This window comes from Pseudomonas sp. LB-090624 (assembly GCF_003205205.1).
GTDB lineage: Bacteria > Pseudomonadota > Gammaproteobacteria > Pseudomonadales > Pseudomonadaceae > Aquipseudomonas.
Genome location: NZ_QJRL01000017.1, coordinates 1 through 54,527, shown reverse-complemented (window position 1 = coordinate 54,527; position 54,527 = coordinate 1). Strand labels below are relative to the sequence as shown.

Below are 54,527 nucleotides of genomic sequence, written 5' to 3'. Positions count from 1 at the left end.
GCGTTGTAGGCGTTCGGCGTCGGGGTGAAGCCGAGCAGGCGCACAGCAGCCTCGGCCTGGGCCTGCAGCTTGGGCACGATGTCGTTACCGCTGACACTGATGGTGCTGGTTTCGGGGTACATGCCACCGCGGGTGCCCAGGGACTGCGATGGGCGGCCGTCAACCACCCGGACCACCACCGGCTGGCCGTGGCCGACCGGGGCCAACTGGGCCTTGAGCGTGGGTTGCGGGTTGAGTTGTTGCGGGCTGTGGGCACAACCGACCAGGCTAAGGCTGGCCACGGCAAGCAAACCGAACAACAGACGTTGCAACATGCGCGTTTCTCCAGAAAATGCGGCTAAGGGGCACAGTATACCTAGCCTGATATCGACCAGTCATCGGTCCGAACCGCTTGTCACAATCGTTTCATGGCCGCGCCCGTATCCTTGCACCAAGCCCTAACGCAAAGGACCCGTCGCCATGGCCTCGCTCTGGACCCTGCTCTTCCAACGCCCGCGCCACAACGTTTACGCCCGCCTCGATGGACAAGGCAGATGCCTGGCCTTCAAGCAATGCACCCAGGCCCCCAGCGGCAGCGGCTGGGTGCAGATCGGCGAAATTCAGCTGGCCTGGCTGGGCCGCGAACTGCCCGCCAGCGCCCGGGTTTGCGCCCGCGCAAGCCGCCGCTGGCACCAGCGCATCCTCGCGGCCTGACAAACGCTGCAATAAAAACCACGAATGGCGACATTTCTGCCCGCGACATCGCTATAATCTCCCCCCGATTATAAGGACGTCTCCTGATCGGGCCCCGCATTCGCCGATTGACCCCGGCAACTTCACCGCTTAGCCCACAGAGAGCCTTCCACTCAGGTCTTGCATCGGCTGTCGTGCCTGCTTTTCCGGCCCTTCACACTGCATGAACCTGCGGGTTGCCATCGCGCAGTCCCCTTTTGAGGTTCACGTCTCCAAAAGAGCGTGAAAAAACGGTTTTCACAACTTCACAAGAGTGTGGCGAGCAAATGAACAGTCTGGCATGTGCAAAAGCGGCAGATGTTTCCCGAACAGCCCTGAACAGGCGGCAAATACGCTCATCGCGCATGAGTGTCTGAACCGTTCCATAACGCACGCACGACACCTTGACCATAAGTCGAATTGCCGCACCTGTGGCAAACGGCGTTCAATACCTGAACCCGAAGACTGATTGGCGGTGTCCGCGGAAGTTGAAAGAACTGCGAAAAGTCGGACATGGCGACCCTGGCGAACCCAGGTCCTATGCTGTCAATTAGGTAGCTGTAGATTGTGGAGACGCGTTAAATGGCGCAGAACGAATCGGTTGATGTGGTACTGGTAGGCGCGGGCATCATGAGTGCCACCCTGGCCGTACTGCTCAAGGAGCTTGACCCGAACCTGAAGCTTGAGGTCGTCGAGGCAATGGACTCCGGAGCCGCGGAAAGCTCCAACCCCTGGAACAACGCTGGTACCGGCCACGCCGGCCTGTGCGAGCTGAACTACACGCCGCAGGCCGCCGATGGCAGCATCGACATCAAGAAGGCCGTGCACATCAACACCCAGTTCGAGGTTTCGCGCCAGTTCTGGGCCTACCTGAGCAAGAAGGGCAACTTCGGCTCGGCGCGTGCGTTCATCAACCCTGTCCCGCACCTGAGCTACGTCGAGGGCGACAAGGGTGTTTCCTTCCTCAAGAAGCGCTTCGAGCTGCTCAAGCAGCACCACGCCTTCGCCGACATGGAATACACCGAAGACAAGGCCGTGATGAACGACTGGATGCCGCTGATGATGCCTGGCCGCCCGGCCGACCAGCATATCGCCGCAACCCGCGTGGCCAAAGGTACCGATGTCAACTTCGGCGCCCTGACCAACAAGCTGCTCAAGCTGCTGGGCGACTCGCCGGACGCGCAGGTCAAGTACAGCAAGAAAGTCGTTGGCCTGCGCCGTAATGGCAGCGGCTGGACCGTGAGCATCAAGGACGTCAACAGCGGTGGCAGCCGCGAAGTGGATGCCCGCTTTGTGTTCCTCGGCGCCGGTGGCGCGGCCCTGCCGTTGCTGCAGTTGTCCGGCATCCCGGAAAGCAAGGGCTTCGGCGGCTTCCCGGTCAGCGGCCAATGGCTGCGTTGCGACAACCCGGAAATCGTCAAGCAGCACCAGGCCAAGGTCTACAGCCAGGCCGCGGTCGGCGCCCCGCCGATGTCGGTACCGCACCTGGACACCCGCGTCGTGGACGGCAAGACTTCGCTGCTGTTCGGCCCGTATGCCGGTTTCACTACCAAGTTCCTCAAGCACGGTTCGCTGATGGACCTGCCGCTGTCGGTACGCATGGGCAACATTGGCCCAATGCTGGCCGTGGCCCGCGACAACATGGACCTGACCAAGTACCTGGTCAGCGAAGTGATGCAGTCGATGGAGCAGCGCCTGGAAGCCCTGCGTCGCTTCTATCCACAGGCCAAGGCTGAAGACTGGCGCCTGGAAGTGGCGGGTCAGCGCGTCCAGATCATCAAGAAAGACCCGAAGAAAGGCGGCGTGCTGCAGTTCGGTACCGAGCTGGTCTCGGCACAGGACGGCAGCCTGGCGGCCCTGCTCGGCGCATCGCCGGGCGCTTCGGTAACCGTATCGATCATGCTGGAACTGATCGAGCGCTGCTTCCCCGAGCAGGCCAAGGGTGCCTGGGCTGCCAAGCTCAAGGAAATCTTCCCCGCACGCGAGAAGACCCTGGCGACCGATGCTGCCCTGTACCACAAGATCAGTGCCGAAAACGACGTGGCGCTGGACCTGGCAGAAAGCAGCCCGGCGGCCAAGCATTACGCCTGAACCGCCCGCTAACGAAAAAACGCCCCTCGGGGCGTTTTTTTGTGTCTGGCGATCTATCAGCCGCGGGCGTTATCGATGATCTCGATGTACTCAGGCGCATTGCGCTGGTCGGCAATCTGCTCGACGAAGGTCTTGCCGTGCTCGTCCTTGCCATCCAGGTCCAGGCCAGCTTCGACGAAAAAGCCGACAAAGCGCTCGAAGTCATCGACGCGCAGGCCACGGTAAGCCTTGACCAGCTTGTGCAGCGACGGCGAGGTCACGCCATCGGCCGGCTCGAACTGAAGGAACGACTTGATGTAGTCGTCGCTGATTTCGTCACCGATTACCTGTTTCTTGTCTTTACGCATTGCCGACTCCAACTGGACCATCACGGAATTTCGAAGGCCGGCAGTTTACCCCTCGCAGGCTACGCGCCTCAACGCGTACGTACGGTGCCGGTGTGCAAGTCGGCCCATATATGGCCGTTGCCATACGTAAGAAACTGCACGTACAGCGTTTCGTTGCGCAACAGGTCCATGATCACCCGGTAGTCGCTAACTGGGTAATTCAGGCTCAAGGTGCGGTTTTTTTCGTCATACACCGGCTTCTTCAGGCTCTTGGCGGCTTCACCGTCGAAGGTCAGCAGCACCTGGGCGATGGTGGCCCCCTTGCTCAACGGCTTGCCTTTCAGGCGCACCTGCAGCGACGAAGTGATCGGGATCGGTTGCTGGTCGGACTGGCGCTGGGCCCCGACTACCACCGAGTAATCGGTCACTTGCAGCAGTTGCTGGCTGGTCGGCGCTTCCTGGCGCAGGGACAGGTCGTCAGGTGGCAGGAACTGGCTGTGCAGGGGTGCGGCGGCGAGTGGCAGGCTGAACGCCAACAGGAGGGGAAGAATCGCACGCATGTGAGGCTCCTTGTATGAAGGAGCACTCTAGCACGCTGTGTCTGGGCTGTACCGGCGCCATCAATCGAACTGCGCGCGCAACCAGGCCTGGTAGTCGGCTACACCCGCCTCACCCTCGCGCGGCGCCCAGTGCGCGTGCTCGCCCTCGCCTACCGGCCGGTACGGCCCAGCCTTGCACTCGAACAGGATGCTGTCGGGCTCCAGCACCACCAAGCCATGGTAGGTACCCGGCGCCAGGTCGACACCCAGGCAGTCGCCCCCAGCCTGCAGCACCCGCTTGGCAGTGACCCCGCCCTGCTCATCGAAAATCAGCAGGCCGAAGCGCCCCTTGAGCACCAGCAAGGTCTCTGCCTTGTCGGCGCTCAGGTGGCGGTGCGGTGGGATGTAGGTCGTCGGCTGCAGCCCGACCGCCATGCGATGGCACGGATCTTCCATTTCGTGGAAGGTGTGATGCTGCCGCCCGCGCGGGTTGGCAGCAGCCTTTTCGGCCAGCCCGGCGAACAGCGATTGGTCGATGAACGCAGGCTGGCGCATGATCACAGCCCCTTCACGGCGAAGATGCCGTTGGCGTTGCGCCAGTAGCCTTTGTAGTCCATGCCGTAACCGAAGATGTAGCGGTCGACGCAGGGCAGGCCCACGTAGTTGGCCTTGAGGTCCGGGCTGGCCTTGCGGTCGTGGTCCTTGTCGATCAGCACCGCAGTGTGCACCGAGCGCGCGCCGGCATGCTTGCAGAATTCGATGATGGCGCTGAGGGTGTGGCCTTCGTCGAGGATGTCGTCGACGATCAGCACGTCACGGTCGATGAACGACACTTCCGGCTTGGCCTTCCAGAACAACTCGCCGCCGCTGGTCTGGTTGCGGTAGCGGGTGGCGTGCAGGTACGAGGCTTCCAGCGGGAACTGCAGGTGGGTCAGCAGTTTGCCGGAAAAGATCAGGCCACCGTTCATTACGCAGAACACCACCGGGTTCTTGTCGTGCAGGTCTTTGCAGATCTGCTCGCCAACCTTGGCGATGGCCGCTTCGACTTCGGCTTCGGTGTACAGGCAGTCAGCTTCACGCATGACTTGACGGATATGCTCGAGATCGGCGGACATGGCGCTCTCCGGGGTGCAATTTGGAAAAGCGGGCAAAGGTACGCATCCGCTCGTCACAGATCAAGCATTTATGGACTAACGTCCAGAATGACCAGACGACAGCACAGGCTGAATAGATTAATCTAGCGCGGTTTTTTTGCCCGCCTTTCGGAGCCCCCCTATGCCCACTCGTGAGATCCGCCATCCGCTGATCCGCCACAAGCTCGGCCTGATGCGCCGTGCCGATATCAGCACCAAGAATTTTCGCGAACTCGCCCAGGAAGTCGGCGCCCTTCTGACCTATGAGGCCACCCAGGACCTGCCACTCGAAACCTACGAGATCGACGGCTGGTGTGGCAAGGTCTCGGTGGAAAAAATCGCCGGCAAGAAGATCACTGTAGTACCGATCCTGCGCGCCGGCATCGGCATGCTCGATGGCGTGCTCAGCCTGATCCCGGGTGCCAAGGTCAGCGCCGTCGGCGTTGCCCGCAACGAAGAAACCCTGGAAGCCCACACCTACCTGGAAAAGCTCGCGCCAGACATCAACCAGCGCCTGGCCCTGATCATCGACCCAATGCTGGCCACTGGCGGTTCGATGGTCGCCACCATCGACCTGCTGAAAAAGGCTGGCTGCAAAGAGATTCGCGCCATGGTGCTGGTCGCCGCGCCAGAAGGCATCGAGGTGGTGGAAAAAGCCCACCCGGACGTGAAAATCTACACCGCCTCGATCGACCAGCGCCTGAACGAGCACGGCTACATCGTGCCAGGCCTGGGCGATGCCGGTGACAAGATCTTCGGCACCAAGCAAAAGGACGCCTGACCATGCAGGACGGCTTCAACGACCCGCTCTGGCGCCAGGTCGTTTCGGGCGCGCAGATGCTTTTCGTGGCATTCGGCGCGCTGGTGCTGATGCCCCTGATCACCGGCCTGGACCCGAACGTCGCGCTGTTCACTGCCGGCATCGGCACCTTGCTGTTCCAGCTGGTCACCGGCCGTCAGGTACCGGTGTTCCTGGCGTCGAGCTTTGCCTTCATCACCCCTATCATCCTCGCCAAGGGCCAGTTCGGCCTGGCCGAGACCATGGGCGGCGTGATGGCTGCAGGCTTCGTGTACACCTTCATGGGCCTGATGGTAAAAATCAAAGGCACCGGTTTCATCGACCGCATGCTGCCGCCCGTGGTGATCGGCCCGGTAATCATCTCCATCGGCCTGGCCATGGCGCCTATCGCCGCCAACATGGCAATGGGCAAAGGTGGGGATGGTGCAGCGCTGATGCCGTACAAGACGGCCATGCTGATCTCGATGCCAGCGCTGCTGACAACCTTGATCGTTGCCGTATTCGGCAAGGGCATTTTCCGCCTGGTACCCATCATCTCCGGCGTGCTGGTGGGCTTTGCCCTGTCGTTCGCCTTTGGCGTGGTCGACACCGCCAGGATCGCTGCCGCACCGTGGCTGGAAATCCCCAATTTCACCGCCCCTGCGTTCAACTGGCAGGCCATTCTGTTCATCGTTCCGGTTGCGCTGGCGCCGGCGATCGAGCATATCGGCGGGGTGATTGCAGTGGGCAGCGTGACCGGTCGTGACTACCTGAAGAAGCCTGGCCTGCACCGGACGTTGCTGGGGGACGGCCTGGCGACCACTGCAGCCGGCCTGTTCGGCGGCCCGCCCAACACTACCTATGCCGAAGTGACCGGCGCGGTGATGCTGACCAAGAACTACAACCCGAAGATCATGACCTGGGCGGCGGTCTTCGCCATTACCCTGGCGTTCATCGGCAAGTTCGGCGCGCTGCTGCAGAGCATCCCGGTGCCGGTGATGGGCGGCATTCTGTGCCTGCTGTTCGGCTCGATCGCAGCGGTGGGCATGAACACCATGATCCGCCACAAGATCGACCTGGCCGAAGCACGCAACCTGGTGATCGTCTCGGTGACACTGGTGTTCGGTATCGGCGGCGTGCTGATCGGCAGCGGGGACGGCCCGGATGACTGGGGCCTGAAGGGCATCGCCCTGTGCGCCATTGTGGCTATTGCCCTGAACCTGATTCTGCCGGGCAATGATGGCTGGAAGCACAAGAAGCTGGATGTATAAACGGTCGGAAGGGGCCGCAAGGCGGCCCCTTCGATTCAGGCATTTTCACACATATCAGCCAACACCCTCACCCACTCCGGGTGATCATTCAGGCACGGCACAAGCACCAACTCCCGGCCACCCGCCTCGACAAACTGCTCGCTGCCACGCATGCCTATCTCTTCCAGCGTTTCGATGCAATCCGCCACAAACGCCGGGCACATCACCAGCAGCTTCTTCACACCTGCCTTGGCCAGCTCATCCAACCGCGTCTCGGTGTAGGGTTCGATCCACTTGTCCCGGCCCAGCCGCGACTGGAACGATACTGACCACTTGCCATCAGGTATGCCCATTCTCTGCGCAAAGGCTTTGGCCGTAGCCAGGCATTGCCCGCGATAGCAAACCGAACGTACTTCGGCGGTCGCTTCGTAGCAGCAATCGGCGGCACGCAGGTCGTGCTTGACCCCTTTCGGAAACAGCTTTTTCAGGTGCCGTTCCGGCAAACCATGGAAGCTCAACAGCAGGTGGTCGTAACCCGTCTCAAGGTACGGCTGGGCACTGGCAGCCAGCGCCTCGATGTACGCCGGGTGCTCGTAGAACGGCTGCAGCACACGCATCTGCAACGGCAACTGGCGCTCGCTGACTGTCTGTTTTGCCAGCTCGACCACCGTGGTCACCGTGCTGTCGGCGAACTGTGGATACAGCGGCGCCAAAGTCACCTTGCGCACACCTTGGGCGGCCAGCCGCTCCAACACATCAGGCAACGCTGGCTGGCCGTAGCGCATGGCAATTTCCACTGGGCCATGTGGCCAGTGCTCGACCATCGCGGCCTGCAGCCGACGGGTCAGCACCACCAGAGGCGAGCCCTCCTCCCACCAGATCGAAGCGTAGGCATGAGCCGATTGCTCTGGGCGCTTGATTAGGATCAGCGACACCAGCAAGCGCCGCACCGGCCACGGCAGGTCGACCACGTACGGGTCCATGAGGAACTGGTTGAGGTAGCGGCGTACATCGGCCACCGAGGTGGAGGCCGGGGAACCCAGGTTGACCAGCAGCAGGGCATGATCGGTCATGCAGCGTCCTATGTCAGAGGCGGCTGGACAAATTGTCCAGGGCCGATTGCAGATCGTTGAAACGGAAGGTGAAGCCTGCCGCGAGCAAGCGCACCGGGCGCGCTCGCTGGCCACCGAGCAGCAGCATCGACAGCTCGCCCAAGCCTGCCTTCAGCAGAAATGCGGGCACCGGCAGCAGTGCCGGCCGGTGCAAGGTACGGCCCAGGCGCTTGGCGAACTCGCGGTTGCGCACCGGCTCGGGCGCGCAGGCATTATAAGGACCGCTGGCATCCTTGTGCTGCAACAGAAAATCAATCAGGGCGACCTGGTCGTCTATATGGACCCAGGGCATCCATTGCCGCCCGTCGCCCAGAGGCCCGCCCAGTCCCAGTTTGAACGGTACGCGCAGGCGCGACAAAAAGCCGCCGTCGCTGGCCAGCACCAACCCGGTACGCACCAGCACCACGCGAATACCCTGGGCCTGTGAACGCTGGGCGGTCTCTTCCCAGGCAATGCATAACTGGCTGGCGAAATCTTCCCGCACGGGGGTTGAGGCCTCGGTCAGCTCGCGCTCACCGCCATCACCGTACCAGCCCACCGCAGACCCCGAAATCAACACTTCCGGGCGCTGCTCCCGGGTGCCGAGCCAAGCCAGCAGCTGCTCGGTGAGCGTAATGCGGCTGGCCCACAGCAGGTTGCGCCGGGCAGCCGTCCAAGGCCGGTCGGCAATCGGCGCCCCCGCGAGGTTGACCACCGCGTCGAGCTGATCATCCGGCTCCAGCTGCTCCAACCGGGCGATACCCCGTACGCCAGTGCCGCAAATTTTCGGCACATCCTGAGGGCGCCGGCTCCACACTGTCAGCCGATGGCCCTGGCCAAGCCAGTAGTGGCAAAGGTGCTTGCCAATCAACCCAGTGCCGCCCGTCAGCAATATATGCATGGCTGTGTCCTCGCAGAATGCGGCGGTGGTCTATTTTTAACATCAAGGCACTTTTTTGACCCGACGCTCTCGGATAAACATAGGCCAACCTGACCGCTTAAGCGGAATAACCTTATACAAATTTTGCACATTGTACAGGTTTGCCTGAAAGCGTACTCTGCTCACAGCAAGGTTCGAAGAGGCCATCATGACAGTACCTATTGCCATCATCGGGGCCGGTATCGCCGGCCTGTCAGCCGCCCAAGCCCTGCAGAAGGCCGGGCAATCCGTGCACTTGTTCGACAAAGGCCACGGCAGTGGGGGGCGCATGGCCAGCAAGCGCAGCGAGGCCGGCGCACTCGACCTCGGTGCCCAATATTTCACTGCGCGTGACCGGCGCTTTGTCGACCAGGTGCAGCAATGGGTTGCCGCCGGCTGGGCCGAACAGTGGAAACCGCAGCTGTACAACTACCGGGATGGCACCCTCAGCCCTTCCCCGGACGAGCAGACGCGCTGGGTCGGCGTGCCACGAATGAGTGCCATCACCCGCGGCCTGCTCAAGGACGTCACGGTCAATTTCGGCTGCCGCATTGCCGAAGTGTTCCGCGGCAAACAGTACTGGCACCTGCAGGACACCGAAGGCTGCAGCCACGGCCCCTACAGCCGCGTCGTGATCGCAGTCCCTGCCCCCCAGGCCACGCCACTGCTGGCCGCCACCCCGAAACTGGCGGCGGTGGCTGCGGGTGTGCAGATGGAGCCTACCTGGGCCGTTGCACTGGCCTTCCAGGCAGCCCTGGACACACCGATGCAAGGCTGCTTCGTCCAGGACAACCCACTCGACTGGCTGGCCCGCAACCGCAGCAAGCCAGGCCGGGACGAACAGCTCGACACCTGGGTACTGCACGCCACTGCCGACTGGAGCCGGCAGCACATCGACCTGTCCAAGGAAGAAGTCATCGAACAGCTGTGGGGCGAATTCGCCGAGCTGGTCGGCTGCGTGGTACCCGAGCCAACCTTTGCCCTGGCCCACCGCTGGCTATACGCTCGCCCCAGCAGCAACCATGAATGGGGCGCCTTGGCCGATGCCGACCAGGGCTTGTACGCTTGTGGCGACTGGTGCCTGTCCGGGCGGGTCGAAGGTGCCTGGCTCAGTGGCCAGGAAGCGGCGCGACGGCTGCTCGAACACCTGGAGTGATTTAGCACTATACAAAAATAGTGGTTTGCATAACTTCTGTGCTGTGCTGGAATAAACCTGTACAAGATTTTACTTACGTACAGGTTTATGGAGGCAGCCATGCACGACCCTTCCGCCCACAGCAAGCCGCGTATCGCCATCAGCGCCTGCCTGACCGGGCACAGCGTGCGCTATAACGGTGGCCACAAGTCCTCTGACCTGTGCCGCACGCAACTCGAACAACACTTCGACTGGTCGCCGGTATGCCCGGAGGTGGCTATTGGCTTGGGCGTGCCACGCGATCCGATTCGCCTTATCGGCAACCCCGAACAACCGGAAGTGGTGGGTACTCGCAACCCGGGCATGGACGTGACCGGCCCGCTACGCAGCTATGGCGAGCAGATGGCCAGCCAGCTCGACGACATCTGCGGCTATATCTTCATGCAGAAATCGCCCTCTTGTGGCCTGGAGCGCGTCAAGGTGTACCAGGACAATGGCTACCCAGCCATGAATGGCGGCCGCGGTGTATATGCCCAGGCTTTCTGCGAACTGCGCCCCGATCTGCCGGTCGAGGAAGAAGGCCGCCTGCACGACCCTGTGCTGCGCGAGAACTTCATCAGCCGCGTCTACGCCTATGCTGACTGGCAGCGCGTAGTGGCCGAAGGCCTCAGCCGGGGCGCGTTGGTGCGCTTCCACTCACGCTACAAGTATTTGCTGATGGCCAACAATCCGCAGGCCTATCGCACCCTTGGTCGCCTGCTTGGCAGCATGGACAAGGATGTCGACCCCCAAGCCATTGGCCAGCTCTACTTCAGCCAGCTGATGCAGGCCCTGCGCCGCTGCGCCAGCCGGGGCACCCACTGCAACGTGCTGCAGCACCTGTGCGGCTACTTCAAGAATGCCCTGACCCAACAGGACAAGGACGAGTTGCAGACAGTCATTGGCCAGTACCATAAAGGCGTGGTGCCGCTGGTGGTGCCGTTGACCCTGCTCAAGCACCATTTGCGCAAGCACCCTGACCCGTACCTGCAACAGCAGGCCTACCTGCAGCCGCACCCCGAAAGCCTGGGCTTGCGCAATGCGGTCTGACGCGTTACTGCCCATCGGCGAACTGGCGCGCCGCACCGGCGTCAACCCGGTCACCCTGCGCGCCTGGGAGCGTCGTTATGGCCTGCTCAAGCCTCAGCGCACTGCGAAGGGGCATCGCCTGTATCCGCTGGAGCAGGTTGAGCGGGTCGAGGCGATCCTGGCCTGGCTGCAACGTGGTGCCTCAGTCGGCCAGGTCCGTGACTTGCTCGACAAACCGGCCAGCACAGCGCCCAAGGGTGACTGGCAAGCCAGGCAGTTCCAGCTGATCGAAGCCATCGCCAGCCTGTCACAGCGTGCCCTAGACCAGCAGCTTAACCAGGCCATGGCCCTGTACCCCGCCGTGACCCTGTGCGAGCAACTGCTGCTCCCGCTGCTCGACCTGCTCGACCTGCGCTGGCGCAATTATTTCAATGCGCGGCTGGAGCAGGTGTTCTTTCACGGTTGGCTGCGCAGCAAGCTCGGTGCTCGCGTGTACCACGACAACCAGCTGCTGCAAGGCCCCGCTGTACTGCTTGCGGAGGACTGCGAACGTACCTTCAACCCTGGCTTGTGGTTATGCGCGTGGTTGTTCACCAGCAATGGCTTCCCGGTCGAGGTGCTGGAACAGCCGGTATCCGCCCCACAACTGCAAACCGCGCTCAGCGCCTTCCAGCCACGCGCCGTGCTTCTGCATTTGGGGCCGCGCATCGACGACAAAGCGTTGCTGCGTTCTCTGCAGGGCATGCCAGGCCCGAAGCTGCTGGGCGGCAGCATGGTCGCCTTGCATGAAGCCCAGCTAAGGGAATCCGAGCTGCCCGACCTTTTCCTGTTCGATACCCCGCAGGCGGCATTGCGCTTGCTACAAGCGCATGACCGCCAGCCTGTAGAGATGAATGCCCCATGCACCTGACTTGGCTGCGCAACGATCTGCGCATCGATGACAACACCGCTCTTAGCGCCGCTGCCGAACGCGGCCCAACCATCGCGTTGTGGCTGGTCAGCCCCGGGCAATGGCAAGCGCACGACGACGCCGACTGCAAAGTCGACTTCTGGTTGCGTAATCTGCGCGACCTGCGCCAGTCGCTGGAAAAGCTCAACATTCCGCTACTGATCCGTAAAGTCAGTACCTGGGACCAGGCGCCGCAAGCCGTCCTTGATGTCTGCCGCCAGCATCAGGTGCAAAGCGTGCACTGGAACGAGGAATATGGCATCAACGAGCAGCGCCGGGACGATGCTACCCGCGCAATGCTTGAAAAATCGGCTATCCAGGCACATAGCCATCTCGATCAGCTGCTATTCCGCCCCGGCACCATCCTGACCCGCAGTGGCGATTACTTCCAGGTGTTCAGCCAGTTCAAGAAAAACTGCCTGGAACACTTGCACCGCAGCTTGCCTGCGCTGGCCCATCGGGTGAAGCGCCAGGCACCGCTGAACATCGGGAGCGACCCGATTCCCCAACACATCGACGGGTTCGAAAAAACCGCGCATGCATTGCGTGAGCACTGGCCCGCAGGTGAAGCAGAGGCACAGACCAGGCTGTCGCGCTTTCTTGACGAGAACATCGACGACTACCACCAGTTGCGCGACCTGCCGGCCAAGCCCGGTACCAGCCAGCTCTCCACTTATCTGGCTGCGGGTGTCATTTCACCGCGCCAGTGCCTGCATGGCGCCCTGGCCAGCAACCGGGGCGAGTTCGACAGTGGCAGCACGGGCGTGCAGACCTGGATCAACGAGCTGCTCTGGCGTGAGTTCTACAAGCATATCCTGCACGGTTATCCACAGGTGTCACGCCACCGCGCATTCCGCGCCCATACCGAGGCCCTGCCATGGCGCGATGCACCCGACGACCTCGAAGCGTGGGAACAAGGCCGCACCGGCATCCCGATCATCGACGCCGCGATGCGCCAACTGCTGCACACAGGCTGGATGCACAACCGCCTGCGCATGGTCGTGGCCATGTTCCTCAGCAAGAACCTGCTGATCGACTGGCGCAAGGGCGAGCGCCACTTCATGCGCCACCTGATAGACGGTGACCTGGCAGCCAACAACGGCGGCTGGCAGTGGAGCGCGTCCACCGGCACCGATGCGGTGCCCTATTTCCGTATCTTCAACCCGGTTTCGCAATCGCAGCGCTTCGACCCTGAGGGGCAGTTCATTCGCCACTGGGTACCCGAACTGCAAACGCTCGATGAAAAAGCCATCCATCAACCCATTAAATCGACGGACCTTTTCGGTAATACTTCATACCTAAGTCCAATCGTAGATCTCAGCAGCAGTCGCCAGCGGGCCCTGGATGCGTTCAAAGGGCTGCCACGCCGGCAGAATTAGGGGATAACGTCTTGATTAACTCGCGCAGTTTCTGGGTTACAGGCGCAAGCAACGGACTTGGCTTGGCTTTGGTGGAGCGGATGCTCGATGAAGGGCATCGCGTTGCCGCAAGTGGCAAGGACAGCGCTGTGCTGGAAGCGTTGCGGGCACGTTACGGCAGCCAATTGTTGCAGGTGCCGTGGGGGTTGCATGATGAGCAACAAGTCACCGATGCGTGCCAACAAATTTGCCATGCCTGGTGCTCGCTGGACGGGCTGATCATCAACACCGGCACCAGCGATTACTTGCCAGACAATGTGGGTGACAGCGAGTTGATTGAAACGATCGTCACTACCAACCAACTAGCCGCTGAGCATTGCCTGAGCAAAGCGCTGCCGTTGTTGGCAAAGGGGCAGTCGCCGCAAGTGATGGCGCTTTTCAACCGTTATTCGGCGCTGCAGCTGTTTGCGCCGACGCAGGTGACCGCAGGCTGGAACACCTTGCCGCAATGGATGCGTGAGCAGCGCAAGGCCCTTGAGCAGCAAGGGGTAGCCCTGACTATCGTTGGGCCACAATCGCTGAAGGTAACGGTGACGTCCGCACAGGCGATACCAGAGGAGTGGACACCCGGCAGTGCTGCAGAAGAGTTATTGCGGCGGTGGCCTCAGGCAGAACCGGAACTGGTCCTGGAGACTCTGGAACTCAGCAGCCTGTGGCCGCTGACGCGCTAGTACCTGAAATCAGCATTACCGCCTTCGCGGGCCTTGCCCGCGAAGCGGTGAATGCAAGTGGACTCAGAGCGCCATTCGGTAATGCAGGCTGTAGCTTTCTACACCATCATTGGGCTCTTTGATGCCGGCGTTCGAATAGTGAATTGCCCGCACCCCAATCTCATGCCCGCCGGCAAAGCGCAAACCAAAGCCGATGCGGTCCTCGAACTGGAATGCCGAACCCAGCTCGTTGCTTTCCAGCTCGGTGCTGGAGAACGCCGCCACCCCGATCCCCGCCTCGATATAAGGCTTGACCGACTCACCGGCAAATTCATAGACGAACACTGGCGCGAAAGACAGACTGTGATTGCTCGCGGTCTCGTCGCCATCCCAGTAGGTGTATGCCCCATCCCAATAGCCGGTCAGCCGACCAACGCTGGTCTGCCACCAGCTAGCGTCCCAGTTCGATTGCAGCCCTAACCGGTAGACCATGGTCGAGTCGCCGGTTTGCCCCACCGAAAACGAAACATCGGCAGCTTGTGCCGACACCGCTTGCCCCCAAATAAAGGCAGCAGCCGCTGCCAAGCCCAGCAGTTTCCTCATAAGAAACATCCTTCCTGATGCTGTTGTTAGTGTCCGCCTCATCTCAGGCAAGCGGTAGAAAGCAGAAGTGGAACGATAGTTCAGCCTTTTTTCACGTTTTTTTCACAACGCAAAGCTTTGCACATCGTCGGACTTATGCCACAGCACAGGTAGGATTCTTCTTAAGGTTTCTGGGTCAGCGCTTGTCCAGAAACGTGCAGCGCCGGCCGGGCCTTCAGCCAACAGGTCATTGGCACCCAGCAGCCGTCGCAACTGACGCGCCACGGCCGCGCCGGTGTCGATCACGGCTACATGATCCGGCACCATGCCAGCCAGCAGTGGGCGAAGGAAAGGGTAATGGGTGCAGCCGAGGATAAGCGTATCGCAGCCTGCTGCCAGCAGCGGCTGCACGTAACCTTGCAGCAATTGGCGCAACGCCGGGCTTGTAAGGTCACCGGTTTCGATCAACTCGACCAACCCGGGGCAAGGCTGGGTAATAACCTGCACGTCGTTGGCGAAACGATCGAGCAAGGCCGCGAACTTGGCACTCTGCAGGGTACCGGTGGTAGCCAGCACACCCACCACACCCGAGCGCGTGGCGGCCGCTGCCGGCTTCACGGCCGGCTCCATGCCCACCAAAGGCCAGCCCGGATACAACTCTCGCAGGTCGGCCACTGCCGCCACCGTGGCGGTGTTGCAGGCCAACACCATGGCCTTTGCGCCTTGCTCATGGAAGAACCCGGCAATGTGCCGGCAGCGCTCGCGGATGTAGTCCGGCGACTTCTCACCGTAGGGTATATGCCCGCAATCGGCCACATACAGCAACGTCTCGTTGGGCAGCAGGCGCTGGATCTCGGCGAGCACGGACAACCCGCCGACCCCCGAGTCCATCACGCCGACCGGCGCCGAGCGCTCAGCCATCGCGTTTGCCACAGACAGCACAAGCCGGGTCGCGCTTGACGCGCAGCTCGCGGATACGGGTGCCAAGGGCATCGATCAACAACAAACGGCCGACCAACGGCTCGCCAAAGCCCGCCAGCAACTTCATTGCCTCGAGCGCCTGCAAGCTGCCTACCAGGCCCACCAGAGGGCCGATAACCCCAGCTTCGCTGCACGTCAGCTCAGCTTCGCTGCCATGCCCGTACAGGCAGTGGTAGCAAGGGCTATAGTCGCGCCGAGGGTCGAATACCGACAGTTGCCCTTCCAGGCGGATTGCCGCACCGCTGACCAGCGGCTTGGCGGCAGCGACACACGCGGCGTTGACCGCCTCGCGGGTGGCGAAGTTATCGGAGCAATCCAGCACCAGGTCGACCGCTGCCACCGTGGCGGCCAACGAGTCTTCGTCCAAAGCCTGGCGGTGGGCGACCAGGCTGATTTCCGGGTTGATCGCCTGCAGACGTTGCAGCGCCGAGTCGACCTTGCTCATGCCGACGCTGGCACTGTCGTGGATCACTTGGCGTTGCAGGTTGGTGAGGTCGACGGTGTCGAAGTCGGCCAGGTGCAGTTCCCCTACACCAGCAGCAGCCAGGTACAAGGCAACCGGCGAGCCCAGGCCCCCCAGCCCGACGATCAGCGCCTTGCTTTGCTTGAGCCGCAACTGGCCGTCGATGTCGATCTGCGCCAGCAGTACCTGGCGGCTGTAACGCAGCAGTTCCTCATCACTTAGCATGGCAGGCGCCCCAAGGTAATGCGTTCATGGCCGCCCAGGTCGGTACGACTGGCGACCTCGACAAAGCCTTGCTCAGCCAGCAAGGCGCGGACGGCAGCAGCCTGATCGTAGCCGTGCTCCAGCAGCAACCAGCCCCCCGGCAACAGATGCGCCGGGGCCTGGGCGGCGATCACACGCAGGTCGTCCAGGCCATCGGCACCGGCCACCAGGGCGCTGCTGGGCTCGAAGCGTACATCGCCAGCCACCAGATGCGGGTCTGCTGCGGCAATGTAAGGCGGGTTACTGACGATGAGGTCGAAACGCTCACCGACCAAGCTGTCGAACCAGTGGCTGACGCGTACCTGGGCGTTGTTCAGGCCTAGACGCTGGCGATTGCGCTCGGCCAGGGCTGCGGCTTCCTCCACCCGGTCGACCGCAGTCACCTGCCAGGCCGGCCGGTCGCTGGCCAGAGCCAGAGCGATAGCACCGGTGCCGGTGCCCAGGTCAAGAACCTTGGCTGGCGAGGCGGCTTGCAGTTCCAGGGCAGTCTCGACAAGCAGCTCGGTATCCGGCCGCGGGATCAGGGTATGCGGCGCGACTTCCAGATCGATCTTCCAGAAGCCCTGCTGGCCAAGGATATAAGCCACTGGCTCACCACCCCGACGGCGCTGCAGGTAGCCGGCGTAGGTCTCGGCATCTTCGCTGCTGACAATCCGCTCGGGCCAGGTGTGCAGATAGCTGCGCGACTTGCCGATGGCCGCGGCCAGCAGCAGTTCGGCGTCCAGGCGCTCGGTAGGCGATTCGGGCAGCTGCGCGTTGCGCAGCAGGCTGGCGATGATGGTCATCAGTCCCCCAGGGCGGCCAGTTGATCAGCCTGGTATTCGGCCAGCAACGGTTCGATCACCGCCTCTACGCCACCGCTGAGGATGTCGTCCAGCGAGTACAAGGTCAGGTTGATACGGTGATCGGTCACCCGCCCCTGTGGGTAATTGTAGGTACGGATGCGTTCGGAGCGGTCACCGGAACCCACCAGCAGCTTGCGCTCGCTGGCAATGGCGTTCTGTGCGGCGCTGGTCTGCATGTCGTTCAGCTTGGCCGATAACCACGACATGGCACGGGCACGGTTCTTGTGCTGGGAACGTTCTTCCTGGCACTCCACCACGATACCGGTGGGCAAGTGGGTGATGCGGATTGCCGAGTCGGTCTTGTTGACGTGCTGGCCACCGGCACCGGATGCGCGATAGGTGTCGACGCGCAGGTCGGCCGGGTTGATCTCGATAGCTGCCTGTTCGTCCGGCTCGGGCAGTACCGCCACGGTGCAGGCAGACGTATGGACACGGCCTTGGGATTCGGTTTCCGGCACGCGCTGCACGCGATGGGCGCCGGACTCGAACTTGAGCTTGCCATACACGTTCTCGCCCTCGACGCGGGCGATGATTTCCTTGTAGCCGCCGTGCTCGCCCTCGTTCTCGGACAGGATTTCCAGGCGCCAGCCACGTTTTTCGGCATAACGCGAATACATGCGGAACAGGTCGCCGGAGAAGATCGCCGCCTCGTCGCCACCGGTACCGGCACGGATTTCGAGGAACACGTTACGGCCGTCGTTGGGGTCCTTGGGCAGCAGCATGCGCTGCAGCTGCGCCTCCAGCGTCAGCAGTTGCTCCTTGGCTTCACGCACTTCTTCCACGGCCATTTCGCGCAGGTCCGGGTCACTGTCCTTGAGCAGCGCCTGGGCGCCTTCGAGGTCGTCCTGGACTTTGCGCCACGCTTTATAAGCAGCGTAGACCGGCTCGACCTCGGCGTATTCGCGGGAATACGCGCGAAAGCGCGTCTGGTCGGAAATGACCTCGGCATCACCGAGCAGTGCGGTGAGTTCTTCGAAGCGGTCCTGGAGAATTTCCAGTTTGTTCAGCAGCGACGCTTTCATTGCGGGGATTTGTCCGTCGAGCCCTCGTTGAGGGCAAAGAGTTCCTGGGCCATGGCCAGCGCATCGACGCGCCCCTCAGCCGAGAGCTTTTTCAACTGCACGCTGGGCGCATGCAGGAGTTTGTTGGTCAGGCCCCGGGCCAGTTGGGCCAACACGTCTTCGGGGTTGCCGCCGTTGGCCAGCAGGCGCTGGGCCTTTTGCAGTTCTTCGTCGCGCAGGCGCTCGCTTTGCTGGCGATAGGCCTTGAGCACATCCACCGCAGCCAGCTCGCGCAGGCGCAGCATGAAGTCTTCAGCGCCTACTGTAACCAGTTCTTCGGCGGCCTGGGCCGCGCCCTGGCGGCTCTTGAGATTTTCTGCCACCACGTCGTGCAGGTCGTCGACGGTGTACAGGTAAACGTCGTCCAGTTCGCCGACTTCAGGTTCGATATCGCGGGGGACGGCGATGTCGACCATGAAAATCGGCTTGTGCCGGCGTTGCTTCAGCGCGCTCTCGACCGCGCCCTTGCCGAGGATCGGCAACTGGCTGGCGGTAGAGCTGATGACGATGTCGCTATTGGCCAGTTCCTGGGGGATGTCGGCCAGCAGTACGGCATGCGCGCCGAACTGCTCGGCGAGGGTGCTGGCGCGCTCGAGGGTGCGGTTGGCGACGACGATGCGGCGCACGCCTTGCTCATGCAGGTGGCGGGCGACCAGGGTAATGGTTTCGCCGGCGCCGATCAGCAGGGCCTGGCTGCGGCCGAGGTCGGCGAAGATCTGCTTGGCCAGGCTGACGGCGGCAAATGCCACCGACACCGGGTTTTCGCCGATGGCGGTGTCGGTGCGCACCTGTTTGGCGGCGCTGAAGGTGGCCTGGAACAGGCGCCCGAGCAACGGCCCGACGGTACCCGCTTCGCGGGCCACGGCGTAGGCGGACTTCATCTGGCCGAGGATCTGCGGCTCGCCGAGTACCAGCGAGTCGAGGCCCGAGGCCACGCGCATCATGTGCTTCACGGCATCGTGTTCTTCATGCACGTAGGCACTGGCGCGCAGCTCGTCGAGGCTGAGGCGGTGGTAATCGGCCAGCCATTGCAGCACGGCGTCGGCGGACAGGTGGTCCTGCTCTATATAGAGCTCACTGCGGTTGCAAGTCGACAGGATCGCCGCTTCGCGGCTGGACGTCAGTCGGCAGAGCTGCTGCAGGGCGTCTACCAGCTGCTCTGGGGTAAACGCCACGCGCTCGCGTACGTCTACCGAGGCAGTCTTATGGTTGATACCAAGTGCAAGAAAGGCCATGCAAGGTCGCTGGTTGTGACGGGAAGCCGATAATTGTCCTCTTTCGCAGGTTTTAGGACAACCACCGTTCGCTATTGCGCTGATAGCCCTGCGGCTATCGCCGCCTCCAGCTGAGGCCCGAGGCAGATTTCAGCCTTCGATCTAGCTTTTGATCTAGCTTTTGATCTTGATCTTCGCGACTTCAGGAGGCCGAACGCAGGCATTGCGGAGGCAGGTGACGGGCATGGATGCCCGTCAAGCGCTGAGGCCCCAGGATGGGGCCTTGGCGCGGTCCTGCCGGGAGCGAGGCCGGAGTGAGGCCTCCTGAAGTCGCAATCTGCGTCGCCTGAACTATCGCGCGCTTAGAAGCAGAAGCAGAAGCAGAAGCAGAAGCAGAAGCAGCAGCAGCAGCAGCAGCAGCAGCATGAGAGCGAGCACGAGCGCTGGGCATCATGGCAAGCCTGAGGCGAACCCTGCGCGGGCAGCGCGGTCTGCATATGCTGAGCGTATGCTTCATACCTTCGCAGGTGGGTTTGCCACCGCGCTTGTGTCATCATGCTCCGACCGCCGGTGAGTCCTCCTAATAAGCCTTCTATGAACAAACCATACGCATTGCTGCTTGCCTTCGCCCTGCTCCAGGGCTGCCAGAGCCTGGCCCCGCAAAAGGCCGAGCCTCCCGTCGCCGAAGCTGGCAAGGCAGAGGCGGAAAAGCCCGTGGTGTATGGTTCGTTCAAGCAGGACACACTCTATAGCCTGTTGGTGGCAGAGCTGGCCGGCCAGCGCAACCGTTTCGACATAGCCCTGGCCAACTACACCGACCAGGCGGCAAAAACCCAGGACCCCGGGATTTCCGAACGGGCCTACCGCATTGCCGAATACCTGGGCGCCGACGAGCCGTCGCTGGACAATGCCCTGGTCTGGGCGCGCAACGACCCGCAGAACCTCGACGCCCAGCGTGCCGCCGCCATCCAGCTGGCCCGCGCCGGCCGCTATGACGATTCCATGGCCTATATGGAAAAGGTTCTGCAAGGCCAGGGCGATACCCATTTCGATTTCCTCGCCCTGTCAGCCGCCGAAACCGACCAAAGCACCCGCGACGGCCTGCTGCAAAGCTTCGAGCGGCTGCTGGCGAAATACCCGGATAACGGCCAGCTGGTCTTCGGCAAGGCCCTGCTGCTGAACCAGGACGGCAAGGCCGAGGAAGCCCTGGAACTGCTCGAGTCGCACCCCGCGCAGAACGGCGAAATCGCCCCGGTCCTGCTGCGCGCCCGCCTGCTCCAGGCCCTGGACCGTGGTCCGGAGGCCCTGCCATTGCTGCGCGGGGCCATTCGTGACAACCCGGACGACAAGCGCCTGCGCCTGACCTACGCGCGCACCCTCGTCGAGCAGGACCGCATCGCCGACGCGAAAGGCGAGTTCCTCAGCCTGGTCCAGCAGTACCCGGACGATGACGAGCTGCGCTACTCGCTAGCCCTGGTATGCCTGGAGAACAAGGACTGGGATGAAGCTGAAGGCTATCTGCAGGAGCTGGTCGAACGCGATAGCAACGTTGACGCCGCCCACCTCAACCTGGGGCGCATCCGCGAAGAACGCCACGACCCCGCCGGCGCCTTGCGCGAATACGCCCTGGTGGGCCCCGGCCCCGACTACCTGCCGGCGCAGCTGCGCCAGGCTGACATCCTGATCGCCAACGGCCGCGCCAGCGAGGCTTCGCGCCTGCTCGCCGAAGCCCGCGAAGCGCAACCGGACTACGCCATCCAGCTGTACCTGATCGAATCGGAAAGCTACAGCAACAACAACAAGGATGCCCAGGCCAGCCAAGTGCTCCAGCAAGCCATCCAGCGCTACCCCGACGACCTCAACTTGCTCTATACCCGCGCCATGCTGGCCGAGAAACGCGACGACTTGGCGCAGATGGAAAAAGACCTGCGCGCCATCATCGCCCGCGAGCCGGAAAACGCCATGGCCCTGAACGCCTTGGGCTACACCCTGGCCGACCGCACCACCCGCTACGCCGAAGCCCAGTCGCTGATCGACAAGGCCCACCAGCTGACGCCGGACGACCCGGCAGTGCTCGACAGCCTGGGTTGGGTCAACTACCGCCAGGGCAACCTCGACGCCGCCGAAACCTACCTGCGCCTGGCCTTTGCCAACTTCCCCGACCATGAAGTGGCTGCCCACCTGGGCGAAGTACTGTGGGCCAACGGCAAGCGCCGCGAAGCCCGCCAGGTCTGGGCCAAAGGCTTCGAAGCCCAGCCCGACAGCCCCATCCTGCGCAAGACCATCCTGCGCCTGACCGGATCCGAGACCCTTTAACGCCATGTTCCTGCGCCATTGCATCACCTTCACCCTGATCGCCCTGCTGGCCGGCTGTGCCGGCTTCGGTAGCCGCGAGGCCCTGCAGGGCCACGGCGACCCGCAGCAGTGGCGCGCCCACAAAGAGCAGCTGAGCAGCCTCGATGGCTGGCAGATCAACGGCAAGGTCGGCATCCGCGCCCCGCGCGATTCCGGCAGCGGCACGCTGTTCTGGCTGCAGCGTCAGGACTATTACGACATTCGCCTGGCAGGCCCGCTGGGCCGTGGCGCCGCACGCCTGACCGGCCGCCCGGGTGGCGTGGTGCTGGAAGTGGCCAACCAGGGCCGCTACGAAGCCACCAGCCCGGAAGCCCTGCTGGAAGAACAACTGGGCTGGCAGCTGCCGGTGTCGCACCTGGTCTGGTGGGTACGCGGCCTGCCCGCCCCCGACAGCAAGAGCAAGCTGACCCTGGATGGCGACAGCCGCCTGGCCAGCCTCGACCAGGATGGCTGGCAGGTGCAATACCTGAGCTACACCGAACAGAACGGCTACTGGTTGCCCGAGCGCCTGAAGCTGCACGGCAAGGACCTGGACGTGACCCTGGTGGTCAAGGACTGGCAGCCGCGCCAGCTGGGGCATTGATCGCATGCAAAAGCTCACCCTGCCCGCCCCGGCCAAGCTCAACCTGTGGCTGCACATCATCGGCCGCCGCGCAGATGGCTACCACGAACTGGAAACGGTATTTCAGTTTCTGGACCATGGCGACGAACTGAGTTTCGCCCTGCGTGACGATGGCGTGATTCGCCTGCACACCGAGATCGCTGCGGTACCGCACGACAGCAACCTGATCGTGCGCGCCGCGCGCGCGCTGCAGGAACAGTCCGGTACCACCTTGGGCGCCGACATCTGGCTGACCAAGGTACTGCCCATGGGCGGTGGCATCGGTGGCGGCAGCTCGGATGCCGCCACCACCCTGCTGGCCCTCGCCCACCTGTGGCAACTGGACTGGGACGAAGACCGCCTGGCCGCACTGGGGCTGAGCCTGGGTGCCGATGTGCCGGTGTTCGTACGCGGCCACGCCGCGTTCGCCCAGGGTGTGGGCGAGCAACTGACCCCGGTCGACCCGGAGGAACCCTGGTATGTCGTGCTGGTGCCGCAAGTGTCTGTCAGCACAGTAGAAATTTTTTCACATCCACAGTTGACACGTGATTCTCTCCCCCTTAAGATGCGCCCCGTTCCCGAGGGAAACAGTCGAAATGACTGCCAACCGGTGGTAGAGCAGAATTACCCAGAAGTTCGCAATGCGTTGAATTCACTGGGAAAATTCACTGAGGCTCGGCTAACCGGCACTGGAAGTTGTGTGTTTGGGGCCTTCCCAAGCAAAGCCGAAGCTGATAAAGTTCTGGCCCTTCTTTCAGCGACCCAAACAGGGTTTGTGGCGAAAGGAAGCAATGTTTCGATGTTGCATCGCAAGCTGCAAAGTCTGGTCAAGAAGTCGAGCGCATAAGCGTTCGCAAGCAACAGATACAGGGGCGTCGCCAAGCGGTAAGGCAGCAGGTTTTGATCCTGCCATGCGTTGGTTCGAATCCAGCCGCCCCTGCCATTTTCCTTATACTCATCCAGGTATACCCTCAGCCTTCAGGTACTGCGCGTGTCCAAGATGATGGTCTTTACGGGGAACGCTAACCCCGATCTGGCTCGGCGTGTCGTACGTCAGCTGCATATCCCTCTCGGTGACGTCTCTGTCGGTAAATTCTCCGATGGTGAGATCAGTACTGAGATCAATGAAAATGTTCGCGGTAAAGACGTTTTCATTATTCAGCCGACCTGTGCCCCGACCAACGATAACCTGATGGAACTGGTAGTGATGGCCGACGCCTTCCGCCGCTCCTCAGCATCCCGAATCACCGCCGTGATTCCTTACTTCGGATATGCCCGCCAGGACCGCCGTCCGCGTTCGGCACGTGTAGCCATCAGCGCCAAAGTCGTTGCTGACATGCTCACTGTCGTAGGTATCGACCGTGTACTTACCGTCGACCTGCACGCTGACCAAATCCAAGGCTTCTTCGATATCCCCGTCGACAACATCTACGGCTCGCCCGTACTGGTTGACGACATCGAAGACCAGCGTTTCGAGAACCTGATGATCGTCTCCCCGGACATCGGTGGTGTTGTGCGCGCACGCGCCGTCGCCAAGTCCCTGGGCGTCGATCTGGGTATCATCGACAAACGCCGTGAGAAGGCAAACCACTCCGAGGTCATGCACATCATCGGCGACGTCGAAGGGCGCACCTGCATCCTGGTAGACGACATGGTCGACACCGCCGGCACTCTGTGCCACGCGGCCAAAGCCCTGAAAGAACACGGCGCTGCCAAGGTTTACGCCTACTGCACGCACCCTGTCCTGTCGGGCCGCGCGATCGAGAACATCGAGAAGTCGGTGCTGGACGAGTTGGTGGTGACAAACACCGTTCCGCTGTCCGCCGCTGCTCAAGCCTGTGACCGTATCCGCCAGCTGGATATCGCACCGGTTGTCGCTGAAGCGGTACGCCGCATCAGCAACGAAGAATCGATCAGCGCGATGTTCCGCTAAGCGGAACACGTGTTGATGTGAAGCGCCCCGCCCCAACCTGTGTTGGGGCGGGGCTTTTTTGCCATCCCCGTCTGGCGCTGGTCGCAAACGCCATTCGGGAGGCTATTTTGGAGAAGCAAAATGACTGATTTCATCCTGAACGCCCAAGCGCGTACTGACCTGGGGAAAGGTGCGAGCCGCCGCCTGCGTCACGCCGCCAGCATCCCTGCCGTAGTTTACGGTGGCGATAAAGAAGCCCAATCCCTGACCATCGTGGCCAAGGAAATCGCCAAGCTGTTCGAAAACGAAGCTGCCTTCAGCCACGTTATCGAACTGAACGTCGACGGCGCCAAGCAGAACGTCGTGGTCAAGGCCATGCAGCGTCACCCAGCCAAAGGCTTCATCATGCACGCCGACTTCGTTCGCGTCGTAGCTGGCCAGAAGCTGACTGCTGTTGTTCCAGTGCACTTCATCAACGAAGAAGCACCGGTCAAGAAAGGCGGCGAGATCTCGCACGTTGAATCGCAGATCGAAGTTTCCTGCGAAGCCAAAGACCTGCCAGAGTTCATCGAAGTCGACCTGGCCAACGCTGAAATCGGCACCATCATCCACCTGTCGGACCTGAAAGCTCCGAAAGGCGTAGAGTTCGTAGCTCTGGCCCACGGTGATGACAAAGCTGTTGCCAACGTTCACGCTCCGCGCGTTGCCGCTGAAGCTGCTGACGAAGGCGCTGCCGAGTAATCCACTCGCACGCCGGTGTTGATCGGGTTACAGTGCGCGCCGCGCCCTGTAACCCACCAACTCCAAGGAAGAGCCCCTGACGTGACCGCCATCCAGTTGATCGTTGGCCTGGGTAACCCCGGCCCCGAATACGAACAGACCCGGCATAACGCAGGGGCTCTTTTCGTTGAACGCATTGCCAGCGCCCAGCGTGTATCGCTGACCGCTGACAAAAAATATTTCGGCCTGACGGCTAAGTTCAGCCATCAGGGCAACGACGTTCGTTTGTTGATCCCCACCACCTACATGAACCGTAGCGGTCAGGCCGTAGCGGCATTGGCCAATTTCTTCCGCATCAAGCCGGAAGCGATCCTGGTGGCGCACGACGAACTCGACCTGCCTCCGGGCGTTGCCAAGCTCAAGCGCGGCGGCGGCCATGGGGGGCACAACGGCCTGCGCGACATCATCGCGCAGCTCGGCAACCAGAACGACTTCCACCGCCTGCGGCTTGGCATCGGCCACCCGGGTGACGCCAAACTGGTCTCCAACTTCGTCCTGGGCCGCGCGCCGCGCGCCGAGCAGGAGAAGCTCGACGCCAGCATCGATTTTGCCCTCGGCGTGCTGCCGGACGTGCTTGCCGGCGATTTTGCCAAGGCGATGCGCGAGCTGCACAGCCAGAAGGCCTGATTTCCTTTAGAGAGGGGAATACCCATGGGTTTCAATTGCGGCATCGTCGGCCTGCCCAACGTCGGCAAGTCCACCCTGTTCAACGCCTTGACCAAGTCTGGCATCGCGGCGGAGAACTTCCCTTTCTGCACCATCGAGCCGAACAGCGGGATCGTGCCGATGCCCGATGCGCGTCTGGCTGCGCTGGCTGAAATCGTCAAGCCGAACCGCATCCTGCCGACCACCATGGAGTTCGTCGACATCGCCGGCCTGGTTGCCGGTGCCTCGAAAGGCGAAGGCCTGGGCAACAAGTTCCTCGCCAACATCCGCGAAACCGACGCTATTGCCCACGTTGTGCGCTGCTTCGAAGACGAGAACGTGATCCACGTTTCCAACAGCGTCGACCCCAAGCGTGACATCGAGATCATCGACCTCGAACTGATCTTCGCCGACCTCGACAGCTGCGAAAAGCAACTGCAGAAGGTAGCGCGCAACGCCAAGGGTGGCGACAAGGATGCCCTGGCGCAGAAGGCCATTCTGGAAAAGCTGATCCCGCACTTCACCGAAGGCAAGCCTGCGCGCAGCCTGATGAAGAACATGGCTGAGGACGAAAAGGCCCTGATCCGTGGCTTCCACCTGCTGACCAGCAAGCCGGTGATGTACATCGCCAACGTCGCTGAAGACGGCTTCGACAACAACCCGCACCTGGACGTGGTCAAGGCCATTGCCGAGGAAGAAGGCGCGGTCGTGGTGCCGGTGTGCAACAAGATCGAAGCAGAAATCGCCGAGCTGGATGACGGTGAAGAGAAAGACATGTTCCTGGAGGCCCTGGGCCTTGAAGAGCCTGGCCTGAACCGCGTGATCCGCGCCGGTTACGAGCTGCTGAACCTGCAGACCTACTTCACTGCCGGCGTGCAGGAAGTCCGCGCCTGGACCGTGCGGGTCGGTGCCACCGCGCCACAGGCGGCGGGTGTGATTCACACTGACTTCGAAAAAGGCTTCATCCGCGCTGAAGTGGTGGCCTATGACGACTTCATCCAGTTCAAGGGTGAAAGCGGTGCCAAGGAAGCCGGTAAGTGGCGTCTGGAAGGCAAGGACTACATCGTCAAAGACGGTGATGTGATGCACTTCCGCTTCAACGTCTAAGCGGTAGCCTGCAGCACCCACAAACCCCTTGAGGCTTGCGCTTCAAGGGGTTTTGTTTTGCCCAGACACAAGCACCCTGTGCAGGAGCGGCGTGTGTAGCGATGGGCCGCAACGCGGCGCCCGCCTTCAGCATCTAAGCTGAGGTTCAGCGCCCTTCCCGCCCCGAGCCGACACCATGCCCCCACCCACTCGTTTCGACTGGCAACGCTGGTTACCCGGCTTGGTCACCTTGCTCCACTACAAAGCTGCCTGGCTGCCCAAGGACATCGCCGCCGGCCTGGTGCTCACCACCATGCTGGTGCCTGTGGGCATCGCCTACGCCGAGGCTTCCGGCGTCCCCGGCATCTATGGCCTGTACGCCACCATCATCCCCCTGCTGGCCTATGCCCTGTTTGGTCCCAGCCGCATCCTGGTGCTGGGCCCGGACTCGGCGCTGGCCGCGCCGATCCTGGCGGTGGTGGTGCAGTACGCCGCCAGCGACCCGCAGCGGGCTATCGCCATCGCCAGTATGATGGCACTGGTCGCCGGGGGGTTCTGTGTGATTGCCGGGCTGCTGCGCCTGGGCTTTATCACCGAGTTGCTGTCCAAGCCCATCCGCTATGGATACATGAACGGCATCGCCCTGACCGTATTGATCAGCCAGCTGCCCAAGCTGTTCGGCATCAAAGTCGACAGCGAAGGGCCCTTGCGCGACCTTTGGTACTTGGGCCAGGCGCTGTTTGCCGGCCAAGGGCACTGGCCAAGCTTCATCGTGGGTGCCGGTAGCCTGGCGCTGATCCTGTTGCTCAAACCGTTCAAGCGCCTGCCCGGCATACTGATCGCCGTGGTACTGGCGACGCTGGCAGTGAGCCTGTTCAAGCTCGATCAAATGGGCGTCAAGGTACTCGGGCAATTGCCCCAGGGCCTGCCAAGCTTCGTCTTCCCCTGGGTGAGCGACATTGACCTGGTCGAGGTGCTACTGGGCGGTATTGCCGTGGCGCTGGTGTCGTTCGCCGACACCAGTGTGCTGTCACGCTCCTACGCCGCGCGCCTCAAGATGCCGGTGAACCCCAACCAGGAAATGTTCGGCCTGGGCGTGGCCAACCTGGCCTCGGGGCTGTTCCAGGGCATTCCGATCAGCAGCAGTTCATCGCGCACCCCAGTGGCCGAAGCCGCCGGCTCGCAGACCCAGCTCACCGGCATCATCGGCGCGCTGGCGGTAACCCTGTTGCTGCTGGTTGCGCCCAATCTGATGCAACACCTGCCCAACAGTGCTTTGGCTGCCGTAGTGATTGCTGCTGCCCTGGGGTTGTTCGAAATTGCCGACCTCAAGCGTATCTTCCGCATGCAGCAGTGGGAATTCTGGCTGTCGTTCACCTGCTTTGTCGGTGTGGCGGTGTTCGGCGCCATTCCCGGTATCTGCATTGCCGTGGCGATTTCGGTGATCGAGTTCCTGTGGGACGGCTGGCGGCCGCACCACGCGGTGCTCGGCCGGGCGGATGGGCTGCGCGGCTACCATGACGTGCAGCGTTATCCACAGGCCCGGCGTATTCCAGGGCTGGTGCTGCTGCGCTGGGACGCGCCGTTGTTCTTTGCCAACGCCGAGCAGTTCCAGCACACCGTGATGGCGGCGGTAGACGCGTCGCCAACGCCGGTACAGCGAGTGGTCATTGCCGCTGAGCCGGTGACCAGCATCGATATCACTTCGGCGGACATGCTGGCCGAACTGGACCGGGCACTGGAGGCGCGGGGGGTAGAGTTGCAGTTCGCCGAAATGAAGGACCCGGTGAAGGACAAGATGCGGCAGTTCGAGTTGTTCGAGCACATGGGGGAGAAGGCCTTTCACCCGACCGTGGGCGCAGCGGTGGATGCCTATCTGGAAGACAGTGGGGTTGACTGGCAGCCCTGATTTTCCAGGGGAGCGGCGTTAACCGCGAAGAAGCCCGCGCCGACTCCGAATCCGGTCAATCCAGATCAACATGGCGCTGGCGTACACCGACACCGCCAGAAACAGCGCCATACGCACCGCGAACGCCTTGTACACATCCTGCCCACCTGCACTGTCCTGCACCGATTGCCCCAGCAAGATCAGCATGGTCGTCAGGCAACTGACCCAGTACGCCGGGCTCTGCCGATTCGGCACGGCCTGGTACAGCCGCCGCGCCTGCCAAAGGGCGAACAGCAGCACCCACAGGAAGAACATCCACAGGTGCACGAACAGGCTCAACGCCCCCCACAGCAGTATCGCCAACACGCCAGCAAGCAAGGTTGAGCCGATCAGTTCCCGGCTGGCGTGCCGCGCACGGGTTTCGCCGGCCTGCTGCCCTACGCTGACTGCTTTCATGATCAGCGGCATGTACTGGTCCGGGGCGATCAGCGCCAGCAGAAAGGCCGGCATCACGATCAGCGTGGCACGCAGCGCTACCCAGCTGACATGCTCGCTGCCCAGCAGCGGCGGCACCGGTTGTGCTGGCGCGTCGCCGGGCTCGGGGAACATCATGTGCGCCACTGATGTGCCCAGCACTGCCAGCAGCATGCCTTTGGCCAGCGCTTCGACCACCGACAGTGCCAGGGTGAAGTCACTGGTGCCGGCAGCGGCGATCATGGTCAGGCCGATCACCAGCAGGTTGGCCAGCAGGCCGTTGCCGCCCTTCAGTGCATAGCGCAAGGTCAGGAAAACACCCACCCCGACCAGTAACACCCCGGCCAACGGCGCATGGCGCAACAGCGGAATCAGCAGCAACCCGCTGCCGCAAGCGAGCAGCACCAGTAGCGCCAGGGCCGGTGCCGCACGCAGGGGTAATGGCTGGCTGCGCATGGCCAGCAACAGCACCGCGAACACCGGCGCAAGGATCGGCACCGGCAAGCCGATGGCAAAGCTCACGGCCAGGCACAGTGATACGCCCAAGGCCAGGCGCAGTGCCCGCAGGCGGCGCCATTCAATAGGCATACGACAGCCAGCTCATCAGCCACATGAACAACCGGCCTAGCAGGTTCAGTGGGTTGCCTTCGCTGGGCAGGGCCATGACCTCGGCCTGACCACCGACCCGCAGCATGGTCTTGTCCTGAAGCTGGTCGCGCTGCAGTTCCACAATCACTGGGAAGCGCTGCGCCGAACGCAGCCACTCGCGGCTGTTCTGCACGGTCGGCAACGTACCCGGCGGGGTGCTCTGGCCCACGCTCACGCCGTAGCCAATGCTGCGTATGCGCCCCTTCAACACAGTGCCGGGCAACGCGTCGAGCACCACCAGCACCGGGGTGTCGGGGCGCAGCCGGCCGAGGTTGTTCTCGGTCATGTCGGCACTTATCCACACATCATGGATACTGATCAGGGTCATCATCGGGCTACCTGCGCCGACATAGTGGCCAACGTCGGTGCGCAGGTCGGTGATCAGCCCGTTCGCGTCAGCGCGCACCACGGTACGGGCAAGGTCCAGGCGGGCCTTTTGCACATTGGCCGCGGCACTGCGCAGCTGGGCGTTGTCATCCGGTGCCCCACCCTGCTGCTCGCGGGCGCGCTCCACTTCGGCACGGGCTGCCGCCACTTGGCTGATAGCCTGGTCCCGGGTCGCCTGGGCGCCTTCCAGACGGCGAACCGACACGGTACCCGGGTCTTCGTCAATTAGTCGTTTGAGGCGCTCGGCGTCTTGGCGCGCCTTGCGTTCGTTGGCCTGGGCGGCCACCAGCGCTGCCTGGGCCGAATCGATGCCGGCGGTACTGGCGCCGATTTGCCGGCGCACGGTATCGAGGTCGGCTTCGGCACGGGCCAAGGCAATGCGGTACTGCTCCGGATCGAGTTCGAACAGCACATCGCCCTGGCGCACCTCCTGGTTGTTGCCTACCGCGACACGCTTGATCTGCCCGGCCACTTCGGCTGTCACCGGGACCACGTAAGCCTGCAGGCGAGCTTGCTGGGTATACGGGGTATAGCGGTCAGCCAGCAAGTACCAGAGCAGGCTGACCGCAATCAGCAGCAACACCCAGCGCATGCCGCGATCCGGGGCTGACGGGGGCGGCGTTGGCGTGGCGTCGCTCATTCGGTTTCACCTTGTGCATGCGCAGTGGGGGCTGGCTCGTCGAGCAACTCGCCCCAGTCGGTGCGTTGCTGCATTCGCTGGCGGGTGGCCGGGTCGATCGGCGCGCGTCTGGCGTCCCAACCACCCCCCAGGGCCTTGTACAAAGTCACCAGGCTGCTGACCGCGTTGCCACGGCTGACCAGGTAACCGTCTTGCTGCTGCAACAGCAGTTGTTGGGCGTCGAGCACGCGCTGGAAATCGGCGAAGCCTTCGCGGTACTGCGAACTGGCCAGGTTCAGCGAGCGTTGCGCAGCCTGGGAGGCCTGGTCGCGAATGGCTGCACTCTGCAGCGAGCGCACCAGCCCGCTGGCGGCATCGTCGGCCTCACGGGCAGCTTCGCGCACGCCCTGCTGGTACAACTCGATCAGTTGCTGCAAGCGGGCATCTTCCACGCGAACGGTGTTCTTGCGCCGGCCATAGTCGAACGGGTTCCAGATCAGGCTTGGGCCAGCCGCCAGGTCGAAGGTGTCGGGCAGATGATTGGCCGATAAAAAGGTCCAGCCGATACTGCCAAGCAAGCTCAGCTGTGGATAAAGATCGGCCTCGGCCACCCCGACCAGCGCCGACTGCGCCGCCACTGCCTGCTCGGCGGCGCGGATGTCCGGGCGGCGCTGCAGCAGGCTGGCAGGTACATCCTGCAACACTGCCCGATCCGGCAAGGGCAGCTGGCCATGGCCGGCGTCCAGCTGCGGCAGCGGCCCAGGCGGGCGGCCGAGCAGCGAGCACAGCACGTTGCGCAGGGCGTTGAGCTGGTTCTCGAACTCGGGGATGGTCGCCTGGGTCGCCAGATATTGAGTGCGCGCCTGCTGCCAGTCGAGTTCGTCATTTTCGCCGTGGCGGAACAGCCGCTCGGTGATCTCCAGGCTACGCGCCTGGCGCTTGGCGTTCTCTTGGGCGATAGCCAGCCGAGCTTCGGCGGTACGCAGAGCAAAGTAGGTGTCGGCCACTTGCGCACGCAGCAACACCATGGCGTCGGCGTAATTGGCCTGGGAGGCAAAGTAGACAGCGTCGGCACTTTCGATGGCGCGACTGAAGCGGCCCCAGAAATCGATTTCCCAGCCGATGTCGAAACCGACGCTGGATTGCCAGAACACCGAATCACGGGCGGTGGAGGTACCTGACTGGTCCTGCTTCAGATACAGGCTCTGCGCACTCAGTTGCTGCAGCTGTGGATAACGCCCGGTCTGCACGATCGCCAACTGGGCGCGAGCCTCCGCGATGCGCAGGCCCGCCACGCGCAGGTTGGTGTTGTTGGCGTCGGCCTCGGCAATTAGCGCGTCCAGCATCGGGTCGGCAAACATCCCCCACCACGCGCGCATGTCAGGGGTGGCGGCGCTACGCCCTGCCTGCTCCAGCAAAGGTGTGCTCCAGCCGTCCAGCCACGGCGCCTGGGGCGTTTCGAAATCCGGGCCGACCTGGGTGCAACCAGCCAGTAGCATCAGTAACCCCAGGCCATGGCAGCAGTTGGGCATAGCTCAGGCAGCAGGGGGTGCTGGTTGCTCCGGCACCTGCAGCGCAACCCATTGCCAGAACAACACATAGGTCACGCCGAGGATTACCGGGCCAATGAACAAACCGATGATGCCTTTGACCACCATGCCGCCCAGCGCCCCGATCAGTACCACCGGCATTGGTACATCGACCCCGCGCCCCAGCAGCAGCGGCTTGAGCACGTTGTCGGCAAGGCCGGCGACAAAGGTGTAGATGGCAAAAATGATGGTCGCCACCGTGAAGCCTTCGGCGTTGAACACATAGATGATCACCGGCAAGGTCACCAGCGTCGCCGGGGCCTGTGCAATGCCCAGCATGAGGATGACGATGGCCAGCATCCCGGCACCGGGAACCCCTTTGACGATAAAACCAACACCGATCAGCAGCATCTGGATGAAGGCAATGCCGATCACCCCTTGTGCCACCGCGCGAATGGTAGCCGTGCACAGCGTGGCCAAGGGTTTCCCGCGCTCTGCACCTGAAACCCGCATGGCGATACGCTGCGCAGCGATGTCACCTCGTTCACCGAAGGCCATGATGACCCCGGAAATGAGGATCGCGCCGATGAACAGCAGGAAGGCCCCACCGGCGCTGGCCGCAGCGCCCAGCACCGTCAGCCCGGCCCCCCTGATCTGGGGCAGCCATTGGTTCAGCACACTGGCCATGTTTTCGGAGGCCGCCAACCACAACGCATGCACTTTCGGCCCGATCAGTGGCCAGGTCGCCACGGAATCAGGCGGGACCGGCACACTCCAGGCGCCGGTCTTGAGTAGCGTCACCAGGCTGTCCACCGATTCGGCGATGGACATCATCACCAGGTAGACCGGCACCAGCAGCACCACCAGTACCAATAGCACTACCAGCGTCGCCGCATAGCCTTGCTTGAGCCCGGTGCGGCGCTGAATACGGCAATGCAAGGGGTACAGCGTAACCGCCAGGATCACCGCCCACAGCATCAACTCCAGGAACGGCTGAAACACCTGGAAGGCGAAGATCACCAACGCTGCCACCAGACCGGCCTTGATGAGCACATCGAGCAAGCCCCGCGACAGGGCGCTGTCCAGCTTGAAACTCGACTGCATGATTCACCTCCAGATACTCAATGCGCCAGCTAGGCGCAATTCACTGGCCCGTTTCAGGGGATGCCTGCACAGGGCTGTCATCGCGCAGCTGCCGCGCCAGGGCCATCATGACCAAGGGCACCACCGCCATCGACAAGGTGATGGCCAGCACCAGCAGGTCGTGTACCTGTTGTGTGAGCACTTGATGCGCCAGCGCCAGCTTGAACACCACAAAGGCGAACTCGCCCCCCGAGGCCAGCACCACACCCAGGCAAAGCGCCTGGGCCTTGTTGAGCTCGCCCATCGTGCGCCCCAGGCCATACAGCAAGGGCAGCTTGATGGCCACCAGCAGCACGGTCAGGCCCAGCACTATCAGCGGCATGCCAAAAAGCAGACGCAGGTCGGCGCTCATGCCTACACCTACGAAAAACAGCCCCAGTAGCAAGCCTTTGATCGGCTCGATCTGGGTTTCCAGCTCGTGGCGAAAAGGCGACTCGGCCATCAGCACACCGGCCAGAAACGCCCCCAGCGCCATCGACACGCCCACATGCTCCATCAACCAGGCGGTGCCCAGCACCACCAGCAATGCCGTGGCGGTCGATAGCTCAGGCAGGCCCGACCCCACCGTCCACTTGAATACCGGGGTCAGCAGATAGCGGCCGAAAACAATCAGCAGGCCGATACCGACAGCCACGGCCAGCAACGGCCAGGCCCCTTCGTCGGCAGTGCTGACATCGCCACCGAGCAACGGCACCACGGCAATCAAGGGAATGGCGGCAATGTCCTGGAACAGCAGGATGGCCACGGCCAGGCGGCCATGAGGTTTACCCAGGTCCTTGCGCTCGGCCAGTACCTGCAAGCCAAAGGCGGTGGACGACAGCGCCAGGCCCAGGCCCAGCACGATAGCGGCAGGTTTCGATTGATCGAACAGCCAGAATGCCAGTAGCCCGAGCAGCACTGCGGTCAGCCCCACTTGCAAACTGCCGACGCCAAATAGCGCCCGGCGCATGGTCCACAGACGCCGCGGGGAAAGCTCCAGGCCAATCACGAACAACAGCATGACCACGCCCATTTCCGACAGCCGCGCCACGTTGTCCGGGTTGCCCAACAGCCCAAGCACCGACGGGCCAATCAAGATTCCCGCCAAGAGGTATCCCGGCACTGCGCCCATTTTCAGACGCTGCGCCAGCGGCACCAGAAGCACCACAGCCAGAAGAAATACCACCGTCGCCTGCAACAGGCTGCCGTCATGTGGCATGAGCTCGTACCTTCGCAGCTCCCGGGCGGGAGGGGTTCAGAAGCGTTCTTCGACGACCTTGAACGGGTAGGCGACAGCCTTGTACTTGCCGATCTTGCCGCGTTTGGGCAGCTTCACCAGCTGGTCGCGGGTTATGTCCTGGTAGGGAATACGGCTGAGCAGATGGCTGATGATATTCAGCCGGGCGCGACGTTTGTCGTTGGAATGGGCCACGAACCACGGTGCCCATGCGGTATCCGACGCCTGGAACATGTCGTCCCGCGCTTTGGTGTAGTCATCCCAGCGGGTATACGACTTGAGGTCCATCGGCGATAGCTTCCACAGCTTGCGGCCGTCGTTGATGCGATCCTGCAGGCGCCGGGTCTGCTCTTCGGCGCTGACTTCAAGCCAGTACTTGATGAGGATGATCCCCGAATCGACCATCACCCTCTCGAACCCAGGGACACCGGCCAGAAACTTGTCCGCTTGCTCGCCGGAGCAGAAGCCCATCACCCGCTCAACGCCCGCACGGTTGTACCAACTGCGATCGAAGATCACCACTTCACCTGCCGCTGGCAGATGGCCCAGGTAACGCTGCAGGTACATTTGCGTCTTCTCCCGCTCGGTCGGCGCGGGCAGTGCTACCACCCGAAATACCCGCGGGCTGACGCGCTCGGTAATAGCCTTGATGGTGCCGCCCTTGCCGGCGCCATCACGGCCTTCGAAAACAATGCATAGCTTCAGGCCCTTGGCCACCACCCACTCCTGCAGCTTCACCAACTCTACATGCAGGCTCTTGAGCGCTTTTTCGTAGGCCTTGCCGCCCAACTTTTCGGGTTGTTCCTGGGAGGGCTTCTTCCTGGACGGCTTCGACATGACACTCTCCTGAAGGTGAATGAAGCTTCAGTATGGTCGACGAATACCAGTTTGCCGCTTCGCTTGCAGATTGGTGCAGGCACTCTGGCAGGCTTGTCACTTCACAAATTCCTGAACTGATTATTTGCTGCCAGCGATTTTTCCCCCCGGCAAGCGCCACCAGAATCGCTTCACCACAATCACAAAAACCGTGAGGCCACTCCCGTGGACCAGACACTTCAGGTACGGCAAGCCGCCGCCGACCTTGTTGCCGCCTTCGCCAGCAACGATACCGCCCGCTATTTCGCCTGCTTCAGCGAAGACGCCACCTTCCTTTTCCACACCTTGCCGCAACCGCTACTGTCGCGCCGTGCCTACGAAGATCTCTGGGCCCAGTGGCAGGGCGACGGCTTTGCCGTGCTGGCCTGTGAATCGGGTAACGCCCAAGTGAGCCTGCAGGGTGACGTGGCGGTCTTCATGCACGATGTGGCCACGCATATCCGCATTGCCGGTGAAGAACACCAGTTGCGTGAGCGCGAGACCATTGTCTTCCGTCGCCACGGGGACCAGTGGCTCGCCTGCCACGAGCACCTGTCGGTCGTATCACCGGCCTGATCACCTTTATTGCGGCCCTGCCGCCCTGCCATCGCACCCACAAGAAGGCCCGCGCACGCGCCGGCCCACAACAACCGCGCTGGAGCATTACCATGAGCCACTCGACCGGTATCGAGACCAACGGCGTCGAACAGATCCCCGCCGATCAACGCGACGCCTCCCCGCTGGACCTGTTTCGTTTGATCTTTGGCGGCGCCAATACGTTTGCCACAGCCGTGCTGGGCAGCTTCCCGGTACTTTTCGGGCTGTCGTTCCAGGCCGGTGTGTGGGCCATTCTGCTCGGCGTTGGCATCGGCGCGCTGATCCTTGCACCGATGGGGCTGTTCGGCGCGCTGAACGGCACCAACAATGCTGTATCGTCGGGCGCGCACTTTGGTGTACACGGGCGCATCGTCGGCTCGTTCCTGTCGCTACTCACCGCCGTGGCGTTCTTCTCACTGTCGGTATGGAGCTCGGGTGACGCCCTGGTCGGGGGCGCCAAACGCCTGGCCGGCCTGCCGGAAACCGACCTGACCCTGGGCCTGGCCTACGGCCTGTTCGCAGTGCTGGTACTGGTGGTATGCATCTTCGGCTTCCGCTTCATGCTGTGGGTCAACAAGATTGCCGTGTGGGCTTCGAGCCTACTGTTCCTGCTGGGCATCGTTGCCTTTGCCGGGCCGTTCGATGCGGGCTACGCGGGCAGCGTCAACCTCGGCCAGGCCGGTTTCTGGGCAGCGTTCGTCGGCGCAGCGATCCTGGCCATGAGCAACCCAGTGTCGTTCGGTGCGTTTCTGGGTGACTGGTCACGCTATATCCCGCGTGAAACACCCAAGGCGCGCATCATGCTGGCCGTGATTGCGGCCCAGGGTGCCACGCTGATTCCGTTCCTGTTCGGCCTGTGCACCGCCACCCTGGTGGCCACCCAGGCACCGGACTACATCGCCACCAACAACTATGTCGGCGGCCTGCTGGCCGTTGCCCCTGGCTGGTTCTTCCTGCCGGTGTGCCTGATTGCCGTGATCGGCGGCATGTCCACTGGCACCACCGCCCTGTATGGCACCGGCCTGGACATGTCCAGCGTGTTCCCGCGCCTGCTCAGCCGCGCAGGCGCCACGCTGCTGATCGGCGCGCTGGCGATCGGCTTCATCTTCATCGGTCGCTTCACCTTCAACCTGGTGCAAAGCGTGTCGACCTTTGCCGTGCTGATCATCACCTGCACGAGCCCGTGGATGGTGATCATGATCCTTGGCCTGATCACACGCCGCGGCTTCTACCACGCCGATGACCTGCAGGTGTTCACCCGCGGCCAGCGTGGTGGCCACTACTGGTTCCTGCACGGCTGGAACTGGCGCGGCATGGGGGCATGGATCCCCAGCGCGGCGGTCGGCCTGTGCTTCGTCAACCTGCCGGGGCAGTTCGTCGGCCCGCTGGGCGACCTGGCCGCTGGCGTCGACCTGAGCCTACCGGTCACCCTTGGGTTGGCAGGGGTGCTGTACCTGCTATTGCTCAACCTTTTCCCTGAACCTGCTGGCGTGTATGGCCCTCAGGGCCCGCGCTGGGTGCGCAGCAAAAGCACTGCGCACACGCCTGTAACCACTGCCGAAATGGCCTGACTGGAAACCGACCATGACCACTTCCCACTACATAGCCGGCCGCTGGGTCGAAGGCCAAGGCAGCGACTGCATCAGCGTCAACGACCCTGCGCTGGGGCAACCGTTCGCCGAACTGATGGCTGCCAGCGTCGAGCAGGTCGACCAGGCCGTGGCCGCCGCCCGTACTGCCCTGCCCGCCTGGAAAAGCACCGGCGCCAGCGAGCGTGCCGCTTACCTGCGCGGCTTTGCCGAACAGCTTGGTCAGCGCCGCGAAGCGCTGATCACCCTGCAGATGCGCAACAACGGCAAGCCGCGCCACGAGGCAGAGATCGACCTGGACGACGCCATCGCCACCTTCGGCTACTACGCCGAGCTGGCCGAGCAATTGCCGGTAAAAAACCGTGACGTGCCGCTGGCTGCGCCGGGCTTCACCGCCCGCACTCGCCTGGAGCCCGTGGGCGTGGTCGGCCTGATCGTGCCGTGGAACTTCCCGCTGGTGACCAGCGCCTGGAAGCTTGCCCCGGCCCTGGCCGCCGGCTGCACCGTGGTGCTCAAGCCTTCGGAGGTGACCCCGCTGGTCGAGCAGGCCTACGGCCAGATCGCCGACACCTTGGGCCTGCCGGCCGGGGTACTGAACATCGTCAACGGCAAAGCCGAGACCGGTGCGGCGCTGAGCAGCCACCACGGCCTGGACAAACTGTCGTTCACCGGCAGCAACAGCGTAGGCAGCCAGGTGATGCGCAGTGCTTCGGCGCAGTGCCGGCCGGTAACGCTGGAACTGGGCGGCAAGTCGGCGATCGTGGTGTTCGATGATTGCGATGTCGACCAGGCGGTAGAATGGATTGTGGCTGGCATAAGCTGGAACGCCGGGCAGATGTGTTCAGCCACTTCGCGCCTGCTGGTGCAGGACGGCATTGCCGATGCCCTACTGCAGCGCCTGCAGGCGGCGCTGGAAAACCTGCGGGTGGGCAACCCGCTGACCGAAGAGGTCGAAATGGGCCCGCTGACCAGCCAAGCCCAGTGGTTGAAGGTTGCCAGCTACTTTGCCACGGCGCGTGAAGAAGGTTTGCAGTGCCTGGCCGGTGGCAAGGCACTGGACCGCGACGGCTGGTTCGTCAGCCCGACGCTGTATGCCGATGTGCCGAAGGATAGCCGCTTGTGGGCCGAGGAAATCTTCGGCCCGGTGCTGTGCGCGCGGCGCTTTGCTACCGAGCAACAGGCGATCGCCGAAGCCAACGACAGCCGTTTCGGCCTGGTGGCGACGGTGTGCACTGCGGACCTGGAGCGCGCCGAGCGCGTGGCCGATGCGCTGGAGGTTGGCCATGTGTGGATCAACTCGGTGCAGGCGGTGTTCGTCGAGACGTCGTGGGGCGGCACCAAAGGTAGCGGAATAGGCCGTGAACTCGGGCCCTGGGGGTTATCGGGGTATCAGTCGGTGAAGCATGTGACGCGGTGCCTGGGTTGATATCGCAAGGGGCCGCAGGCGCGCCGATACGCCATGCCCCCGCGCGACCGAGCCGTTCGATAGAATGCTGCGTCATCGAGCAGAAACAGCCGCCGTTCCATCAGCACTTCCTCGGCACGCTTACATGCGGCCTCAAGGACGAAACTGGTGCGATCACCGCCAACGACTTCAACCGCGGCGTCGATCAAGTCCCGCCTGTGCTCGGCAACCCGCATGTTCAAAGGCACCGCTTTGCTGCGGTCGCGCGGTTGAATTTCACTCATGGATGTCTCCTCGCCCGTTCCACACGGGCAATTTACTCGACTGGATCCGTCGAGATGGAACTAGGCCAGCGCTTCGTAACGCATTTGTGTAGATGTAAATCTGATTGCGTTACGAACGGTCATTCGTCTTTCATGATGACGTTGCCTGCCCCACGTGACTTTCCCCTACGCGCGTTAAGTCCCACTTCCTGGTACCCCCACAATCACAACACCAGGCCGGACCACCCATGCACCCTCAACGCACCGCCTTGCATAACGAACTGCACGCTCGCCCGTCGCTGTACTTCGACGGCCCGGCGCATGTCTTCCACCTGGCCTTGCTCGGCGGCGATGCTGCTTGTACAGCACTGCTGCAACGTTGCTGCCCGGACGCACTGGACCCTTGTGCCGCCCAGGGTATTACCCACCTGAATGGTCACCCGTTCAAATGGGAGCGGCACACCGAGTTCTTCACCCTGACCCTGGTGGTGCCCTGCACTTCAGCCGACACCGAGTGGCAAGCCCTGCCGCCGGTACTGGCCGAGGCCATTGCCCCGCAAGCCACGCAGGTAATCAACGCAGTGCAGGTGCTGGTCCGTGACGAACAGGGCCTGGACCTGCCCCACTATGGTTTCAAGGACCCGTGCGGCTCATGCGTTGGGGGTGGCGATGCCGTGGCGTGGAGTGATTTCCGCCTGACCGAGGATGGCACCAATCGCTTCCTGTTCATCAACCGCCGCCTCAATGCTTACCGCCAGGGCCGCATGATCCGCCGCCTGCTGGAGATCGAGACGTACCGCATGATGGCCTCGCTGACCCTGACCACGGCCAAACAGCTGAGCCAGGAACTGGATGCCTTCGACAAGACCTTGGTCAACCTCTCCGAGCGCAGTGCCGGGGGCGATGGGCATGACTCCAAGGGGCTGCTGGAAGCCATTGCCCACCTGTCACGCCAGGTGGTCAGCCACACGGTGAAAACCCGCCACCGCTTTGGCGCCACACAGGCGTATGCGCAACTGGTCTTCGAGCGTTTGGGTGAACTGCGCGAAAGCCACGTGGGCGACTGCCAGCGCTTGGGGGTGTTCATCGAGCGGCGGTTCAAGCCGACCGTGCGCTACTGCGCAGCTACCGAGCAACGGCTGGAACAGCTTGCCAAGAACGTGGCCAACCTCGGTGACCTGCTACAGGCGCGGGTGCAGGTGGAGATGGAAGAACAGAATGCCGGGATCCTGCACAGCCTCAATGCCCGGGCGGATGCCCAGGTGAAGATTCAGCGGGCGGTGGAGGGGCTATCGATCATTGCCATCACCTACTACCTGTTGAACCTGTTCAAGCTGTTGTATGGCGGGCTGAATGTACTGGGGTTGGGGCTGACGGCGCGGGATGGGTTGTTGGCCATGGCGCCGCCGGTGCTGCTGGTGTTGTTGGTGATTTTGCTGAGGATCAGGCAGGCCAAGCAACATTGAGGCAGGGGGCTGCCTGGCAGCCCGATCGCCGGCACGCCAGCGCCACCACCACTGCACATGGCTTGAAGTCGATGCAGTGCTTGGGGGCTGGCTTACCGGCGATTGCGTTACACCGACTCGTCAGCCGGGCGCGCACCTTCCTGCACCAGTACCATGCTCTGCGGCGACGACAAGGCTATGCCCTCGTCACGCAACCGCCCAAGAATGGTGAACAACAGGTCGCTCCGGGTCCCCGACACCTGCCGCGGCCCCGCTACATAACCACTCACGCCAATCACCATGCCACTGGCCGTCAGGTCCTTGAACGACACCGACGTCGCCGGGGCATCCAGAATCGCTTCATGTTCGTGGTAGGCCGCCAGCAGCAGCTCGCGCACCCGGTTAGCGTCAGTTTCCAGCGGCAGGGTCAGGGTGATGCCGACCACGCCAAGCGCATTGCCCATGGTCACGTTGCGCACGTTCTGCGAGATGAACTGCGAATTGGGCACGATCACCGTCGAACGGTCGGACATCTGGATTTCGGTGGCGCGCACGTTGATGCGGCGGATATCACCTTCTACACCTGCCAGGCTCACCCAGTCCCCCACTTTCACCGGGCGCTCGGTCAGCAGGATCAGGCCTGAAATGAAGTTCTGCACGATTTGCTGCAAACCGAAACCGATACCCACCGACAGGGCACTGACCACCCAGGTCAGGCTGGTGAGGTTGATACGCAGGGTCGACATCACCAGCATGGCCAGGAACAGGAAGCCCAGGTACCCCACCAGGGTCACCAGCGAGGCGCGCATGCCAGCATCCATATCGGTTTCCGGCAACAGGCGCTCACTTAGCCAGCGCTTGACCACGCGAATGGCGAACATGCCACCGAGGAAAATCCCCAGCGCCAGCAGGATGTCCTGCGGCACGATGTTCAGGTTGCCGAGCAGCTTGCCGCCGGTCCCGTCCCAGTCGCCCAGGCTCAGCAGCAGCTCGCTCGGGCTGGTGCCCGATGGCATCAGCGTCAGCAGCAGTGCCAGGAACAGCACCACGGTACGGCCGATACCGGCCAGGATGGTGCTCGCCTGGGCCTGGTGACGTGGCGCCAGGCCCAGGGTAGAGGCCAGTGCCAGGCCACCGGGCAGGCGCGGTGACAACAAGGTCTCGCACAGGTCACCGAGGAACGTGGTCAGCAGGTAGGCGCAGGTGACCACAAGGCTGACCCACAGCAGCTTGGCCGTGAGGAAGTAGGCCAGCGTCAGGTAGCCGGTGACCAGGGCCAGCAGGATCAGCGTCAGCCAGATAACCATCACGAACGGGATCAAGCCGGCCAGGCCGGTCGGGCGCTCCAGGTCATGCGTACGCAGTGTGCGCCGGTAGCGCAGCAGCGCGCCGGCAAAGGTCATCGCCACCACCAGCGCGGTCAGGCCGTTGACGGCCACGGTCAGCGCCAGGCTGGCGCCAATCACGCTGTTGATACGCTCCATGGTCATCATGCCCATGAGCGCCAGCGCGAGCACCTTAGGGAACCAGCCCAGCGCGCTGGCCACTTCGTCATGAATGGGTGGCAGGCGCCATGACGGGCGCTGCAACATCAGCATGGCACGACCCAGGCCAGTGATGAAGGCGCTGAACACCACCAACGCGAGCACATGGTTGACCAGGCTGGCGATATCGGAGCCCAGGTCGGCACTGCTCTCAAGCCCCCAGCGCAACAGCGAAACCGAACCGGCGATCGTCCCCAGTGTGGCCAGGCTCACACCCAGTGCCAAAGCACTGCGGCGCAAACGGCCCTCGGGCAGCCACCTGACCATGGCACTGGCCAGCAGGCGCTCTATCCACAGGCGCACCAGGGTCCACACCAGGATGGCAGCTACCAGGCTGGCCATGAACAGCCAGCGATGTTCGGCGCTGAAGGCACTGCCGATGGCATCTGCCACCTCACCGCGCAGGTCACGCAGGCGCGCCACGTCGTCCTGGGTGGGGCGGATGATGCTCTGCCAGAACGCCGGGCTCAGTGGCGTAGCCGCGCGGCTGGTGATCTGCGAGTTGAACTGGCTGCGGCGCAGGTTGACGATCTGCGTGGACAGGTCGCGGGCCGACTGGGTCAGCTTGGTGGCCTGTTGCTGCTGAGCCACCAGGGCCTTTTTCTCGGCCTCGAGGGCTTTGCGCTGTTGGGTCAGGGCGGCCGCCTCGTCTGGCTGCGCCGGGCCAATCACCTTGAGCTTGTCGTCGAGCTTTTCCACATCGGTGGTGCGCTGCGCACTCAGGGCGTCCGCCTGGCGTTGCACCTGCATGGCTGACAGGCGTAACTGCGACAGCACGTCGTCATTGGCTTCGCTGCTAACGCCCTGGCGAATCTGGTCCAGGCGGTCGCTCAACTCTTCGATGCTGGCGTTTTCATCCAGTGCGGAGGCTTCGGCGTTGGCCAGGTTGGACAAAGGGGTGGCCGGGGCCGACCAGGCCGGGCTGGCGAGTACCAGCATCAGGGCCAGCATGGCCATCAGGCCAGGGCAAAAACGAACAAGGCTGACACGCCTCATCGAATATTCCTCTTCACAATTCGATTTGGCGGTGGATTCTACGCGGCTTCAGGCCTTCAGGAGAGTGCCGTTTCTCGCTTCAGCAACTGCTGCTTGCGTTCGACGCCCCAACGGTAGCCGCTGATGTCGCCATCCCGGCGCACCACGCGGTGACAGGGGATGGCCACGGCAATGTGATTGGCTGCGCAAGCCATGGCGACCGCCCGCACAGCCTTGGGGGCGCCGATACGCTCGGCGATGTCGGTATAGCTGACCCGGCTGCCGGCCGGCACCTCGCGCAGGGCCTGCCACACCCGCTCCTGGAACGCTGTGCCTTGCACATCCAGCGGCAGGGCCAGGCCTAGCGCCGGGGCCTCGACGAAGCCAACCACTTCGGCGACCAGCCGTTCATAGGCACTGTCACCGCCAATCAGGCGGGCCTTGGGGAACTGGTCCTGCAAGTCGTAAAGCAAGGTTTCGGGGTCATCGCCCAGCAGGATCGCACAAATGCCTTTGTCACTTTGTGCCACCAGGATCGCGCCCAATGAACACTGGCCCAACGCGAAGTGAATAGTTGCGCCGGCACCGCCGGCGCGGTACTGCCGTGGGCGCATGCCAAGGCGCTGGTCGGCGCTGGCATAGAAGCGACTGTTGGAGTTGTAGCCGGCGTCGTAGATAGCATCGGTGACCGAGCGCTGGCCGTCTTCCAGATGCGCGCGCAGGCGCCGGGCGCGAAAGGCAGTGGCGTAGGCCTTGGGCGTAACGCCGGTTTCGGCCTTGAACAGCCGGTGCAGGTGGAACGGGCTGACGGCCAGTTGCGCACTTAGCTGTTCGAGGCTAGGGGTGGGGTCGGCGGTTTCGATGAGGCGGCAGGCACGGGTCACCAGCTGGCTGCGGCGGTTGGCGTTGACATTGGCGGGGGCGAAGCAGCGTTTACAGGGGCGAAAACCGGCGGCTTCGGCGCAGGCAGGGGTGTCGAAGAACTCGACATTACTGCGTTTGGCCAGGCGCGACTTGCAGTTTGGGTGGCAGTAGATGCCGGTGGTGCGCACGGCGTAGACGAAGTGGCCGGTGGCAGCGGTGTCGCGGGATTCGACGGCTTGCCAGCGTTGGTTGGGGGTGATGAACGCAGTCATGGGTAAGATTCCAGATCGTTGTGGCCTGTGCCCGGAGGGGGCCGTTACAGGCAATGCCGAAACCTCAGGCCCGCCACAGGTACCAGGCCGCCACGGTACGGTAAGGGCGCCAGCCGCCGCCCAGCGAGCGCATTTGCGCTGGCGTCGGCGCCTTGTCCAGGCCTTTGAGCCGACGATAGCCCTCGCGCACGCCAAAATCGTCCACCGGCAGAATGTCCGAACGCTCCAGGCTGTAGATCAGCAACATTTCCACCGTCCACCGCCCTACCCCGCGTAACCCTATCAGGCGTTCGATCAACGCCTCGTCGGTCATGGCCAACGCCGCTTCGCGTGTAGGGACCAGGCCTTCCAGCCGGGCTTGGGCAATGCCCTGGATCGTCGTCATCTTGCTCGCCGAGAAGCCGCAGGCGCGCAGGGTTTGCGGGGCGACCGCCAACAACTGCTCGGGCTGCGGGAACGCATCCTCCGGGAACAGCGCCAGCAACCGCCCGAGGATGGCCTCGGCCGCACGGGCATGCAGCTGCTGGTAGGCAATCGCCCGCACCAGTGCCTCGTACGGTTCGCGCCCAGGCGTAGCCTGGTGCAGACAAGGCCCGGTCGCCGCGATGTGCCGCGACCAGTCCGGGTCCAGTGCCGCCAGGTGTTCGCTGGCTTCGCGGTAAGCCTCAGGGGAAAGGTCGGCCAGAATCATGGCACCTCCATCAGGTGGATTGCAGGTCCAGCTTAGCGCAGCCGTTCATCGGACAAACGCCGGATCTTGCTCGGCTAATTCCTGGCATGCCATTGCCCCGTGCCATCATCCCCGCATAGAATTGAGAACTGTTCACATTCGCACATTCCATGGGACCGGGTCTTCGCAACGATGCAGATAAACGACACGCTCAAACCGGCCGAGGTCGCTCTGCTCTACCAGTCCCACCACGCCTGGCTGCGGGGCTGGCTACGTAGCCGGGTGGGTTGCAGCGAACACGCTGCCGACCTGGCCCAGGATACCTTCGTGCGCGTGTTGCGCGCGCGCCAGGTGTCGCCGCTCAAGGAGCCCCGCGCCTACCTGAGCAGCATCGCCCGTGGCCTGATGATCGACCAGTTCCGCCGTCGGGCCCTGGAGCGGGCTTATCAGGAGAGCCTGGCTCACCTGCCCGAAGCCGAAGTGCCCAGCGAGGAAGATCGGCTGGTCATCCTGGACTCACTGGAACGCCTGGACCGAGCCTTGCACCAACTCAAACCGCGCGCCCGCCAGGCCTTTCTGCTGGCCCAGCTCGACGGTTTGAGCATTGTGCAGATCGCCCAGGATCTGCAAGTGTCCCGAGCGACCATCGAGCGCGACCTCGCCACCGCCCTGCGCGTCTGTTATCGGTTGCGTTATGTCGACGCCTGATGGCACCCCTGCGCAGGCGCAGGTTGACCAGGCCATCGACTGGCTGGTGAAGCTGCGCTTCGACAGGCCCTGCCCGCGTACCCAACAGCAATTCCAGCAATGGCTGGCCAGCCACCCGCACAACCCCTTGGCCTGGCACCGCGTGAGCATGCTCGGCGACGAACTGGCCGGCCTGCCTAAGGACCTGAGCCGGCGCACCCTGGACGGCAGCCAGCAACAGCACAGCAGCCGTCGCAGCCACCTCAAGCTGCTGGCGCTGCTGACCGTGGGCGGCAGCCTTGGCCTGTCTGCGCGTGAGCCGTTGGGCTTGCCTGAACTGTTGGCCGACAGCAGCACCGCTACCGGCGAGCGCCGGCAGCTGCAAGGTAGCGATGGCAGCCGTATCCAGTTGAACACCGCCAGCGCCATCGACCTGCACTACAGCAGTACGCAGCGCCGGCTGGAGCTGGTACACGGCGAAGTGAGCCTGGAGAGCAACCCCAACGACAATCGCCCGTTTCTGATCGAGACACGCGTCGGTCCGCTGGCCACTGTCGACGGCCAACTGCTGCTGCGAGAAAACAGCCAGGGCCTGCTGCTGGCCGTACGCCGCGGTGCAGTTACGCTGTTTCCTGCATCCGCCACGGCCCGGCAGGTACTGCCAGGTGAGACCTTGCAGGTGTCGGCCAACGGCAGCTTCCAGGCCGTGACGCTGCATAGCGACCTCTGGGGATGGACAGACGGTGTGTTGAGCGTGCAGCAGATGCCGCTTGGGGAATTTGTCGCCGAGTTGGCGCGTTATCGCCCAGGCCTGCTGCGCTGTGCGCCCGAAGTTGCGAACCTGAAGGTGTCTGGCACCTACCAGTTGAGCGATACCGGGGAGATCCTGCATCTGCTCAGCCATAGCCTGCCGGTGCGGGTGGAATTCCGCACCCGGTATTGGGTAAGTATTGGAGCAGCTTGACGGCTACGTGGCCCCGCAGGGCCGCGCAGGGTTGTCAGTCCGCTACCGCTCGCAAGCGCCCAGCAGCGCGGAATGACTGCCGGGCAAAGCACACGAACAACCCAGCCATCAGCGCCAGCGCCATCGGCAAGCCATGCGGCGCCACGCCCATCGCCGCGCCACTGACCAGCGGCCCGACCAGGCTACCTACGCCCCACAGCAAACCCACGCTGGCATTGGCGGTTACCAGGTCCTGGCCCTTGAAGCGCTGGCCAATCAGTACCAGTGCCAGGGTATAGATGCCCCCTGCCACGGCGCCCAGTACCACCAGCAGGGGCCACAGCAGCCAGGTCATGTTCAGCAGCCACGGCAGGCCGATGCCGATCGCCATCGCCACCAGCCCGCACACCAGGTGCAAGCCGGTACGCTCGACGCGGTCGGCCAGCCAGCCCAGCGGCAGCTGGAACAACATGTCGCCCGCAAACACCACGGTCACCATCAACGCCGCCACGCCCACGGCAAAACCATGGCTGCTGGCATACACCGGCAATAGCGACAGCACGACGGCATCGAAGAACGAGAAGAACAGTACCGCCATGCACAACGACGGTGCCACCCGAAAGAACCCGGCCAGGCCGAAGCTTTTTTCGCCTTCTTCGTGTTCGACATGGTCGTTGGGCACGGTCAGCACGATGCACAGCAGCGCCAGCCCGTAACAGGCGGTCACTACGCCAGTGATCCATGGGCTGTCGGCGCCCAGCACGGCGAGCATGGCCGGGCCGAGTACCTGGAAGCCAGTGAAGCTGGTGGCGTACAGGGCCATGATCTTGCCGCGGTTGTGCTCCGGGCACAGTTCGTTGACCCACGACTCACCAAGGATGATGGCGATACCCACCCCCAGCCCCAGGCCCAGACGCAGCAGGGCCAGCAACCACAACGAGCCGAATGCCGGCTCGAGCAAGGCAATGCTGACCGTGCACAGGCTGAAACACAGCAAGTAGATGGTGCGCCGGGTGAGATGGCGGCAGCAGGTATCCACCAGAAATGCCGAGAGCATCATGCCTGCCGCCGGGATGGCCGAGATGATGCCGATTTCCAGGGTGCTCGCCCCCGCCTCATGCAGGCGCAATGAAACCAGCGGCAGGCTGGCCCCCAGGCTGAAACCCACTACCGATACGGCGAACAACAGGCCCGCCAGCAAACGCATGTTCATGTACCACTCCTTGCCAACCGAAAAGACGTGCAGACACAGGCGCGCACGCCGGGATGGCGAGCGACGCGAAAGCGCAGATCAGTTCAGGCGAAATGTGGCGAGAAGGTGAAGGCAAACAGCACGCTGCGGCGGCGCTTGAGCACCGTGTCGCTCGGCCACGCACGACGCAGGGCCTGGAGGGCAGGCTGACGGGCGCTGGGCAGGGACTGGGAACGGCGCATTGCGTTGGCTACTTTGTGGGCATTGAAAAAAGAGGCGGCACTCTAGGCCAACAGTGATCCAATCGTCAATTGTCGGGGCTGCAGGCCAGCCCCGGACAATTTCAGCGCTTGCCAGTGCTTGGCAAGAACACCGCCAGCAGCCCGAACAACGGCAGGAACGAGCACACCCCATAGACATACTCGATGCCACGCAGGTCCGCCACATACCCCAGCAGCGCCGCGCCGATCCCGCCAAAGCCGAACATCAGCCCGAAGAAAATCCCGGCAATCATGCCCACGCTGCCCGGCACCAGTTCTTGCGCATACACCACAATCGCGGAAAACGCAGACGCCAGGATAAAGCCGATCACCACACTCAACACCGTGGTCCAGAACAGGTCGGCATACGGCAGCGCCAGGGTGAATGGCGTCACGCCCAGGATCGAGAACCAGATCACCGCCTTGCGCCCGATGCGGTCACCGATCGGTCCGCCAAAGAAGGTACCGGCCGCCACCGCACCGAGGAACAGGAACAGGTGCAACTGCGAGCTGGCCACCGACACATCGAACTTCTCGATCAGGTAGAAGGTGAAGTAGCTGGTGAAGCTGGCCATGTAGAAGTACTTGGAGAACACCAGCAGGCCCAGCACGATCAGCGCCGCGATCACGCGCTTGCGCGAAATGCCATGGGTGGCCTGCACCGCCTTGCGGGCCTTGGCCTGGTTGAGGTGTTCCTTGTACCAGCCACGCAGCATCAGGGTGACGCCAAGGAAGAACAGCGCGGCCACGCCAAACCAGGCGACATGGGTCTGGCCGAACGGGATGACGATGGCCGCTGCCAGCAACGGGCCCAAGGCGGAACCGGTGTTGCCGCCAACCTGGAACGTGGACTGGGCCAGGCCAAAGCGCCCGCCCGAAGCCAGCCGCGCGATACGCGAGGTTTCTGGGTGGAAGGTTGACGAACCAATGCCGACCAGCGCTGACGCCAGCAAGATCATCGGGAAGCTGCCGACGAACGCCAGCATCACGATACCCACCAGTGTGCACAGGGTGCCGAGCGGCAAGAGGTTGGGCGTCGGCCGACGGTCGGTGAAAAAGCCAACCCAGGGCTGCAACAACGAGGCGGTGATCTGGAAGGTCAGGGTGATCAGGCCAATCTGGGCGAAGCTCAGGTTGTAGTTGGCCTTGAGCATCGGGTAGATCGCCGGCAATACCGACTGGATCAGGTCATTGATCAGATGCGCCAGTGCACAGAAACCAATGATGCGCATCACCAGAGGCGTGGCTTGGCTTGCCGCTGCCTGGGTGGATGCGGTGGAGGCACTACTGGTGGCCATTGGGCTGAATCTCCGTCCTCGGGTTGGGATCCGATTATCGGGAAACAAATAGATACATAGCTACCTTTTTTATCCCCTTATCGCCACGTACTTGAAAATGGTTCTCAATATAATTAGCATCCTTGTCCAATCATCCCTGTCATCGTTGGGCAAATAGCCCCTATCGTGAGCAGACCGACCCATGAACCCGATGCCCGCCAAGCAGCTGCAGCCCGACCCACAGCAGGAAGCGCTGGAGTGGTTTTCAGTGCTGCGCCAGCCCGGTTGCGACGAAACCCAGCGCCAGGCATTCGGGGCATGGTGCCAGGTAGCGCAGAACGCCCACGCCTACGCCGAACTGGAGGCGTTCTGGCAACAGCTGCAACCAGCCCCCGCCCGACCTCGCCCACGACCCGTAACCGTGCGCCGCAGCCACTTGGGCAAATGGCTGGCGCTGGTCTTCCTGCTGGGGCTGGGGGCTGCCGCTTACCTGTACTGGCCGCTGATGCAGCGCCTGGCTAGCGAGCTGCACACTGATACGGGTGAGCGCCGTAGCACACGCCTGGCAGATGGCACCACCTTGAGCCTGGACAGCGCCAGCGCGATGAACGTCGACCTGCGCGGCCGCACTCGTCAGCTGCATCTGGTGCAGGGCCAGGTGTATCTGGAGGTCATGCTCGACGGGCGCGCCATGGAAGTGGCTGTGGGTAACGCGCGCATCCAGGTATACGGCACCCGTCTGCAGGTAGCCCGCCACGCCAACCATGACGAACTCGTGGTACTCACTGGCAAGGCCATGGTGGTCCAGGCTGGCGAGCAGCGCCTGGTCTCGGCGGGTGAGCGCGTCACATTCGACGACACGCGCATCGGCCCGCTGCAGAAGGTTGACCTGAAGACCATCGATAGCTGGCGCAGCGGTCGCCTGAAGGCCATCGACCTGCCATTGGGGCAAGTGCTGGAGCGCCTGGCCAGGTATCAGGGGCAGCGGCTGTGGCTGGTGGATGAACAAGTGGCCCATCGCCGTGTCAGCGGCGACTTCAACCTGGACCGGGCTGGCGAAACCCTGCAATCCCTGGCTGCTGCCCAGCATCTGCAGCTACACCGGGTGCTCGGGCACTGGCTTGTGGTGCGCTGAAACCAGGCCTGGCCGCTAAGTTTTTGAAAGCGTGCAAATTTTTTTTGAAATGAGTGTTGACAGGGGGGCCGTTCAAGAGAATAATGCGCGCCATCGGCTACATAGCTCAGTTGGTTAGAGCATAGCATTCATAATGCTGGGGTCCGGGGTTCAAGTCCCTGTGTAGCCACCAAACAAGACGAAGGGCTTACCGCAAGGTAAGCCCTTTTTCTTTGTCTGCGAAAAGTTACCGCACTGAAGGCAGCCACTGCCCACGGGGTGTGCAATGGCCCTCCCCTCCACCTTCTATCTTCCCTTCAGCGGATACCGCTCACCGCCACCGTCAAGCCAAGCCCGATCAACGCCAGGCCTATCACCCGGTCCACCAGCACTTGCCGGTCGATCATCGCCTTGCGCAACGGCGCGCTGGAAAAAAACACCGCCACCAGGCTGAACCACAACCAGTGGGCAAGGGACATGAACGCACCGTAGGCAAACGCCAGCTTCAACGAGCTGCCGGGTTGCACCACCTGGGTGAAAGCACTGATGACGAACAACATGGTCTTGGGATTCAGGGCATTGGTCAGAAAGCCGGTGCGCAAGGCTTGCACCACGGTGACAGTGGAACGCTCGCCCCCCTCCAGGCTGATGCGCCCGGTGTTGGTCAGTGATTTGTAGCCCAGGTAGATGAGATAACCGGCGCCCAGTGCTTTCATGGCCAGGAACAGCACCGGGGTCTGACTGATGATCACGGCGATGCCCAGCACCGTGTACAACACATGCACCTGTACTCCCAATGCGATACCGACCGCGGCCGCCAGCCCCGCCTTGCGGCCTTGTGCATAACTGCTGCGAGTGACCATGGCGAAATCGGCGCCAGGGCTGATGACGGCGAGCAAAGTGAACAGGGCGACAGCGATGAGTTCGGTCATGCAGATAGCGCTCGATAGACGATGAAAATACACAGACCGGGTGATTATCGAGGGCTTATGAGCGAGTAAAAATCGATTTATAGTGAGGCACATCTGATAGTTTTTCTCACATAGGCATAATGCCAGTGCCGGCCCAAAGGGATGCCATGAAACTGCCGCCACTCAACGCCTTCCGCTATTTCGACATTGCCGCCCGGACCGAGAGCTTCGTGCGCGCCGCTGAGCACTTGCACGTCACCCACGGCGCGGTCAGCCGCCAAATACGCCTGCTGGAAGAAAACCTTGGCATGGAGCTGTTCGAACGCCGCAACCGGGCCATTTTCCTCACCCCTGCCGGCCGCGCCCTGCAAGGCACCACCCAGGCGATTTTCGAACAGCTGGAAAGCGCCTTGCAGCGTTTGCAGCACCAGGCCCGCGACAATGTGCTTGTGCTGTCCTGCGAGCCGACCATCGCCATGCGCTGGCTGATCCCGCGGCTGCCGCGCTTCCATGCCGCCCATCCCGACCTGCAGTTGCACCTGGTGGCTGCCGGCGGGCCGCTGGACTTCGCCCGCAGTGGGGTCGACATGGCCATCCGCCGTGACGACTTCCACTGGAACAACCAGCTGTTCAGCCAGAAGGTCTGCGATGAATGGATCGGCCCGGTGTGCCATCCCGCCGCCAGCGCCATACTCGATGGCCAGCGGCTGCTGCACAGCACCACCCGCCCTGCTGCCTGGCCCACCTGGCTGCGCCTGAGCGGGCAACAGGCGCGACACTGCGAACGCAGCGACTACGAGCATTTCTACCTGTCGATCCAGGCCGCCAGCGCCGGCCTGGGCTTGGCCATGGCCTCAGCCCTGATGGTGTGCGACGAACTCGACAGCGGGCAGTTGCACGCGCCATCCGGCTTCGTCCGCGACGGCTCGGCCTATCACCTGCTCAGCGCGCAGCCCTTGGCTGACAGCGGCAAGCGCCAGCGTTTCGCGGAGTGGGTGATGGAGGAATGCCAGGGTTGCCTGGCTCATTTGGGCTTGATGCAGAACGATGACCCGGCACTGCCGTCACCACCCCAGGTGCGATAACCGGCAGTATCCACATGGATGCGGCCTGACGGGTAGCGCCCCAAGCCCATGTTCCACGCCTGGCCGTGTTGCTGCCAGAAGCGACACAGCGGGTTAGGATCGGCCCAGGCGGGCAGCAGCACATCAACGGCAAAAGCGCGGGTATGAGCACTGTTGGCCGCTCCGCCAGCGCAGGTGTTCAGCCGCGGCTCACGGTAGGCCGACACCACTTCGAACTGGCGCAGGACGCCTTGGTCGTCGAGGGTCTTGAGCAATGAAAGGGTCGAACGTACGGCTGGCCAGTTGCTGGCGGGCGGCACCGCGAAGGGCGACGCGTGGCACAGCTTCCAGTCCGAAGCCGAACGTAGCAACTGGTGGATGGGCACTACGCCGTACAGGCGGGCATCCACAAGCATTTCACGGAAGGGCCGGGTTTGATGGTCGCCTGCCCATTGGGCGAACATCCAGACATCACGTTCATCGGCATGGGCAGCACTGGCTGCCAGCAGGCATGCGCTCAGAAACAGCTTCCTCATCCTTTACCCGTCCGTGCATGGCAACCCTGGTCTTCTGACTTTAGCGCGATACCCGTGGACGTGGATCAGTCTTCAAGCAAGGTGCAAGCCATGACCAGCGCGTCTTCACGGCCACCGGCGATCGGGTAGTAATCACGGCGGCGGCCGATTTCGTTGAAACCGTAACGCTCGTACAACCGGTAGGCCGACTGGTTGCTGGCGCGCACCTCCAGGAAGCATTCGCGGCCATTGAGCTGGTAAGCCCGGGCCATCAGGTGCTCAAGCAGGCGCAAGCCGAGCCCGCAGCCCTGGTTTTCCGGCTTGACGGTGATGTTGAGCAGGTGCGCCTCGTCGATGATCACGTTGATCACCCCATGGCCCACTTGCTGCTGGCCATCGAACATCAGCCACACTTCGTACGATTTGAGCGCATCCTGAAAGATCCCGCGGGTCCAGGGGTGACTGAACGCGGCATATTCGATCTTAAGTACGGCATCCAGATCCGCCTCGGTCATCGGGCGAAAACTGATCGAGTCACTCATTCAACGCTCTTCCAGCGCGCCATCAGCTGGCGCATGGCTTGCCAGACGTCCGCCTTGCGCTGCGGCTCGTCCATCAACAGTTCAAGGCCCGGCAAGACCCAGGCGTCGCCCAGGCCGTCGAGCTTCAGGGTTTGGTAATAGGCTGCGGCGTCGGCATTGGCAGCAAAGCGCGCCGCTGGCAGGCCGACCAGCCACAGGCAGGTGCACGGGGCGTCTTCCAGGCGCGCCTGGACAAAGCCCTGGACGAAATCGCGGGCGGATTCCGGGCCCTGGTCCATGTTGCCGCGCACCAGCAGCGGCCAGCGCACCGGCTCGCCGATGATCTGCGGAGCGTCGGGCAGGCCGGCCGCGCGCAGCATGTCCTTGAGCAGCAGGTAGGACGGGTCGCGGCTCTGGAACGGCTGACCGGTGGCCAGCTCCACCAGCAGCAGACAGCTGCCAGCACGCAACAACTGCAGCGCGAAACGTGGCGGCGGCACGGGGGCCGGGCGTGGAGGTGCAGGTTGCTCCTCGGCCTCGACAGGCTTGGCGGCAGGCTTGGGCGCACTGCCCGGGCGCGGGATCTCGATTTTCGGTCGCTCGCCGGAGCGGGCCTGGGGCGCGACCGGTGCCTCGTTGCCCGCGGGTGTCGGCCGAACCTCGAAATCGATGTCTTCGACCGGCGCCACCGGCAGCAGCAACTCGGGCCGCGACGGTGCGGCGAACGGCAGTTCGGCGCGCGGCAGCCAGTGCACCACTTGCATGGCGGAAAGGTAGGCGCGGCGACGGGGTTCGGTCAGCAAGGGGCGGGGT

At 63.0% G+C, this 54,527-nt stretch carries 55 protein-coding genes and 2 tRNA genes (1 of these 57 running past the window's edge); 27 read left to right on the top strand and 30 right to left on the bottom strand.

Annotated features, from left to right (window positions below):
• Positions 1–314: the 5' portion of a YajG family lipoprotein gene (locus tag DMX11_RS16670; RefSeq protein WP_110745502.1), read on the bottom strand. The gene continues 271 nt to the left of window position 1, outside the view; the window shows 314 of its 585 coding nt (coding positions 1–314); its start codon is at positions 312–314; its stop codon lies off the left edge, out of view.
• Between the two features lie 145 nt (positions 315–459).
• Here DMX11_RS16670 and DMX11_RS16665 point away from each other — a divergent pair, with 145 nt between their 5' ends.
• Positions 460–693, top strand: coding sequence for a hypothetical protein (locus DMX11_RS16665; RefSeq protein WP_110745501.1), 234 nt, complete (start codon positions 460–462; stop codon positions 691–693).
• A 600-nt stretch (positions 694–1,293) separates the two neighbouring features.
• Complete coding sequence (gene mqo / locus DMX11_RS16660; protein ID WP_110745500.1) at positions 1,294–2,802, top strand: malate dehydrogenase (quinone); 1,509 nt, start codon at positions 1,294–1,296, stop codon at positions 2,800–2,802.
• Positions 2,803–2,858: 56 nt separating this feature from the next.
• Here the strand turns inward: mqo and DMX11_RS16655 are convergent, their stop codons facing one another.
• The 4 genes from DMX11_RS16655 to DMX11_RS16640 all read right to left on the bottom strand — a co-directional run bounded on the left by DMX11_RS16655 (position 2,859) and on the right by DMX11_RS16640 (position 4,782).
• A complete protein-coding gene (locus DMX11_RS16655) occupies positions 2,859–3,149 on the bottom strand; it encodes a PA4642 family protein (protein ID WP_051095858.1) in 291 nt (96 codons plus the stop codon).
• A gap of 68 nt (positions 3,150–3,217) precedes the next feature.
• Positions 3,218–3,688, bottom strand: a complete 471-nt coding sequence (locus DMX11_RS16650) for a hypothetical protein (RefSeq protein WP_110745499.1) — start codon at positions 3,686–3,688, stop codon at positions 3,218–3,220.
• Between the two features lie 60 nt (positions 3,689–3,748).
• Positions 3,749–4,222 (bottom strand): WbuC family cupin fold metalloprotein, encoded by a 474-nt coding sequence (locus DMX11_RS16645; protein WP_110745498.1) that lies wholly within the window; start codon positions 4,220–4,222, stop codon positions 3,749–3,751.
• A gap of 2 nt (positions 4,223–4,224) precedes the next feature.
• Positions 4,225–4,782 carry a hypoxanthine-guanine phosphoribosyltransferase gene (locus tag DMX11_RS16640; RefSeq protein WP_016501490.1) on the bottom strand — a complete coding sequence of 186 codons (558 nt, stop codon included), beginning with the start codon at positions 4,780–4,782 and terminating at the stop codon, positions 4,225–4,227.
• Between the two features lie 160 nt (positions 4,783–4,942).
• On the opposite strand from DMX11_RS16640, the gene upp reads away from it, so the two are divergent.
• The gene (gene upp, locus DMX11_RS16635) at positions 4,943–5,581 is read left to right on the top strand and encodes a uracil phosphoribosyltransferase (protein ID WP_003247366.1); all 639 of its coding nucleotides are present in this window, start codon (positions 4,943–4,945) and stop codon (positions 5,579–5,581) included.
• Between the two features lie 2 nt (positions 5,582–5,583).
• On the top strand, positions 5,584–6,849 hold the full coding sequence (locus tag DMX11_RS16630; RefSeq protein WP_110745497.1) for a uracil-xanthine permease family protein: 1,266 nt from the start codon (positions 5,584–5,586) through the stop codon (positions 6,847–6,849).
• Between the two features lie 35 nt (positions 6,850–6,884).
• On the opposite strand, the gene hemH is transcribed toward DMX11_RS16630, so the two are convergent.
• Together hemH and DMX11_RS16620 are read right to left on the bottom strand one after the other, a co-directional pair.
• A complete protein-coding gene (gene hemH, locus DMX11_RS16625; protein WP_110745496.1) occupies positions 6,885–7,901 on the bottom strand; it encodes a ferrochelatase in 1,017 nt (338 codons plus the stop codon).
• 13 nt (positions 7,902–7,914) lie between these two features.
• Positions 7,915–8,820: a TIGR01777 family oxidoreductase gene (locus DMX11_RS16620; RefSeq protein ID WP_110745495.1), complete on the bottom strand. Its 906-nt coding sequence runs from the start codon at positions 8,818–8,820 to the stop codon at positions 7,915–7,917.
• Between the two features lie 187 nt (positions 8,821–9,007).
• On the opposite strand from DMX11_RS16620, the gene DMX11_RS16615 reads away from it, so the two are divergent.
• From DMX11_RS16615 to DMX11_RS16595, 5 genes are all read left to right on the top strand, one after another.
• Positions 9,008–9,994, top strand: coding sequence for an NAD(P)/FAD-dependent oxidoreductase (locus DMX11_RS16615; protein ID WP_110745494.1), 987 nt, complete (start codon positions 9,008–9,010; stop codon positions 9,992–9,994).
• 99 nt (positions 9,995–10,093) lie between these two features.
• Positions 10,094–11,062, top strand: coding sequence for a DUF523 and DUF1722 domain-containing protein (locus DMX11_RS16610; protein ID WP_110745493.1), 969 nt, complete (start codon positions 10,094–10,096; stop codon positions 11,060–11,062).
• Positions 11,052–11,951, top strand: coding sequence for a MerR family transcriptional regulator (locus DMX11_RS16605; protein ID WP_110745492.1), 900 nt, complete (start codon positions 11,052–11,054; stop codon positions 11,949–11,951). Before DMX11_RS16610 ends, DMX11_RS16605 begins: the two co-directional genes overlap by 11 nt.
• Positions 11,942–13,369: a deoxyribodipyrimidine photo-lyase gene (phrB, locus tag DMX11_RS16600; RefSeq protein ID WP_110745491.1), complete on the top strand. Its 1,428-nt coding sequence runs from the start codon at positions 11,942–11,944 to the stop codon at positions 13,367–13,369. The genes DMX11_RS16605 and phrB overlap by 10 nt, the downstream gene beginning before the upstream one ends.
• Before the next feature lie 11 nt (positions 13,370–13,380).
• The gene (locus DMX11_RS16595) at positions 13,381–14,079 is read left to right on the top strand and encodes an SDR family oxidoreductase (RefSeq protein ID WP_110745490.1); all 699 of its coding nucleotides are present in this window, start codon (positions 13,381–13,383) and stop codon (positions 14,077–14,079) included.
• A gap of 63 nt (positions 14,080–14,142) precedes the next feature.
• Here the strand turns inward: DMX11_RS16595 and DMX11_RS16590 are convergent, their stop codons facing one another.
• From DMX11_RS16590 to hemA, 6 genes are all read right to left on the bottom strand, one after another.
• Complete coding sequence (locus tag DMX11_RS16590; RefSeq protein ID WP_110745489.1) at positions 14,143–14,661, bottom strand: acyloxyacyl hydrolase; 519 nt, start codon at positions 14,659–14,661, stop codon at positions 14,143–14,145.
• Positions 14,662–14,763: 102 nt separating this feature from the next.
• On the bottom strand, positions 14,764–15,561 hold the full coding sequence (gene murI, locus DMX11_RS16585) for a glutamate racemase (RefSeq protein ID WP_110745488.1): 798 nt from the start codon (positions 15,559–15,561) through the stop codon (positions 14,764–14,766).
• Complete coding sequence (locus DMX11_RS16580; protein WP_110745487.1) at positions 15,554–16,309, bottom strand: molybdopterin-synthase adenylyltransferase MoeB; 756 nt, start codon at positions 16,307–16,309, stop codon at positions 15,554–15,556. Before DMX11_RS16580 ends, murI begins: the two co-directional genes overlap by 8 nt.
• Positions 16,303–17,133, bottom strand: a complete 831-nt coding sequence (gene prmC / locus DMX11_RS16575; protein WP_110745486.1) for a peptide chain release factor N(5)-glutamine methyltransferase — start codon at positions 17,131–17,133, stop codon at positions 16,303–16,305. The genes DMX11_RS16580 and prmC overlap by 7 nt, the downstream gene beginning before the upstream one ends.
• Positions 17,133–18,215 (bottom strand): peptide chain release factor 1, encoded by a 1,083-nt coding sequence (gene prfA / locus DMX11_RS16570; RefSeq protein WP_110745485.1) that lies wholly within the window; start codon positions 18,213–18,215, stop codon positions 17,133–17,135. The genes prmC and prfA overlap by 1 nt, the downstream gene beginning before the upstream one ends.
• Positions 18,212–19,489 carry a glutamyl-tRNA reductase gene (hemA, locus tag DMX11_RS16565; protein ID WP_110745484.1) on the bottom strand — a complete coding sequence of 426 codons (1,278 nt, stop codon included), beginning with the start codon at positions 19,487–19,489 and terminating at the stop codon, positions 18,212–18,214. Before hemA ends, prfA begins: the two co-directional genes overlap by 4 nt.
• A 573-nt stretch (positions 19,490–20,062) precedes the next feature.
• Here hemA and DMX11_RS16560 point away from each other — a divergent pair.
• The 9 genes from DMX11_RS16560 (at position 20,063) to DMX11_RS16520 (ending at position 28,756) form a co-directional block, all read left to right on the top strand.
• A complete protein-coding gene (locus DMX11_RS16560) occupies positions 20,063–21,784 on the top strand; it encodes a tetratricopeptide repeat protein (protein WP_110745483.1) in 1,722 nt (573 codons plus the stop codon).
• Positions 21,785–21,788: 4 nt separating this feature from the next.
• Positions 21,789–22,406, top strand: a complete 618-nt coding sequence (gene lolB / locus DMX11_RS16555) for a lipoprotein insertase outer membrane protein LolB (RefSeq protein WP_012270479.1) — start codon at positions 21,789–21,791, stop codon at positions 22,404–22,406.
• Between the two features lie 4 nt (positions 22,407–22,410).
• Positions 22,411–23,271: a 4-(cytidine 5'-diphospho)-2-C-methyl-D-erythritol kinase gene (ispE, locus tag DMX11_RS16550; protein ID WP_110745482.1), complete on the top strand. Its 861-nt coding sequence runs from the start codon at positions 22,411–22,413 to the stop codon at positions 23,269–23,271.
• Between the two features lie 21 nt (positions 23,272–23,292).
• Positions 23,293–23,367, top strand: a tRNA-Gln gene (locus DMX11_RS16545).
• A gap of 48 nt (positions 23,368–23,415) precedes the next feature.
• On the top strand, positions 23,416–24,357 hold the full coding sequence (locus tag DMX11_RS16540) for a ribose-phosphate pyrophosphokinase (RefSeq protein WP_003247410.1): 942 nt from the start codon (positions 23,416–23,418) through the stop codon (positions 24,355–24,357).
• 120 nt (positions 24,358–24,477) lie between these two features.
• Entirely contained in the window at positions 24,478–25,077 is a 600-nt protein-coding gene (locus DMX11_RS16535; RefSeq protein ID WP_110745481.1) for a 50S ribosomal protein L25/general stress protein Ctc, read from the top strand.
• 81 nt (positions 25,078–25,158) lie between these two features.
• Positions 25,159–25,743: an aminoacyl-tRNA hydrolase gene (pth, locus tag DMX11_RS16530; protein ID WP_009686183.1), complete on the top strand. Its 585-nt coding sequence runs from the start codon at positions 25,159–25,161 to the stop codon at positions 25,741–25,743.
• Between the two features lie 24 nt (positions 25,744–25,767).
• The gene (ychF, locus tag DMX11_RS16525; protein ID WP_110745480.1) at positions 25,768–26,868 is read left to right on the top strand and encodes a redox-regulated ATPase YchF; all 1,101 of its coding nucleotides are present in this window, start codon (positions 25,768–25,770) and stop codon (positions 26,866–26,868) included.
• Between the two features lie 175 nt (positions 26,869–27,043).
• Positions 27,044–28,756, top strand: coding sequence for a SulP family inorganic anion transporter (locus DMX11_RS16520; RefSeq protein ID WP_110745479.1), 1,713 nt, complete (start codon positions 27,044–27,046; stop codon positions 28,754–28,756).
• An 18-nt stretch (positions 28,757–28,774) separates the two neighbouring features.
• Here DMX11_RS16520 and DMX11_RS16515 read toward each other — a convergent pair whose 3' ends face one another.
• Genes DMX11_RS16515 through ppk2 form a run of 6 tightly spaced genes read right to left on the bottom strand, consistent with a single transcriptional unit; the run spans position 28,775 to position 35,588 of the window.
• Positions 28,775–29,797 (bottom strand): DUF2955 domain-containing protein, encoded by a 1,023-nt coding sequence (locus DMX11_RS16515; RefSeq protein ID WP_110745478.1) that lies wholly within the window; start codon positions 29,795–29,797, stop codon positions 28,775–28,777.
• Positions 29,787–30,884: an HlyD family secretion protein gene (locus DMX11_RS16510; RefSeq protein ID WP_110745477.1), complete on the bottom strand. Its 1,098-nt coding sequence runs from the start codon at positions 30,882–30,884 to the stop codon at positions 29,787–29,789. Before DMX11_RS16510 ends, DMX11_RS16515 begins: the two co-directional genes overlap by 11 nt.
• On the bottom strand, positions 30,881–32,395 hold the full coding sequence (locus DMX11_RS16505) for an efflux transporter outer membrane subunit (protein WP_110745476.1): 1,515 nt from the start codon (positions 32,393–32,395) through the stop codon (positions 30,881–30,883). Before DMX11_RS16505 ends, DMX11_RS16510 begins: the two co-directional genes overlap by 4 nt.
• Before the next feature lie 3 nt (positions 32,396–32,398).
• On the bottom strand, positions 32,399–33,496 hold the full coding sequence (locus DMX11_RS16500) for an AI-2E family transporter (RefSeq protein ID WP_110745475.1): 1,098 nt from the start codon (positions 33,494–33,496) through the stop codon (positions 32,399–32,401).
• Between the two features lie 40 nt (positions 33,497–33,536).
• On the bottom strand, positions 33,537–34,733 hold the full coding sequence (locus tag DMX11_RS16495) for a monovalent cation:proton antiporter-2 (CPA2) family protein (RefSeq protein WP_110745474.1): 1,197 nt from the start codon (positions 34,731–34,733) through the stop codon (positions 33,537–33,539).
• Positions 34,734–34,769: 36 nt separating this feature from the next.
• A complete protein-coding gene (ppk2, locus tag DMX11_RS16490; RefSeq protein ID WP_110745473.1) occupies positions 34,770–35,588 on the bottom strand; it encodes a polyphosphate kinase 2 in 819 nt (272 codons plus the stop codon).
• Positions 35,589–35,792: 204 nt separating this feature from the next.
• Here ppk2 and DMX11_RS16485 point away from each other — a divergent pair, with 204 nt between their 5' ends.
• The 3 genes from DMX11_RS16485 to DMX11_RS16475 all read left to right on the top strand — a co-directional run bounded on the left by DMX11_RS16485 (position 35,793) and on the right by DMX11_RS16475 (position 39,218).
• Positions 35,793–36,182: a nuclear transport factor 2 family protein gene (locus DMX11_RS16485; RefSeq protein WP_110745472.1), complete on the top strand. Its 390-nt coding sequence runs from the start codon at positions 35,793–35,795 to the stop codon at positions 36,180–36,182.
• Between the two features lie 92 nt (positions 36,183–36,274).
• On the top strand, positions 36,275–37,774 hold the full coding sequence (locus DMX11_RS16480; RefSeq protein ID WP_110745471.1) for a cytosine permease: 1,500 nt from the start codon (positions 36,275–36,277) through the stop codon (positions 37,772–37,774).
• Between the two features lie 13 nt (positions 37,775–37,787).
• Positions 37,788–39,218, top strand: coding sequence for an aldehyde dehydrogenase family protein (locus tag DMX11_RS16475; RefSeq protein WP_110745470.1), 1,431 nt, complete (start codon positions 37,788–37,790; stop codon positions 39,216–39,218).
• Here DMX11_RS16475 and DMX11_RS16470 read toward each other — a convergent pair.
• A complete protein-coding gene (locus DMX11_RS16470; protein ID WP_110745469.1) occupies positions 39,182–39,481 on the bottom strand; it encodes a DUF1778 domain-containing protein in 300 nt (99 codons plus the stop codon). The genes DMX11_RS16475 and DMX11_RS16470 overlap by 37 nt on opposite strands.
• Positions 39,482–39,708: 227 nt before the next feature.
• On the opposite strand from DMX11_RS16470, the gene DMX11_RS16465 reads away from it, so the two are divergent.
• The gene (locus DMX11_RS16465) at positions 39,709–40,926 is read left to right on the top strand and encodes a DUF3422 domain-containing protein (RefSeq protein ID WP_110745468.1); all 1,218 of its coding nucleotides are present in this window, start codon (positions 39,709–39,711) and stop codon (positions 40,924–40,926) included.
• 107 nt (positions 40,927–41,033) lie between these two features.
• Here DMX11_RS16465 and DMX11_RS16460 read toward each other — a convergent pair whose 3' ends face one another.
• The 3 genes from DMX11_RS16460 to DMX11_RS16450 form a co-directional block, all read right to left on the bottom strand.
• Complete coding sequence (locus DMX11_RS16460; protein ID WP_110745467.1) at positions 41,034–43,445, bottom strand: DUF3772 domain-containing protein; 2,412 nt, start codon at positions 43,443–43,445, stop codon at positions 41,034–41,036.
• A gap of 56 nt (positions 43,446–43,501) precedes the next feature.
• A complete protein-coding gene (gene ada / locus DMX11_RS16455; protein WP_110745466.1) occupies positions 43,502–44,560 on the bottom strand; it encodes a bifunctional DNA-binding transcriptional regulator/O6-methylguanine-DNA methyltransferase Ada in 1,059 nt (352 codons plus the stop codon).
• A gap of 64 nt (positions 44,561–44,624) precedes the next feature.
• Positions 44,625–45,251, bottom strand: a complete 627-nt coding sequence (locus DMX11_RS16450) for a DNA-3-methyladenine glycosylase (RefSeq protein ID WP_110745465.1) — start codon at positions 45,249–45,251, stop codon at positions 44,625–44,627.
• Positions 45,252–45,422: 171 nt separating this feature from the next.
• Between DMX11_RS16450 and DMX11_RS16445 the strand changes: the two genes are divergently transcribed.
• Positions 45,423–45,938 (top strand): sigma-70 family RNA polymerase sigma factor, encoded by a 516-nt coding sequence (locus DMX11_RS16445; protein WP_110745464.1) that lies wholly within the window; start codon positions 45,423–45,425, stop codon positions 45,936–45,938.
• A complete protein-coding gene (locus tag DMX11_RS16440; RefSeq protein ID WP_110745463.1) occupies positions 45,925–46,881 on the top strand; it encodes a FecR domain-containing protein in 957 nt (318 codons plus the stop codon). The genes DMX11_RS16445 and DMX11_RS16440 overlap by 14 nt, the downstream gene beginning before the upstream one ends.
• A 34-nt stretch (positions 46,882–46,915) precedes the next feature.
• On the opposite strand, the gene DMX11_RS16435 is transcribed toward DMX11_RS16440, so the two are convergent.
• The 3 genes from DMX11_RS16435 to DMX11_RS16430 all read right to left on the bottom strand — a co-directional run bounded on the left by DMX11_RS16435 (position 46,916) and on the right by DMX11_RS16430 (position 49,610).
• Entirely contained in the window at positions 46,916–48,073 is a 1,158-nt protein-coding gene (locus DMX11_RS16435; RefSeq protein ID WP_110745462.1) for an MFS transporter, read from the bottom strand.
• Between the two features lie 83 nt (positions 48,074–48,156).
• A complete protein-coding gene (locus DMX11_RS26065; protein WP_177410753.1) occupies positions 48,157–48,294 on the bottom strand; it encodes a hypothetical protein in 138 nt (45 codons plus the stop codon).
• Between the two features lie 101 nt (positions 48,295–48,395).
• Entirely contained in the window at positions 48,396–49,610 is a 1,215-nt protein-coding gene (locus tag DMX11_RS16430; RefSeq protein ID WP_110745461.1) for an MFS transporter, read from the bottom strand.
• 190 nt (positions 49,611–49,800) lie between these two features.
• Here DMX11_RS16430 and DMX11_RS16425 point away from each other — a divergent pair, with 190 nt between their 5' ends.
• Both DMX11_RS16425 and DMX11_RS16420 read left to right on the top strand, forming a co-directional pair.
• Positions 49,801–50,724 (top strand): FecR domain-containing protein, encoded by a 924-nt coding sequence (locus tag DMX11_RS16425; RefSeq protein WP_110745460.1) that lies wholly within the window; start codon positions 49,801–49,803, stop codon positions 50,722–50,724.
• A gap of 95 nt (positions 50,725–50,819) precedes the next feature.
• Positions 50,820–50,896, top strand: a tRNA-Met gene (locus DMX11_RS16420).
• Positions 50,897–51,020: 124 nt separating this feature from the next.
• Here the strand turns inward: DMX11_RS16420 and DMX11_RS16415 are convergent.
• The gene (locus DMX11_RS16415) at positions 51,021–51,635 is read right to left on the bottom strand and encodes a LysE family translocator (RefSeq protein WP_110745459.1); all 615 of its coding nucleotides are present in this window, start codon (positions 51,633–51,635) and stop codon (positions 51,021–51,023) included.
• A 146-nt stretch (positions 51,636–51,781) separates the two neighbouring features.
• Here DMX11_RS16415 and DMX11_RS16410 point away from each other — a divergent pair, with 146 nt between their 5' ends.
• A complete protein-coding gene (locus DMX11_RS16410) occupies positions 51,782–52,699 on the top strand; it encodes a LysR substrate-binding domain-containing protein (protein ID WP_110745458.1) in 918 nt (305 codons plus the stop codon).
• Here DMX11_RS16410 and DMX11_RS16405 read toward each other — a convergent pair.
• The 3 genes from DMX11_RS16405 to DMX11_RS16395 form a co-directional block, all read right to left on the bottom strand.
• Complete coding sequence (locus DMX11_RS16405; RefSeq protein ID WP_177410752.1) at positions 52,639–53,214, bottom strand: D-Ala-D-Ala carboxypeptidase family metallohydrolase; 576 nt, start codon at positions 53,212–53,214, stop codon at positions 52,639–52,641. The genes DMX11_RS16410 and DMX11_RS16405 overlap by 61 nt on opposite strands.
• 65 nt (positions 53,215–53,279) lie before the next feature.
• On the bottom strand, positions 53,280–53,735 hold the full coding sequence (gene rimI / locus DMX11_RS16400; protein ID WP_110745457.1) for a ribosomal protein S18-alanine N-acetyltransferase: 456 nt from the start codon (positions 53,733–53,735) through the stop codon (positions 53,280–53,282).
• Positions 53,732–54,517, bottom strand: a complete 786-nt coding sequence (locus DMX11_RS16395) for an energy transducer TonB (RefSeq protein ID WP_110745545.1) — start codon at positions 54,515–54,517, stop codon at positions 53,732–53,734. The genes rimI and DMX11_RS16395 overlap by 4 nt, the downstream gene beginning before the upstream one ends.
• Positions 54,518–54,527: the final 10 nt, after the last annotated feature.

What these genes read in the sequence shown, in the direction of transcription:
- DMX11_RS16500 (WP_110745475.1), bottom strand. Translation starts at nt 33,496, where the DNA reads ATGCAGTCGAGTTTCAAGCTGGACAGCGCCCTGTCGCGGGGCTTGCTC.
- DMX11_RS26065 (WP_177410753.1), bottom strand. Translation starts at nt 48,294, where the DNA reads ATGCGCCGTTCCCAGTCCCTGCCCAGCGCCCGTCAGCCTGCCCTCCAG.
- DMX11_RS16475 (WP_110745470.1), top strand. Translation starts at nt 37,788, where the DNA reads ATGACCACTTCCCACTACATAGCCGGCCGCTGGGTCGAAGGCCAAGGC.
- DMX11_RS16480 (WP_110745471.1), top strand. Translation starts at nt 36,275, where the DNA reads ATGAGCCACTCGACCGGTATCGAGACCAACGGCGTCGAACAGATCCCC.
- DMX11_RS16535 (WP_110745481.1), top strand. Translation starts at nt 24,478, where the DNA reads ATGACTGATTTCATCCTGAACGCCCAAGCGCGTACTGACCTGGGGAAA.
- DMX11_RS16590 (WP_110745489.1), bottom strand. Translation starts at nt 14,661, where the DNA reads ATGAGGAAACTGCTGGGCTTGGCAGCGGCTGCTGCCTTTATTTGGGGG.
- ppk2 (WP_110745473.1), bottom strand. Translation starts at nt 35,588, where the DNA reads ATGTCGAAGCCGTCCAGGAAGAAGCCCTCCCAGGAACAACCCGAAAAG.
- DMX11_RS16560 (WP_110745483.1), top strand. Translation starts at nt 20,063, where the DNA reads ATGAACAAACCATACGCATTGCTGCTTGCCTTCGCCCTGCTCCAGGGC.
- DMX11_RS16425 (WP_110745460.1), top strand. Translation starts at nt 49,801, where the DNA reads ATGCCCGCCAAGCAGCTGCAGCCCGACCCACAGCAGGAAGCGCTGGAG.
- DMX11_RS16405 (WP_177410752.1), bottom strand. Translation starts at nt 53,214, where the DNA reads ATGAGGAAGCTGTTTCTGAGCGCATGCCTGCTGGCAGCCAGTGCTGCC.
- DMX11_RS16630 (WP_110745497.1), top strand. Translation starts at nt 5,584, where the DNA reads ATGCAGGACGGCTTCAACGACCCGCTCTGGCGCCAGGTCGTTTCGGGC.
- DMX11_RS16615 (WP_110745494.1), top strand. Translation starts at nt 9,008, where the DNA reads ATGACAGTACCTATTGCCATCATCGGGGCCGGTATCGCCGGCCTGTCA.
- upp (WP_003247366.1), top strand. Translation starts at nt 4,943, where the DNA reads ATGCCCACTCGTGAGATCCGCCATCCGCTGATCCGCCACAAGCTCGGC.
- DMX11_RS16580 (WP_110745487.1), bottom strand. Translation starts at nt 16,309, where the DNA reads ATGCTAAGTGATGAGGAACTGCTGCGTTACAGCCGCCAGGTACTGCTG.
- DMX11_RS16495 (WP_110745474.1), bottom strand. Translation starts at nt 34,733, where the DNA reads ATGCCACATGACGGCAGCCTGTTGCAGGCGACGGTGGTATTTCTTCTG.
- DMX11_RS16460 (WP_110745467.1), bottom strand. Translation starts at nt 43,445, where the DNA reads ATGAGGCGTGTCAGCCTTGTTCGTTTTTGCCCTGGCCTGATGGCCATG.
- ychF (WP_110745480.1), top strand. Translation starts at nt 25,768, where the DNA reads ATGGGTTTCAATTGCGGCATCGTCGGCCTGCCCAACGTCGGCAAGTCC.
- DMX11_RS16520 (WP_110745479.1), top strand. Translation starts at nt 27,044, where the DNA reads ATGCCCCCACCCACTCGTTTCGACTGGCAACGCTGGTTACCCGGCTTG.
- DMX11_RS16465 (WP_110745468.1), top strand. Translation starts at nt 39,709, where the DNA reads ATGCACCCTCAACGCACCGCCTTGCATAACGAACTGCACGCTCGCCCG.
- DMX11_RS16440 (WP_110745463.1), top strand. Translation starts at nt 45,925, where the DNA reads ATGTCGACGCCTGATGGCACCCCTGCGCAGGCGCAGGTTGACCAGGCC.
- DMX11_RS16450 (WP_110745465.1), bottom strand. Translation starts at nt 45,251, where the DNA reads ATGATTCTGGCCGACCTTTCCCCTGAGGCTTACCGCGAAGCCAGCGAA.
- hemH (WP_110745496.1), bottom strand. Translation starts at nt 7,901, where the DNA reads ATGACCGATCATGCCCTGCTGCTGGTCAACCTGGGTTCCCCGGCCTCC.
- rimI (WP_110745457.1), bottom strand. Translation starts at nt 53,735, where the DNA reads ATGAGTGACTCGATCAGTTTTCGCCCGATGACCGAGGCGGATCTGGAT.
- murI (WP_110745488.1), bottom strand. Translation starts at nt 15,561, where the DNA reads ATGGCTGAGCGCTCGGCGCCGGTCGGCGTGATGGACTCGGGGGTCGGC.
- DMX11_RS16605 (WP_110745492.1), top strand. Translation starts at nt 11,052, where the DNA reads ATGCGGTCTGACGCGTTACTGCCCATCGGCGAACTGGCGCGCCGCACC.
- DMX11_RS16665 (WP_110745501.1), top strand. Translation starts at nt 460, where the DNA reads ATGGCCTCGCTCTGGACCCTGCTCTTCCAACGCCCGCGCCACAACGTT.
- DMX11_RS16445 (WP_110745464.1), top strand. Translation starts at nt 45,423, where the DNA reads ATGCAGATAAACGACACGCTCAAACCGGCCGAGGTCGCTCTGCTCTAC.
- DMX11_RS16655 (WP_051095858.1), bottom strand. Translation starts at nt 3,149, where the DNA reads ATGCGTAAAGACAAGAAACAGGTAATCGGTGACGAAATCAGCGACGAC.
- DMX11_RS16610 (WP_110745493.1), top strand. Translation starts at nt 10,094, where the DNA reads ATGCACGACCCTTCCGCCCACAGCAAGCCGCGTATCGCCATCAGCGCC.
- DMX11_RS16435 (WP_110745462.1), bottom strand. Translation starts at nt 48,073, where the DNA reads ATGAACATGCGTTTGCTGGCGGGCCTGTTGTTCGCCGTATCGGTAGTG.
- ispE (WP_110745482.1), top strand. Translation starts at nt 22,411, where the DNA reads ATGCAAAAGCTCACCCTGCCCGCCCCGGCCAAGCTCAACCTGTGGCTG.
- DMX11_RS16430 (WP_110745461.1), bottom strand. Translation starts at nt 49,610, where the DNA reads ATGGCCACCAGTAGTGCCTCCACCGCATCCACCCAGGCAGCGGCAAGC.
- DMX11_RS16470 (WP_110745469.1), bottom strand. Translation starts at nt 39,481, where the DNA reads ATGAGTGAAATTCAACCGCGCGACCGCAGCAAAGCGGTGCCTTTGAAC.
- DMX11_RS16515 (WP_110745478.1), bottom strand. Translation starts at nt 29,797, where the DNA reads ATGCCTATTGAATGGCGCCGCCTGCGGGCACTGCGCCTGGCCTTGGGC.
- prmC (WP_110745486.1), bottom strand. Translation starts at nt 17,133, where the DNA reads ATGACCATCATCGCCAGCCTGCTGCGCAACGCGCAGCTGCCCGAATCG.
- prfA (WP_110745485.1), bottom strand. Translation starts at nt 18,215, where the DNA reads ATGAAAGCGTCGCTGCTGAACAAACTGGAAATTCTCCAGGACCGCTTC.
- DMX11_RS16410 (WP_110745458.1), top strand. Translation starts at nt 51,782, where the DNA reads ATGAAACTGCCGCCACTCAACGCCTTCCGCTATTTCGACATTGCCGCC.
- DMX11_RS16620 (WP_110745495.1), bottom strand. Translation starts at nt 8,820, where the DNA reads ATGCATATATTGCTGACGGGCGGCACTGGGTTGATTGGCAAGCACCTT.
- lolB (WP_012270479.1), top strand. Translation starts at nt 21,789, where the DNA reads ATGTTCCTGCGCCATTGCATCACCTTCACCCTGATCGCCCTGCTGGCC.
- DMX11_RS16510 (WP_110745477.1), bottom strand. Translation starts at nt 30,884, where the DNA reads ATGAGCGACGCCACGCCAACGCCGCCCCCGTCAGCCCCGGATCGCGGC.
- DMX11_RS16415 (WP_110745459.1), bottom strand. Translation starts at nt 51,635, where the DNA reads ATGACCGAACTCATCGCTGTCGCCCTGTTCACTTTGCTCGCCGTCATC.
- hemA (WP_110745484.1), bottom strand. Translation starts at nt 19,489, where the DNA reads ATGGCCTTTCTTGCACTTGGTATCAACCATAAGACTGCCTCGGTAGAC.
- mqo (WP_110745500.1), top strand. Translation starts at nt 1,294, where the DNA reads ATGGCGCAGAACGAATCGGTTGATGTGGTACTGGTAGGCGCGGGCATC.
- ada (WP_110745466.1), bottom strand. Translation starts at nt 44,560, where the DNA reads ATGACTGCGTTCATCACCCCCAACCAACGCTGGCAAGCCGTCGAATCC.
- DMX11_RS16650 (WP_110745499.1), bottom strand. Translation starts at nt 3,688, where the DNA reads ATGCGTGCGATTCTTCCCCTCCTGTTGGCGTTCAGCCTGCCACTCGCC.
- DMX11_RS16645 (WP_110745498.1), bottom strand. Translation starts at nt 4,222, where the DNA reads ATGCGCCAGCCTGCGTTCATCGACCAATCGCTGTTCGCCGGGCTGGCC.
- DMX11_RS16640 (WP_016501490.1), bottom strand. Translation starts at nt 4,782, where the DNA reads ATGTCCGCCGATCTCGAGCATATCCGTCAAGTCATGCGTGAAGCTGAC.
- DMX11_RS16505 (WP_110745476.1), bottom strand. Translation starts at nt 32,395, where the DNA reads ATGCCCAACTGCTGCCATGGCCTGGGGTTACTGATGCTACTGGCTGGT.
- phrB (WP_110745491.1), top strand. Translation starts at nt 11,942, where the DNA reads ATGCACCTGACTTGGCTGCGCAACGATCTGCGCATCGATGACAACACC.